Genomic DNA, 54,551 nt, shown 5'->3' with positions numbered 1-54,551 from the left:
TTTCGTGTACGGGACTATCACCCTGTACCGTCGGACTTTCCAGACCGTTCCACTAACACACAAGCTGATTCAGACTCCGGGCTGCTCCCCGTTCGCTCGCCGCTACTGGGGGAATCTCGGTTGATTTCTTTTCCTCGGGGTACTTAGATGTTTCAGTTCCCCCGGTTCGCCTCGTTAACCTATGTATTCAGTTAACGATAGTGTGTCGGAACACACTGGGTTTCCCCATTCGGACATCGCCGGGTCAAAGGTTCATATCACCTCGCCGGCGCTTTTCGCAGATTAGCACGTCCTTCATCGCCTCTGACTGCCAGGGCATCCACCGTGTACGCTTAGTCGCTTAACCTCACAACCCGAAGATGTTTCACTTCATGGTTGCGAAAATTTGAGAGACTCGAACACACATGAGCTGTGTGTCGTTTCAATTTTCAGCTTGATCCAGATTTTTAAAGAGCAAAACTTCTTAATGCACTCAAAAGTACATTCAGAAGTTCATCATTCATCAGACAATCTGTGTGAGCACTACAAAGGCAGGTTCTTTAAGGTAAGGAGGTGATCCAACCGCAGGTTCCCCTACGGTTACCTTGTTACGACTTCACCCCAGTCATGAATCACAAAGTGGTAAGCGCCCTCCCGAAGGTTAAGCTACCTACTTCTTTTGCAACCCACTCCCATGGTGTGACGGGCGGTGTGTACAAGGCCCGGGAACGTATTCACCGTGGCATTCTGATCCACGATTACTAGCGATTCCGACTTCATGGAGTCGAGTTGCAGACTCCAATCCGGACTACGACGCACTTTATGAGGTCCGCTTGCTCTCGCGAGGTCGCTTCTCTTTGTATGCGCCATTGTAGCACGTGTGTAGCCCTACTCGTAAGGGCCATGATGACTTGACGTCATCCCCACCTTCCTCCAGTTTATCACTGGCAGTCTCCTTTGAGTTCCCGGCCTAACCGCTGGCAACAAAGGATAAGGGTTGCGCTCGTTGCGGGACTTAACCCAACATTTCACAACACGAGCTGACGACAGCCATGCAGCACCTGTCTCAGAGTTCCCGAAGGCACCAAAGCATCTCTGCTAAGTTCTCTGGATGTCAAGAGTAGGTAAGGTTCTTCGCGTTGCATCGAATTAAACCACATGCTCCACCGCTTGTGCGGGCCCCCGTCAATTCATTTGAGTTTTAACCTTGCGGCCGTACTCCCCAGGCGGTCGACTTAACGCGTTAGCTCCGGAAGCCACGCCTCAAGGGCACAACCTCCAAGTCGACATCGTTTACGGCGTGGACTACCAGGGTATCTAATCCTGTTTGCTCCCCACGCTTTCGCACCTGAGCGTCAGTCTTTGTCCAGGGGGCCGCCTTCGCCACCGGTATTCCTCCAGATCTCTACGCATTTCACCGCTACACCTGGAATTCTACCCCCCTCTACAAGACTCTAGCCTGCCAGTTTCGAATGCAGTTCCCAGGTTGAGCCCGGGGATTTCACATCCGACTTGACAGACCGCCTGCGTGCGCTTTACGCCCAGTAATTCCGATTAACGCTTGCACCCTCCGTATTACCGCGGCTGCTGGCACGGAGTTAGCCGGTGCTTCTTCTGCGGGTAACGTCAATCGACAAGGTTATTAACCTTATCGCCTTCCTCCCCGCTGAAAGTACTTTACAACCCGAAGGCCTTCTTCATACACGCGGCATGGCTGCATCAGGCTTGCGCCCATTGTGCAATATTCCCCACTGCTGCCTCCCGTAGGAGTCTGGACCGTGTCTCAGTTCCAGTGTGGCTGGTCATCCTCTCAGACCAGCTAGGGATCGTCGCCTAGGTGAGCCGTTACCCCACCTACTAGCTAATCCCATCTGGGCACATCCGATGGCAAGAGGCCCGAAGGTCCCCCTCTTTGGTCTTGCGACGTTATGCGGTATTAGCTACCGTTTCCAGTAGTTATCCCCCTCCATCAGGCAGTTTCCCAGACATTACTCACCCGTCCGCCACTCGTCAGCAAAGCAGCAAGCTGCTTCCTGTTACCGTTCGACTTGCATGTGTTAGGCCTGCCGCCAGCGTTCAATCTGAGCCATGATCAAACTCTTCAATTTAAAAGTTTGATGCTCAATGAATTAAACTTCGTAATGAATTACGTGTTCACTCGTTGAGACTTGGTATTCATTTAGCGTCCGAGGACGTTAAGAATCCATGTCACTTTGAGTGCCCACACAGATTGTCTGATAAATTGTTAAAGAGCAGTTGCGACGCGCTTCAGCGCTCTGTCGCGAGGTGGCGTATATTACGCTTTCCTCTTTCAGAGTCAACCCTGATTTTCAGGATTTTTTCTCTTCAGCCGACCGGGTTGTTTGTGAAGTGATTCACATCCGCCGTGTCGATGGAGGCGCATTATAGGGAGTTCTCCGCTGGCCGCAACCGCTAAATGACAGAAAAATGACTGACTGCTGCATTCCACAGCAAAACCCCGCCTTATACCTTTTTACACACAGACTTATCCACAATGATACGAAAAAGTGAAAATGTGCGAGCGTTGCGCAAACGTTTTCGTTAAAATGCTCGCGCTTCACAAGGATGCATCGTCAGGTGTGTTAGATGAGTTTTTCACAGGAAAATTCATCTAACGCTCTCTGTAATCGTGAAATCCAGGGGATTTACCATGCAACAACGTCGTCCAGTCCGCCGCGCTCTGCTCAGTGTTTCTGATAAAGCCGGTATCGTCGAATTCGCCCAGGCACTTTCCGCACGCGGTGTGGAGCTGCTTTCTACAGGTGGCACCGCGCGCCTGTTAGCAGAGAAAGGTCTGCCGGTAACCGAAGTGTCCGATTACACCGGTTTCCCGGAAATGATGGATGGACGCGTCAAAACCCTGCATCCGAAAGTGCACGGCGGTATTCTGGGTCGTCGCGGTCAGGACGACGGTATTATGGAGCAACACAATATTGCCCCCATCGACATGGTTGTCGTTAACCTCTACCCGTTCGCCCAGACCGTCGCCCGCGAAGGCTGCTCTCTGGAAGATGCGGTTGAAAATATTGATATCGGCGGCCCAACCATGGTGCGCTCCGCGGCCAAGAACCATAAAGATGTCGCCATCGTGGTGAAGAGCAGCGACTACAACGCCGTTATTGATGAGATGGATGCCAACGAAGGGTCCCTGACACTTGAAACGCGTTTCGATCTCGCCATCAAAGCCTTCGAGCATACCGCCGCCTACGACAGCATGATCGCCAACTACTTCGGTAGCCTGGTACCGGCTTACCATGGTGAAAGCAAAGATCCCTCTGGCCGCTTCCCGCGCACCCTGAACCTGAACTTCATTAAGAAGCAGGATATGCGTTACGGTGAGAACAGCCACCAGCAGGCGGCCTTCTATATAGAAGAAGAGGTAAAGGAAGCCTCTGTTGCGACCGCCCAGCAGGTTCAGGGCAAAGCCCTTTCCTATAACAACATTGCCGACACCGACGCCGCGCTGGAATGCGTGAAAGAATTCAGCGAGCCGGCCTGCGTTATCGTCAAGCACGCCAACCCATGCGGCGTTGCGGTAAGCACTTCTATTCTGGATGCCTACGATCGCGCCTACAAAACCGACCCGACCTCCGCGTTCGGCGGCATTATCGCCTTTAACCGCGAGCTGGATGCGGAAACCGCGCAGGCCATCATCTCCCGCCAGTTTGTCGAAGTGATCATCGCGCCGTCCGCATCAGAAGAAGCGCTGAAAATCACTGCGGCAAAACAGAATGTGCGCGTGCTGGTTTGTGGTCAGTGGGCGGAACGCGTGCCGGGCCTGGACTTCAAGCGCGTGAACGGCGGTCTGCTGGTTCAGGACCGCGATCTGGGTATGGTGACAGAAGCCGACCTGCGCGTGGTGACCAAACGTCAGCCGACCGAACAGGAACTGCGTGACGCGCTGTTCTGCTGGAAAGTGGCGAAGTTCGTGAAGTCTAACGCAATTGTTTACGCCAAAGAGAACATGACCATCGGGATAGGCGCAGGCCAGATGAGCCGCGTTTACTCTGCAAAAATTGCCGGTATCAAAGCAGGCGACGAAGGCCTGGAAGTGAAAGGCTCCGCCATGGCCTCTGACGCCTTCTTCCCGTTCCGCGACGGTATCGACGCTGCGGCTGCGGTGGGCATCACCTGTGTGATCCAGCCTGGCGGTTCAATCCGTGATGACGAAGTGATTGCCGCTGCCGACGAGCATGGCATCGCAATGATCTTCACCGACATGCGCCACTTCCGCCATTAATTCCCGGAGCAGAAAATGAAAGTATTAGTGATTGGTAACGGCGGGCGCGAGCACGCCCTGGCGTGGAAAGCAGCGCAGTCTCCGCAGGTTGAAACCGTCTTTGTGGCACCGGGTAATGCCGGTACGGCGCTGGAACCCGCGCTGCAAAACGTCGCCATCGGCGTGACCGATATTCCGGCACTGCTGAGCTTTGCCCAGACCGAGAACATCGATCTGACCATCGTTGGCCCGGAAGCGCCGCTGGTGATTGGCGTCGTAGACGCCTTCCGCGCAGCTGGCCTGAAAATCTTTGGCCCAACGGAGGGTGCCGCACAGCTGGAAGGCTCAAAAGCCTTCACCAAAGATTTCCTCGCGCGTCATAACATCCCGACGGCGGAATATCAGAATTTCACTGAAGTGGAGCCTGCTCTGGCCTGGTTACGTGAGAAGGGCGCGCCGATTGTTATCAAGGCCGACGGTCTGGCCGCGGGTAAAGGCGTGATCGTCGCGATGACCCTCGAAGAAGCCGAAGCCGCGGTTCAGGATATGCTGGCAGGTAACGCCTTTGGCGATGCGGGCCACCGCATCGTGATTGAAGAGTTCCTCGACGGCGAAGAGGCGAGCTTTATCGTGATGGTCGATGGCGAGCACGTTCTGCCGATGGCCACCAGCCAGGATCACAAGCGTGTGGGCAATGGCGATACCGGCCCCAACACTGGGGGAATGGGCGCTTACTCTCCTGCTCCCGTTGTTACCGATGAGGTGCATCAGCGCACCATGGACCGCATCATCTGGCCAACCGTGAAAGGGATGGCGGCGGAAGGCAATACCTACACCGGTTTCCTTTATGCAGGCCTGATGATCGACAAGCAGGGTAACCCGAAGGTGATCGAATTCAACTGCCGCTTTGGCGATCCGGAAACCCAGCCGATCATGCTGCGCATGAAATCCGACCTGGTGGATCTGTGTCTGGCGGCGTGCGAAGGCAAGCTGAATGAGAAAACTTCCGAGTGGGACGAGCGTGCCTCTTTAGGTGTGGTGATTGCTGCGGGTGGGTATCCGGGTAGCTACAACACTGGAGATGAGATCCACGGCCTGCCGCTGGAAGAGATTGACGGCGCGAAGGTGTTCCACGCCGGTACGAAGCTGGCTGACGATGACCGCGTGCTCACCAACGGCGGCCGCGTGCTGTGTGCGACCGCGCTGGGCCAGACCGTGGCAGAAGCGCAGAAACGCGCCTATGCGCTGATGGCGGATATTCACTGGAACGGCAGCTTCAGCCGTCAGGATATCGGTTATCGTGCTATTGCGCGGGAGCAGGGAGAGTAATTTCCCCTCACCCTAACCCTCTCCCTCAAGGGAGAGGGGACTTAAATCAAAAACTCTTTTCTGTCGGCTGCCAGGTGCAGAAATCTTCATTCGCCACCAGCAACAGCTGAGAGCCTTCCGGCGCTTCCAGCCATGCCACACTCACCTCCACAGATGAATGCCGCTGACGACGCTGAATGTGTTCGGTTGCCCAGGGTTCAAGCTCAGGCTTCACCGTCTGCCCTTCGCAGGTGGTCACCGTGCCGTCGGCATGCCAGCGCCCCTGACGCAGCACCACGCGGCCCTGACGCAGCGCATCGCTGGTCTGGCGAAGTTGTTCAGCACGGTAGCGGTAGAGGGCGACCTGATCGCTGGAAAGCTGCTTTTTCAGTCCACTGACCTCATGCTGCATAAAGCTCAGCTCGCCGTGGTCGTCGAAACGCACCTTCACGTGTTCGGGAGTCTTACTGTAGATATTCAGTTCAATGAGCGACAGGGCATCGCCCTGCCAGCGGTATTCTGCGGTCGAGGTATTGCCGTTATGCCATGGGCTGAACGCGGTGAGCATATGGACTTCATCGCTGGAATCTTTGCGCCAGATCCTGACCGCACCCTGGTTGTCAGCGTAGCCGCTGGCGGTAAACGGGGGGAGTGAGGAATCATGACTACAGGCAGACAGCAACAGTACGCCTGCCAGCGCGAGCGTTCCACGCCAGAATGACAAAAGGGGCGTTGCCGCCCCTTCGTTAAAACTGTTCACTGCCACGCGTCTTACTTAACTGCGTCTTTCAGTGCTTTACCAGAAACAAATGCCGGCACGTTAGCTGCGGCGATTTTGATTTCTTTACCGGTCTGCGGGTTGCGGCCAGTACGCTCAGCGCGGTGGTTCACTTTGAAGGTACCGAAACCAACCAGTTGTACAGCATCGCCTTCTTTCAGAGACTCAGTAATAGCAGCCAGGGTAGATTCCAGAGCAGCTTTAGCCTGCACTTTAGACAGATCAGCCTTGTCCGCAATTACATCAATCAGTTGAGTCTTGTTCATAAGTTATCCTTTCAATGTGTTTATCGCTTGCTAAGCATCGAGTGCGACGAAAATGCCAAAAAAGCACTCTCCTGCATACACGCACCGATAGCCACTTTTTTTCGCCCCCCAAATGTAGACCAGACGGGGGGCGAAAGGGAAGAGTCGAGGAGCGACAAAACAGGCGTTAAATCACGTTTTGTTGTCTCATTGGTTAAAAATTATACCAATATTGCTCTCGCCGGCCTCGCGCAGGTCCGCGCGCAGCCCTTTGATCAGCTCAATATCACGCTCTTCACACTCTGCCAGCAGGCGGAAAATCTCCCACTGAATGTCCCATTCCTGTTCTACCGCCGGGTTAGCACGCAGCTCTTCGTCGGTCATTTCACGGCCTTCCTGGGTCATTTCCAGCATCGCAACGGTGGTAATGGATGCCTTACTGACTTCAATGGCGTGTTCCAGGGTTTCACCGCTCAGACGGGAGTGGATCAGCTCGCTCAACGCCACACAGGCATCAATGGCCGGGTAGACGCCATACAGGTCGAAATCATCCGCAGCCGGAATAGCCTCTTCCAGCTTTTCGAGCTGAGAGTCAAAATTCACCTTCGCGTCTTTGACCGTCAGCGTCTCCCAGATTAAATCCAGGATACGACGATAAATCTGGCCTTCGCCAAACGCTGTCTGCTTGCAGAACGCGGCATAGTTGGGATACATGCGCTCGCACAGGCAAGCCATAAACGTCACGTGCTGCCAGCTTTCCAGCTTTTCAAGGCGCAGATGAATCGGGTTTTGTAACATGATGATGTCTCGAATCGAAAATTAGCCGCAGTTTACCTGAATCACGGCTGAATTTCCTGCCAACGAATGAATGCCGGACGTGAAGAGGCCACGGCGTCAGCCCAGCGGGTTGGCTCCGGTAAACGGTAGCCCTTCATACAGCGTTGCACCCACGCCAGGGCGCTATCCATGCTGATCCGATGCCCGGTTGCGATAAACAGCGGGTTGCAGCGCGCTTTACTGCGCCAGACCCACGCCAGCTGCTCGCCTTTATGAATAAGCGGCGCCAGCGCGCCCGGTTCGGCAGAGAGCGGCTCAAACGCGCCGCACAGGCGTTTTTTCGCCACGCCGATGGTTGGCACGTCCACCAGCAGACCAAAGTGGCTGGCAACGCCTAAGCGACGCGGATGGGAGATACCATGCCCATCAACAAACAGCAGGTCAGGTTTTTGCGAGAGTTGTTCCCACGCGGCCAGCAGCGCGGGATATTCGCGGAAGGAGAGAAAGCCGGGGATATAGGGCATGGTGGTGGCGATACGCGCCACCTTGTACTCCACCAGCTCCAGCGACGGGTATTTCAGCACCACCATCGCCGCTCGCGTCACTTCACCGCCCTGCTCAAACCCGACGTCCGCCCCGCCAATGTACCGCGGAGGGTCCGTATCCAGACGATCCTCGCGGATCACCGATGAAGCCAGTTCGATTTGCTGAGCGCGTAGCGACGCGAGATCCATAACCACTCCTTACTTATGATACTGGGCAGAAAGCCGATGCACCGCCTCCACAAATACGCCTGCGTGTTCAGGCGGCACATCCTGATGAATGCCGTGGCCGAGGTTAAAGACGTGGCCTTCACCCTGGCCGAAACCAGACAGTATAGTCGACACTTCCTCTTCGATACGGGCAGGCTGTGCATAGAGCATGGACGGGTCCATGTTGCCCTGAAGCGCCACTTTGTCCCCCACGCGACGGCGCGCATCGGCAATATCGGTGGTCCAGTCGAGGCCCAGCGCGTCGCAGCCGGTGGCCGCCATCGCTTCCAGCCACTGGCCGCCGCCTTTGGTAAACAGCGTCACCGGCACGCGACGGCCTTCGTTTTCACGCAGCAGGCCATCGACAATTTTGTGCATGTAGTACAGGGAGAACTGCTGATAATCACGTCCGGTCAGCACGCCGCCCCAGGTGTCGAAAATCATCACCGACTGCGCACCTGCTTTAATCTGCGCGTTGAGGTAGAGCGTGACGCTCTTCGCGAGCTTGTCGAGCAGCGCATGCAGGGCCAGCGGCTCGGCGTACATCATCTTTTTGATGACGGTAAAGGCTTTGCTGCTGCCGCCTTCCACCATGTAGGTGGCCAGCGTCCACGGACTACCGGAGAAGCCAATCAGCGGCACATCGCCTTTGAGCTCGCGGCGAATGGTGCGCACGGCGTTCATCACATAGCCCAGCTCGCCTTCCGGATCGGGGATCGGCAACTTATCAACGTCGGCTTTGCTTTTGATCGGTGAGGTAAAACGCGGGCCCTCGCCGGTTTCGAAATAGAGCCCAAGGCCCATCGCATCCGGAATGGTGAGAATGTCCGAAAAAAGAATGGCGGCATCGAGCGGGAAGCGGCGCAGCGGCTGGAGCGTCACTTCACAGGCCAGCTCGGCGTTTTTGCACAGCGACATAAAATCGCCCGCCTGCGCGCGCGTGGCTTTGTACTCTGGCAGATAGCGTCCCGCCTGGCGCATCATCCACACCGGGGTGACATCAACGGGCTGGCGCAGCAGCGCACGCAGATAACGATCGTTCTTCAGTTCGGTCATTTTGCAGTTCCTTATTGCGTCAGTCCGTCAGTGTAACACTACTCATACTCGGCCCGACACATTGCCACGGTATCTTCTATCAGGCGACGCGCCACCGTTCCCGGCGGGGGCAGCAGCGGTAAATCGTCGTAGCGATACCAGTTCGCCTCCAGCAGCTCTTTCTTATCGATAACAATCTCGCCGCTGTCGTATTCCGCCATAAACGCGGTCATCAGGGACATCGGGAACGGCCACGGCTGCGACGTCACATAGCGCAGGTTTTTCACCTTAATGCCGCTCTCCTCCATCACCTCGCGCGCCACCGCCTGTTCCAGCGTTTCGCCGACTTCCACGAACCCGGCGAGGACGGTGTGAATACCGTTGCGATGGCGGGTATGCTGCGCCAGCAGGATGGAATCATCACGGCGGATGGCGACAATGATGCACGGTGCGATTTGCGGGTAGTAGCGTTCACGGCAGTGGCCGCAAAGCATTGCCCACTCGGTTTTGCTCGGGTGCATGGTGTGGCCGCAGTAGCCGCAGTATTTGTGCGAGCGGTAAAACTCCGCCAGCTGCACGCCGCGCCCCGCCAGCTGGAACAGGCCGACATCCCGATCCAACACCTGACGAACGGATCCCATATCCTGACGACGAGCCTGTAGGATCAACCATACCGGATCGCCCTGCCACTCGCCGATCCGCAGCGCAGGTTGGCCGACGAGATCGAAGATTTCTGCCGCACCGTAGGGTATCTCCCCACCGGGCAGCCACAACTTTTGCTCGTGACTGACGATCCACCAACCCAGATCTGATTTTTCAATAATACGATCCATATCTATTGCACTACCTTCGCTTCACTGACATGTTGTTAGCATTGTGGTTACATTTTGGATAAGCAGATCCCATTCTAAACCTTATGGAGTCGACCATGTTAAACCAGCTGGAAAGCCTGACTGAGCGCGTTGGAGGAAGTAACACCCTGGTGGATCGCTGGCTACATGTGCGCAAGCATCTCCTTGTGGCGTATTACAATCTGGTCGGTCTTAAGCCTGGCAAAGAATCCTTTATGCGGCTGAACGAAAAAGCGCTGGATGATTTTTGTCAGAGCCTTGTCGACTACCTCTCCGACGGCCATTTCAACCTTTATGAACGCATTATCCGCGAAATGGAAGGGACAACGCCGTATTTAGCGGCCAGTAAACTCTGTCCGCTGCTGGAAGCCAACACCCAGCGGATCATGGACTACTACGATTCCGCGCTGGAGAACGCTATCGATCACGATAACTATCTTGAGTTTCAGCAGGCGCTTTCCGACCTTGGCGAAGCGCTGGAAGAGCGATTCACGCTGGAAGACAAGCTCATCGCCCTCGTGCTGGACAACAACCTGAATATCAGCACCAGCGATAACGTTGCGCGCCCTGCTTGAGTTCTTAATCGTTAACGAGTAATTTACAACCATTCGCCCCTCTGCGGAGGGGGATTTTTCTTGTCGGAGTGCCCAGTGTGAAAGCACGGGCTGAGACCGTTAATTCGGGATCCGCGGAACCTGATCAGGTTAATACCTGCGAAGGGAACAAGAGTCACACTGCTGTTGTATCGCCCCCCGGGCGATCCTCTCTTGCTTCATCCGTCGTCTGACAAGCCATGTCCTTCACTTTTGGAATGAGCTATGTCTACTGCAAAACTGACCCGCCGCGAACAGCGCGAACACGCACAACGCTTCATCGACACCCTGGAAGGCACCGCTTTCCCGAACTCGAAACGCATCTACATTTCCGGCTCGCAGGCCGATATCCGCGTCCCGATGCGCGAAATCCAGCTCAGCCCGACGCTTATCGGCGGCAGCAAAGAGAATCCGCAGTATGAAGACAACGAAGCCGTGCCGGTGTATGACACCTCCGGCCCGTACGGCGATCCTGATGTTGCTATCAACGTCCAGCAGGGTCTGGCAAAGCTGCGCCAGCCGTGGATAGAGGCGCGTAACGACTGCGAAGAACTGAGCGTACGCAGTTCTGCATACACCAAAGAACGCCTGGCCGACGACGGTCTGGACGCGCTGCGCTTTACCGGCCTGCTGACGCCAAAACGCGCTAAAGCGGGCAAATGCGTAACCCAGCTGCACTACGCGCGCCAGGGTATCGTCACGCCGGAGATGGAGTTCATCGCCATCCGCGAAAACATGGGCCGCGAGCGCATCCGCAGCGAAGTGCTGCGCCACCAGCATCCGGGTGAAGGGTTTGGCGCTCGCCTGCCGGAGAACATCACGCCGGAATTTGTGCGTGATGAAGTGGCCGCCGGGCGCGCCATTATCCCCGCCAACATCAACCACCCGGAATCCGAGCCGATGATTATCGGCCGCAACTTCCTGGTGAAGGTCAACGCCAACATCGGCAACTCAGCGGTGACGTCATCCATCGAAGAAGAGGTGGAAAAGCTGGTCTGGTCGACGCGCTGGGGCGCGGATACGGTGATGGACCTTTCCACCGGCCGCTATATTCACGAAACCCGCGAATGGATCCTGCGTAACAGCCCGGTGCCGATTGGCACCGTCCCGATTTATCAGGCGCTGGAGAAGGTCAACGGCATCGCCGAAAACCTCACCTGGGAAGCGTTCCGCGACACGCTGCTGGAGCAGGCGGAACAGGGCGTGGACTACTTCACCATCCACGCGGGCGTGCTGCTGCGCTACGTGCCGATGACGGCGAAACGTCTGACCGGTATCGTCTCACGCGGCGGTTCCATTATGGCGAAATGGTGCCTTTCCCATCATCAGGAAAACTTCCTCTACGAACACTTCCGCGAAATCTGCGAAATTTGCGCCGCGTACGACGTCTCCCTGTCGCTGGGCGACGGCCTGCGTCCTGGCTCCATCCGCGATGCTAACGACGAGGCGCAGTTTGCCGAGCTGCACACGCTGGGCGAGCTGACCAAAATCGCCTGGGAGTACGACGTGCAGGTGATGATTGAAGGCCCGGGCCATGTGCCGATGCAGATGATCCGTCGCAACATGACCGAAGAGCTGGAGCACTGCCACGAAGCACCGTTCTACACGCTGGGGCCACTGACAACTGACATCGCGCCGGGCTATGACCACTTCACGTCAGGCATTGGGGCGGCGATGATCGGCTGGTTCGGCTGCGCCATGCTCTGCTACGTGACACCGAAAGAGCACCTCGGCCTGCCAAACAAAGAGGACGTGAAGCAGGGACTGATTACCTACAAGATTGCCGCCCACGCGGCGGATCTGGCGAAAGGCCATCCGGGCGCGCAAATCCGCGATAACGCCATGTCCAAAGCGCGCTTTGAATTCCGCTGGGAAGACCAGTTTAACCTGGCCCTCGATCCGTTCACCGCCCGCGCCTACCACGACGAAACCCTGCCGCAGGAATCGGGCAAAGTCGCGCACTTCTGCTCCATGTGCGGACCAAAATTCTGCTCGATGAAAATCAGCCAGGAAGTACGCGATTACGCCGCCGCGCAGACCATTGAAGTCGGCATGGCGGACATGTCGGAAACCTTCCGCGCGAAAGGCGGCGAAATCTACCTCAAAAAAGAGGAGACATAATGTACCAGCCTGATTTCCCCCCTGTCCCCTTCCGCTTAGGGCTTTACCCGGTGGTGGACAGCGTGGCGTGGATAGCGCGCCTGCTGGAGGCAGGCGTTCGCACGATCCAGCTACGCATTAAGGATAAACGCGATGAAGAGGTGGAGGCCGACGTGATCGCCGCTATCGCGCTGGGACGTCGCTACCACGCCCGCCTGTTTATCAACGACTACTGGCGGCTGGCGGTTAAACACCAGGCGTACGGCGTGCATCTGGGACAGGAAGATCTGGAAACGACCGATCTCAACGCGATCCGTGACGTCGGTCTGCGGCTGGGCGTTTCTACCCATGATGATATGGAGATCGACGTGGCGCTGGCGGCCCGCCCCTCCTACATCGCCCTCGGTCACGTTTTCCCGACGCAAACCAAACAGATGCCGTCCGCTCCACAGGGTTTGGCTCAGCTGGCGGCGCACGTGAAGCGACTTGCCGATTACCCCACCGTCGCTATCGGCGGGATCAGCCTTGAACGTGCGCCCGCAGTGCTGGAGACCGGCGTCGGCAGTATCGCCGTCGTCAGCGCTATCACCCAGGCGGCAGACTGGCAGGCCGCCACCGCACGGCTTTTACAACTGGCAGGAGCAGGCGATGAAAGATCGTGATTTTATGCGCTACAGCCGCCAGATCCTGCTGGAGGATATCGCCATCGAGGGGCAGCAAAAGCTGCTCGCCAGCCGGGTACTGATTGTCGGTCTGGGCGGATTAGGCACTCCCGCCGCGCTGTATCTGGCTGGCGCGGGCGTGGGCACGCTGGTGCTGGCCGATGACGACGAGGTACATCTCAGCAATCTGCAACGGCAAATTCTCTTCACGACAGAAGATATCAACCAGCCTAAAGCGCACGTTACGCGCCAGCGGCTGAACCAGCTTAACCCCGATATCGAACTGGTCGCGCTCCAGACGCGGCTGAGCGGGGAAGATCTGCAACGCGAAGTGGCCCTTGCCGACGTGGTGCTGGACTGTACGGACAATATGGCGACGCGTCAGGCCATCAACGCGGTCTGTGTTGCGCAGAACACGCCGCTGATCACCGCCAGCGCGGTCGGTTTCGGCGGGCAAATAATGGTGCTTACGCCGCCGTGGGCGCAGGGCTGTTACCGCTGCCTGTGGCCGGACGAGGCTGAACCGGAGCGTAACTGCCGCACGGCAGGCATTCTGGGCCCGGTGGTGGGCGTGATGGGTACTCTTCAGGCGCTGGAGGCCATCAAGTTGCTCAGCGGCATGGAGACAGAACGCAACACGCTGCGGCTGTTCGACGCCCGCACCAGCGGATGGCGTCATCTGGTGTTAAACCGCACCAGCCACTGCCCGGTATGCGGAGGCCGCAATGCGCATTCTGTTTAACGATGAGCCGATGACGTGCGACGACGATCTCACCGTTGCCGCCCTGCTCGACACGCTGCGCCAGCTGAAGCCGGGAACGGCGCTGGCGCTCAATCAACAGATCCTGCCGCGCGAACGGTGGGAACATCAGCAGGTCAATGAAGGCGACCAGATCCTGCTGTTTCAGGTTATCGCAGGGGGCTGAGATGTTACGTATTGCCGACAAAGTCTTTGATTCACATCTGTTTACCGGAACCGGAAAATTCGCCTCCCCGCAGCTGATGGTGGATGCCATTCGTGAGAGCGGCAGCCAGCTGGTGACACTGGCGATGAAGCGCGTGGATTTGCGTCAGCACAACGATGCCATACTTGCGCCGTTACTGGAGGCAGGCGTGACGCTCTTACCGAATACCTCCGGTGCGAAAACGGCCGAGGAAGCAATTTTCGCTGCGCAACTGGCGCGGGAAGCGCTCGGCACCCGCTGGCTGAAGCTGGAAATTCATCCGGACGCCCGCTGGCTGTTGCCCGATCCGATCGAAACCCTGAAAGCGGCAGAGAAGCTGGTGCAGCAGGGATTTACCGTCCTGCCCTACTGCGGTGCCGACCCCGTGCTGTGCAAGCGTCTGGAAGAGGTCGGCTGCGCGGCCGTAATGCCGTTAGGGGCACCCATTGGCTCCAACCAGGGACTGGAGACCCGCGCGATGCTGGAGATCATCATCGAGCAGGCGACCGTGCCCGTGGTGGTGGATGCGGGCATCGGCGTACCCAGTCACGCCGCGCAGGCGCTGGAGATGGGGGCCGATGCGGTGCTGGTCAATACCGCGATTGCGGTGGCCGACGACCCGGTGATGATGGCGCGTGCGTTCCGCCTTGCGGTGGAGTCCGGTCTGCTGGCACGCCAGTCCGGCCCCGGCTCGCGCTGCGTTCAGGCGCAGGCCACCAGCCCGCTGACCGATTTTCTGGAGGCGCTCTGATGGCTACCTTTACCGATCGCTGGCGTCAGCTGAACTGGGACGATATTGCCTTACGCATCAACAGTAAAACCTCTGCGGACGTAGAGCGGGCATTAACAGCCAAACATTTGACCCGCGAGGATTTGATGGCCCTGCTTTCTCCGGCAGCCAGCGCGTACCTTGAACCGATGGCGCAGCGCGCGCAACGCCTCACCCGCCAGCGTTTTGGCAACACGGTGAGCTTTTACGTGCCGCTCTATCTTTCTAACCTGTGCGCCAACGACTGCACCTACTGTGGTTTCTCCATGAGCAACCGTATTAAGCGTAAAACGCTGGATGAGCATGAGATCGCCCGCGAGTGTGCGGCTATTCGTGAGATGGGTTTTGAACATCTCCTGCTGGTGACGGGTGAACATCAGGGCAAAGTGGGGATGGACTATTTTCGCCAGCATCTTCCGGCCATCCGCCGCGAATTTGCCTCGTTGCAAATGGAAGTGCAGCCTTTGTCGCAGGAGGAATATGCGGAGCTGAAAACGCTCGGGCTGGACGGCGTCATGGTCTATCAGGAAACCTACCACGAGGCGACCTATGCCCGGCATCACCTGAAAGGGAAGAAGCAGGATTTCATCTTCCGGCTGGAAACGCCGGACAGGCTGGGGCGCGCCGGTATCGATAAAATTGGGCTGGGCGCGCTTATCGGTCTGTCCGACAGCTGGCGGGTGGACTGCTATATGGTGGCGGAGCATCTGCTGTGGCTACAGCAGCGCTACTGGCAAAGCCGCTATTCCATCTCTTTCCCGCGGCTGCGTCCGTGTACGGGAGGCGTTGAACCCGCTTCGCTGATGGATGAGCGCCAGCTGGTGCAAACCCTGTGTGCATTTCGCCTGTTCGCGCCGGAAGTGGAATTGTCGCTCTCCACGCGTGAATCACCCGCGTTTCGCGACCGCGCGATCCCGCTGGCGATCAATAACGTTAGCGCCTTTTCCAAAACGCAGCCGGGCGGTTACGCGGACGATCACCCGGAACTGGAACAGTTTGCACCGCACGACGGACGACGGCCCGAAGCGGTGGCGGAAGCCCTGACTGCCCAGGGGCTACAGCCCGTGTGGAAAGACTGGGATAGCTGGCTGGGAAGAGCCTCGCATTAGCGCTGAAACCGACTGCAAAAACGCGAAAAGGTTACGAGGCGGCTCGTAAGATCAAAACCGGGCGATTGAGGCGATCTGCCTGGTTTTCTTATGCTTTACCACGTCAGCAACGGACGCTGACCAGGGTGAAAATGCTTCTTCCTCGTTTCGCCCTGCCCTCCGCCTCTTAAACAAAATTTTAATCGATACAATAAATACGTCGTTTCTTATCTACGCTTAAGATAAATCATCTCGTCGGTAATCGCCTTCTGTATAATTTACTACCAGCAACCGGACAGCGACTATGCTGAGGGTATCGACAGACGCAACGCGTCTACCATCTGGATTGATGTACAACTCATGGCACTCCACAGTAAAAAGCTCTCTTTTACGCGGCCAATTATGGTCAGCTTCGCGGGGATCCTGCTCAGTTTTGCGCTGATCGCCATCCTGGTTATCCTTTCACAGAGAAAGGATTTTCTTGAGGATTATCATAAGATTAATGGTAACTTCACCCATAATCTGGCGGTAAACTATACCGAATCCATCCTGCGAGAAAATGACTATATTCTTGGTCGTGCTGCGATGTACTTCGCCCGTAACGACAGAGTAAATCAGAAAATTAATATCGACCCGACACACGGTTTGCAGATGTTGATGCATTTGCAGAACCTGATGCCGACGGTGTCGTCTATCTCTCTGGCGGACACAGTAGGGCGCCATCTGCGCGCGCCGGAAGTGCTGCCAACGGAGAAGGGTAAGTCGTTCGACGCCCGGACCCGTCCATGGTTTATCGGACAAGCGGAAGCCAGCAACTTTCCTCACTACACCCGCCCCTATCTGGACTATTTTACCCAACATCCTACGGTCACTCTCTATAAGCCGGTCATTTCACCGGAAGGCCGCCTGAAGGGCACGCTCGCTTTCCATCTTGATTTAACGTCCATGGGGTATACCCTGCGCCAGATGGTGGCGCCGGTTCAGGGTGAGTTTTTTGTTGTGGAGCGTGACGGCGCTGTTGTGCTGCATCCGGACACGGGGGCGCTCTTTAAGCAGTACGTAAGCGAAGCGCTGATGGATCAAATGACCAGCGGCGAGGGCCATCTTTTCGACCCCAAAAGTAAAACCTGGTATTACTACTACTCTTTCACCAATCCGGACTGGTTTGTGATTTATCGGGTCTCCGATGCCACGCTTACCGTCATCACCCGGCATGAAACCACCGTCGTCGGCTGGGGATTTGCGCTGGCGGCAATCATCATCATTCTGTTCGGGCTTTATCTTCGTCATGCCTCGCGTTCTGTGCTGATGAACATTATCAACGCCATCAAAACCGGAGACGTCAATCAGGCGCCACGTCTTGAGGCGATGCTCAGCCATACCATTCGAACCAATAAAGAACGCGAGCTGGCCTATGTCCGACAGGCCACCCATGATGCGCTGACAGGCTGCAAGAACCGCCGTGCGTTCGACAACGATGTGGATGAGCTGCTGACCGCTCATCAACCCTTCGTTCTGGCGCTGGTCGATATCGATAACTTCAAATCTATTAACGACACCTGGGGCCACCTGAGCGGGGATATTGTGCTGCGCAACGTGGCACGCGAAGGTATTCAGATCATGCAGCCGCACCACGTTTCCGTTTACCGCTACGGTGGAGAAGAGTTCGGCGTGATCTTCCCGGCCGAGCTGATGAACTCCGCGCACGCGCTACTGGAAGCCTGGCGCACCGCCGTTGAAAAGCGGACCTGGCGGGAAGAGAACCTGCGAGTGACCTTCAGCGCCGGGACGGGAGAGTGGCACTTCGAACCGCTGGAACAATTTATCGGTAGCGTAGATGAAGCGCTGTATACCGCTAAACAACAGGGTAAAAACCGCATCGTAAGCACGGCCAGCCGATAATACCCTTCCTCAAATTCTGCCCGATCTGACGGGCAGAATGCTCTCCGCGGTAAAATTGTAACCGGTTTCAGAAAAATGCCGATTTCTTTGTGATGCCTGACACACAATCGTGGTAAAGCGGTTGTTGAAGCAGTCTGCACGGGATAATTATCAATAAACACATGTAGATCGAGGCTGACTATGAAGAACATCGTTTTATGCTGTGCAGCGGGAATGTCAACCAGCATGCTGGTTCAACGTATGAAAGATGCCGCGCAGAAAAAAGGAGTCGAAGTAACCATTAAAGCCGTTCCGGTCGCGGAGTTCAAAGATAACATCGCGACGGCTGATATCGTATTACTGGGGCCACAGGTCAAATACGAACAGGCAAAACTCCAGGCGCAGGCCGATCCGCTCGGAAAAAAGGTCGCGGTCATCGACATGATGGATTACGGCATGATGAAAGGTGATGCCGTACTGGAAAAAGCGCTCAAACTTCTGGAGTCATAATGGAAGACTTAGAAACCACGATCATGGAACTGCTGGTCAACGCAGGCGCGGCGCGCAGTGCGGCCCTGACGGCGTTGCAGATGGCGCGAAAAGGCGACTTTGACGAAGCCGAGAAAGCGATGGAAGAGTCGCGTGAATATGTGAAACATGCGCATACGATCCAGACGCAGCTTATCGGTCTTGACGAAGGGACAGGAAAACTGCCGGTTAACCTGATCACCGTTCATTCTCAGGACCACCTGATGAACGCGATGGTAATTCAGGATCTGGCGGGCGACATGATTGAGCTTTATCGACGCATCCCGCTGGTAAACTGAAAATGCAGATATAAAAAAACCCGCCGAGGCGGGTTTTTTATTTACGGCATCAACGATTACTCGTTGTCGGAACCGCCCAGACCTGCGTTCAGCAGTTCTGCCAGGCTCGCGGATGCATCTTCGGCAGTCACCTGCGGTGCAGCTGGCAGTTCGCCCGCTGCGCGACGACGCATACGATCCTGGTGGTACGCATAACCGGTACCGGCCGGGATCAGACGACCCACGATAACGTTCTCTTTCAGACCGCGCAGTTCATCACGTTTACCTGCAACAGCCGCTTCGGTCAGGACACGCGTGGTTTCCTGGAACGATGCAGCAGAGATGAAGGACTCGGTTGCCAGAGACGCTTTGGTGATACCCAGCAGATCGCGCGAGAAGGTCGCGCCAATTTTGCCGTTCGCTTCCAGATCGCGGTTAGCGATCTTAACGCGTGAGTATTCAACCTGCTCGCCTTCCAGGAAGTCGGAGCTGCCTGCGTTTTCGATGGTCGCTTTACGCAGCATCTGACGAACGATAACTTCAATGTGTTTATCGTTAATCTTAACGCCTTGCAGACGGTATACATCCTGTACTTCGTTAACGATGTAACGGGTAACAGCATGCACACCACGCAGACGCAGGATGTCGTGCGGCGCTTCTGGACCGTCGGAAACCACGTCACCACGTTCTACGCGTTCACCTTCGAACACGTTGAGCTGACGCCACTTAGGAATCATCTCTTCGTACGGCTCGCTGCCATCTACAGGCGTGATAACCAGACGGCGCTTACCTTTGGTCTCTTTACCGAAGGAGATGATACCGCTGATTTCAGCCAGGATTGCCGGCTCTTTCGGACGACGTGCTTCGAACAGGTCCGCAACGCGTGGCAGACCACCGGTGATGTCCTTGGTACCGCCGGATTCCTGAGGAATACGCGCCAGGGTGTCACCAGAGCTGATCTGTACGCCATCTTCCAGCTGTACAATCGCTTTACCCGGCAGGAAGTACTGCGCAGGCATATCGGTACCAGGGATCAGAACGTCGTTACCCTGAGCATCAACGATTTTCAGTGCAGGACGCAGATCTTTACCGCCGGTAGTACGTTCAGCAGAATCCAGAACCACCAGAGAAGACAGACCGGTCAGCTCGTCGGTCTGACGAGTAATGGTCTGGCCGTCAATCATGTCAGTGAAGCGGATGAAACCACTTACTTCGGTGATAACCGGCATGGTGTGTGGATCCCAGTTTGCAACGGTTTCACCGCCGGCAACCTGCTCGCCATCACCTTTCGCCATAACCGCACCGTAAGGCACTTTATAGCTCTCTTTGGTACGACCGAATTCGTCGATCAGCTTCAGCTCGGTGTTACGTGAAGTGATAACCAGTTTACCGCTGGAGTTCACAACCGACTTCGCGTTGCTGAGCTTGATGCTACCTTTGTTTTTCACCTGGATGCTGGATTCAGCAGCCGCACGAGATGCCGCACCACCGATGTGGAACGTACGCATCGTCAGCTGTGTACCCGGCTCACCGATGGACTGTGCCGCGATAACGCCGATGGCTTCACCTTTGTTGATGATGTGGCCACGCGCCAGGTCACGACCGTAGCAGTGCGCACATACACCAAAGTCGGTGTCACAGGATACAACGGAACGCACCTTCACGGAGTCAACAGAGTTCGCTTCCAGCAGGTCACACCACTGTTCGTGCAGCAGGGTGTTGCGTGGAACCAGAATGTCTGCGGTGCCCGGCTTCAGGATGTCTTCCGCGGTCACACGACCCAGTACGCGATCGCGCAGTGGCTCTTTAACATCACCACCCTCGATAACCGGGGTCATGGTGATACCTTCGAGGGTGCCACAATCGTCTTCGGTCACAACCAGATCCTGCGCAACGTCTACCAGACGACGCGTCAGATAACCGGAGTTCGCGGTTTTCAGTGCGGTATCCGCCAGACCTTTACGCGCACCGTGCGTGGAGATGAAGTACTGGAGTACGTTCAGACCTTCACGGAAGTTCGCGGTGATTGGCGTTTCGATGATGGAGCCATCTGGCTTCGCCATCAGACCACGCATACCTGCCAGCTGACGAATCTGTGCCGCAGAACCACGCGCACCGGAGTCGGCCATCATGTAGATGCTGTTGAAGGAGACCTGCTGCTCTTCTACGCCGTCACGGTTAATCACGGTTTCGGTTTGCAGGTTATCCATCATCGCTTTGGATACACGATCGTTCGCCGCAGCCCAGATATCGATAACTTTGTTGTAACGTTCGCCTGCGGTTACCAGACCAGACTGGAACTGCTCCTGGATTTCAGCAACTTCAGCTTCCGCTTCAGAGATGATCTCGTGTTTCTTCTCTGGGATGACCATGTCATCGATACCAACAGATGCACCTGAACGCGCTGCATAAGCAAAGCCGGTGTACATTGTCTGGTCAGCGAAGATAACGGTCGGCTTCAGACCCAGAATGCGGTAACAGGTGTTCAGCATTTTGGAGATCGCTTTCTTGCCCAGCGCCTGGTTGACGATGGAGAAAGGCAGACCTTTCGGTACGATCATCCACAGAATGGCACGGCCAACGGTCGTGTCTTTCAGGCTGGTGTGCGCAACGAATTCGCCGTTTTCATCTTTTTCGTATTCGGTGATACGCACTTTAACGCGCGCATGCAGAGAGGCCAGGCCAGCGCGATAAATACGCTCAGCTTCTTTAGGGCCAGTCAGCACCATGCCTTCGCCTTTGGCGTTAACACAGTCACGGGTCATGTAGTACAGACCCAGTACAACGTCCTGAGAAGGAACGATGATAGGTTCACCGTTCGCTGGAGACAGGATGTTGTTGGTAGACATCATCAGCGCACGCGCTTCGAGCTGGGCTTCCAGCGTCAGCGGTACGTGAACAGCCATCTGGTCACCATCGAAGTCGGCGTTATAGGCCGCACAAACCAGCGGGTGCAGCTGGATAGCTTTACCTTCGATCAGTACCGGCTCAAAGGCCTGGATACCCAGACGGTGCAGAGTTGGTGCACGGTTCAGCAGTACCGGGTGTTCGCGGATAACTTCGTCCAGGATATCCCAAACGACAGCTTCTTCACGCTCAACCATTTTCTTCGCGGCTTTGATGGTGGTGGCCAGGCCACGCAGCTCCAGCTTGCCGTAGATGAACGGTTTGAACAGCTCCAGTGCCATTTTCTTCGGCAGACCGCACTGATGCAGACGCAGGTATGGACCTACGGTGATTACAGAACGACCGGAGTAGTCAACACGCTTACCGAGCAGGTTCTGACGGAAACGACCCTGCTTACCTTTGATCATGTCGGCCAAAGATTTCAGAGGACGTTTGTTAGAACCGGTGATCGCACGACCGCGACGACCGTTATCCAACAGGGCATCGACTGCTTCCTGAAGCATACGTTTTTCGTTGCGTACGATGATGTCCGGCGCAGCCAGATCCAGCAGACGTTTCAGACGGTTGTTACGGTTGATTACGCGACGGTACAGATCGTTCAGATCTGACGTTGCGAAACGACCACCATCCAGCGGAACCAGCGGACGCAGATCTGGCGGCAGAACCGGCAGAACGGTCAGAATCATCCACTCTGGTTTGTTACCAGACTGAACGAACGCTTCCAGCAGTTTGATACGCTTGGTCAGCTTTTTACGCTTGGTTTCGGAGTTGGTTTCGTTCAGCTCTTCGCGCAGAGTTTCACACTCTTGCTCCAGATCCATGCTCTTCAGCAGGGCCTGGATAGCTTCCGCACCCATCTTCGCGTCGAATTCGTCACCGAACTCTTCCAGCGCGTCCAGATACTGTTCTTCGGTCAGGATCTGGTTACGTTCCAGATTGGTCATCCCGCCTTCGATAACCACATAAGATTCGAAGTACAGAACACGTTCGATATCGCGCAGCGGCATATCCAGCAGCAGACCGATACGGGACGGCAGAGATTTCAGGAACCAGATGTGAGCGGTCGGAGACGCCAGCTCGATGTGGCCCATACGCTCACGGCGTACTTTGGTCTGGGTCACTTCAACGCCACACTTCTCACAGATCACACCACGGTGTTTCAGGCGCTTGTACTTACCGCACAGGCACTCGTAATCTTTTACTGGCCCGAAAATACGCGCACAGAAAAGGCCGTCACGCTCAGGTTTGAACGTACGGTAGTTAATGGTTTCCGGCTTTTTAACTTCACCGAAAGACCATGAACGGATCATGTCTGGCGAAGCCAGAGCAATTTTGATCGCATCAAACTCTTCGGTTTTAGTTTGCGCTTTCAGAAACTTTAATAAGTCTTTCACGGATTTGCTCCCGTCGGAGTTAGCACACTCTGCTGTCGGGCGTTAACCCGACAGCAGTGACCTGTTTGAGCGAGAATTACTCGTCTTCCAGTTCGATGTTGATACCCAGCGAACGAATCTCTTTCAACAGTACGTTGAAGGATTCTGGCATGCCCGGCTCCATCTGATGGTTGCCGTCTACGATGTTTTTATACATCTTAGTACGACCGTTCACGTCATCAGACTTAACGGTGAGCATTTCCTGCAAGGTGTATGCTGCGCCGTATGCTTCCAGCGCCCACACTTCCATCTCCCCGAAGCGCTGACCACCGAACTGAGCCTTACCACCCAGCGGCTGCTGAGTAACCAGGCTGTAAGAACCGGTAGAACGAGCGTGCATCTTGTCGTCGACCAGGTGGTTCAGTTTCAGCATGTACATGTAACCTACGGTTACCGGACGCTCGAACTGTTCACCGGTACGGCCGTCAAACAGCGTAATCTGACCAGACGTTGGCAGACCACCCAGTTGCAGCAGCTCTTTGATTTCAGCTTCTTTTGCACCGTCGAATACCGGCGTTGCAATTGGCATACCTTTGCGCAGGTTCTCTGCCAGACGCAGCACTTCTTCATCGCTGAAGGTGTTCAGGTCGACTTTCTGACGAACGTCGGTACCCAGATCATAGGCACGCTGGATGAACTCGCGCAGTTTCGCGACTTCCTGCTGCTGTTTCAGCATGGCGTTGATCTTATCGCCGATACCTTTCGCAGCCATACCCAGGTGGGTTTCCAGAATCTGACCGATGTTCATACGAGACGGTACGCCCAGTGGGTTCAGTACGATATCTACCGGCGTACCGTTAGCATCGTGCGGCATATCTTCGATCGGGTTGATCTTAGAGATAACACCCTTGTTACCGTGACGACCTGCCATCTTATCACCAGGCTGGATCTGACGTTTAACAGCCAGATACACCTTAACAATCTTCAGCACGCCTGGTGCCAGATCGTCGCCCTGAGTGATTTTACGGCGTTTCGCTTCGAGTTTTTTCTCGAACTCGTGTTTCAGTTCGTCATACTGCTCAGCCAGTTGTTCCAGCTGATTCTGTTTCTCTTCGTCGGTCAGGCCCAGTTCCAGCCAGCGATCGCGTGGCAGTTTGTCGAGCTTCTCAGCTTCAACGCCACCGGCAACCAGCACCGCATAGATACGGCTGAACAGACCTGCTTCGAGGATTTGCAGTTCTTCAGACAGGTCTTTCTTAGCCTGTTTGAGCTGCATCTCTTCGATTTCCAGCGCACGCTTATCTTTCTCAACGCCATCACGAGTGAAGACCTGAACGTCGATAACCGTACCGGAAACACCGTTTGGTACGCGCAGAGAAGAGTCTTTAACGTCAGACGCTTTCTCACCGAAGATAGCACGCAGCAGTTTCTCTTCTGGCGTCAGCTGGGTTTCACCTTTCGGCGTCACCTTACCTACCAGAATATCACCGCCGGTGACTTCCGCACCGATGTAAACAATACCGGATTCATCCAGTTTGGAGAGCGCAGCTTCACCCACGTTAGGGATGTCGGCAGTGATCTCTTCTGGCCCCAGCTTGGTGTCACGGGACACACATGCCAGTTCCTGAATGTGGATGGTGGTGAAACGATCTTCCTGAACCACACGCTCTGAGACGAGGATGGAGTCTTCGAAGTTGTAACCGTTCCACGGCATGAACGCTACGCGCATGTTCTGACCGAGCGCCAGTTCACCGAGGTCGGTGGACGGACCATCTGCCAGCACGTCGCCGCGCTCAACTGGCTCACCCAGAGACACACATGGCATCTGGTTGATACAGGTGTTCTGGTTAGAGCGGGTGTATTTGGTCAGGTTGTAGATGTCGATACCCGCTTCGCCCGGATACATCTCGTCTTCGTTAACTTTGATAACGATACGGGATGCGTCAACGTACTGAACGGTACCGCCACGCTTAGCAACTGCTGTAACACCGGAGTCAACGGCAACAGCACGTTCCATACCGGTACCAACCAGCGGCTTGTCAGCACGCAGAGTTGGAACGGCCTGACGTTGCATGTTCGCACCCATCAATGCACGGTTGGCGTCATCGTGTTCCAGGAACGGGATCAGGGACGCACCGACGGATACCACCTGCTGAGTGGATACGTCCATGTAGTCAACCTGGTCGCGGCTGAACAAGCTGGATTCGCCTTTGCTACGGCAGGTAACCAGATCTTCTACAAAGTGGCCTTCGTCATCCAGGTTGGAGTTCGCCTGAGCGATAACGTAGTTGCCTTCTTCGATAGCAGACAGGTAATGAATTTCGTCAGTAACAACACCGTCGGTCACTTTACGATACGGGGTCTCGAGGAAACCGTATTCGTTCGTCTGTGCGTACACGGACAGGGAGTTGATCAGACCGATGTTTGGACCTTCAGGCGTTTCGATTGGACATACGCGACCGTAGTGAGTCGGGTGTACGTCTCGAACTTCAAAGCCTGCGCGTTCACGGGTCAGACCGCCTGGGCCGAGTGCGGAGATACGACGTTTGTGCGTGATCTCAGACAGCGGGTTGTTCTGGTCCATGAACTGAGACAGCTGGCTGGAACCGAAGAACTCTTTCACTGCCGCAGAAATCGGCTTGGCGTTGATCATATCCTGAGGCATCAGGGTATCCAGATCGCCCAGAGACAGACGCTCTTTCACCGCACGCTCTACACGTACCAGGCCAACGCGGAACTGGTTTTCCGCCATTTCGCCTACGGAACGGATACGACGGTTGCCGAGGTGGTCGATATCGTCCACTTCGCCTTTACCGTTACGGATATCGATGAGCTTCTTCATCACTTCAATGATGTCGTCTTTGCTCAGGATACCGGAACCTTCGATTTCGTCGCGCAGCAGAGAACGGTTGAACTTCATACGACCAACCGCGGACAGATCGTAGCGGTCTTCGGAGAAGAACAGGTTCTCGAACAGGCTTTCAGCCGCTTCGCGAGTTGGTGGCTCACCAGGACGCATCATGCGGTAGATTTCGACCAGCGCGCTCAGACGATCGTTGGTTGGGTCGACGCGTACAGTCTCAGAGATGTACGGACCGTGGTCCAGATCGTTGGTGAACAGCGTTTCGATACGTTTGTGGCCAGCCTGGCTCAGCTTAGCCAGCAGATCCAGGCTCAGCTCCATGTTCGCCGGGCAGATCAGCTCGCCAGTTGATTCATCAACGTAATCTTTCGCGGCTACTTTTCCTGCAATGTATTCAACCGGAACTTCGATGTGTTTGATATCATCTTTTTCCAGCTGGCGGATGTGGCGCGCGGTGATACGGCGACCTTTTTCCACATACACTTTGCCGTCGGCTTCGATGTCGAACGACGCGGTCTCACCACGCAGACGTTCCGGCACCAACTCCATCTGCAACTTGTTGTCGCGGATTTCAAAGATCACTTTCTCAAAGAACAGGTCCAGGATCTGCTCAGTGGTATAGTTCAGTGCACGCAGAATGATGGTTGCAGGCAGCTTACGACGACGGTCGATACGGACAAACAGGTTGTCTTTTGGATCGAATTCGAAGTCCAGCCATGAACCACGGTAAGGAATGATGCGTGCGTTATACAGTACTTTACCGGAAGAGTGCGTTTTACCTTTATCGCTGTCGAAGAAGACGCCCGGGCTACGGTGCAGCTGGGAAACGATAACACGCTCAGTACCGTTGATAACGAAAGTACCGTTGTCCGTCATGAGTGGAATTTCACCCATGTAGACTTCTTGTTCTTTAATATCTTTTACGGTGCCTTCCGGCGCTTCGCGCTCGTAGATCACCAGACGCAGTTTTACGCGCAGCGGTGCGGAATAGGTCACGCCACGGATCTGACATTCCTGAACGTCAAACACCGGTTCGCCAAGGCGGTAGCTGACGTACTGCAGCTCGGAATTACCGCTGTAGCTCTGAATCGGGAACACGGAACGGAAGGCTGCTTCCAGGCCGTACTGCCCTTCAGGATCTTGCTCGATAAACTTCTGGAACGAGTCAAGCTGGATAGAAAGGAGATATGGAATGTCCAGAACTTGTGGACGTTTACCAAAATCCTTACGAATACGTTTTTTCTCGGTATAGGAGTAAACCATAGGGTTCCTCAGCTCGCTGACAAGTCGACCCATCTGTCCGACGAAGGGACAGTTTGTGCAACACCATTTTGTGGACCGGAAAATTGAATACTTTCCGCAATACCTGTTGCTATCACGCTTAAACCATTTCATTGCGATTTACACAGAGCGAGCACCCTGTCGCAGTATATTAAGTCGTCGATAGAAACAAGCATTGTCAGGACAACCAGCAGTCAAACAGTGTGAAATGCTGCTGATGCCTTACAGCGCAAAAAGGCTGGTGACTAAAAAGTCACCAGCCATCAGCCTAATTGCTTAGGCTGCAACCAGAAAAGTTGGCTTATTTAACTTCAACTTCAGCGCCAGCTTCTTCCAGAGATTTTTTCAGTGCTTCTGCGTCGTCTTTGCTCACGCCTTCTTTCAGCGCAGCTGGAGCAGATTCTACCAGGTCTTTAGCTTCTTTCAGACCCAGGCCAGTTGCGCCACGTACTGCTTTGATTACAGCAACTTTGTTCGCGCCAGCAGCTTTCAGAATTACGTCGAATTCAGTTTTTTCTTCAGCAGCTTCAGCCGGGCCCGCAGCTACAGCTACAGCAGCAGCAGCAGAAACACCGAATTTTTCTTCCATTGCAGAAACCAGCTCTACAACGTCCATTACGGACATAGCTGCTACTGCTTCAATGATTTGATCTTTAGTGATAGACATTTAAATTGTTCCTGAAAATCAGAATAAGTTTATACGTAAGCAAATGCTTTATAAAGATAACTGCGATTAAGCAGCTTCTTTCGCATCGCGTACAGCAGCCAGAGTGCGAACCAGTTTGCCAGCCGCAGCTTCTTTCATGGTTGCCATCAGGCGTGCAATTGCTTCTTCGTAGGTCGGCAGGGTTGCCAGGCGATCGATTTGCGATGCCGGGATCAACTCACCTTCAAAGGCTGCAGCTTTGACCTCAAATTTTGCATTCGCTTTCGCGAACTCTTTGAACAGACGAGCAGCAGCGCCCGGGTGTTCCATAGAGTATGCAATCAGGGTCGGACCAACAAACGTGTCTTTCAGGCACTCGAACTGAGTACCTTCAACTACGCGACGCAGCAGGGTGTTACGAACAACACGCATGTATACGCCAGCTTCACGACCTGCTTTACGCAGTTCAGTCATTTTGTCTACAGTAACGCCACGGGAATCCGCAACTACTGCAGACAGCGCGCCTTTGGCTACTTCGCTGACTTCAGCAACAATCGCTTGTTTGTCTTGAAGATTTAAAGCCATTAGCTTTGCTCCTGGATGTTTGCCGGAACTCATGTTCCGGAACTCACTTCACTCGACCCAACGGGAAGAGCGTCTTAATACGGTGAGCAGAAACAAGCCAGAGTATTTAAAATAATCTTAGCGTTCTGTCACCGTCTACGCAGGGGATTAAGTTTCTTGCGAAACACCTGCGGTCTTCGACGGAGGCCTGGATAGGCCAGGCTCCAACGAACAATTCTTTTAGCCGCTAACTTTTGTTAGCAAACGTGGGGGTAAGATTGTAGACAAAATCACCGCCCACGTAAAGGCATTAGTTTGCAGCAGCGCTCAGGCCAGCCTGGTCAACTGCAACACCTGCACCCATGGTGGTGGAGATGCTAACTTTCTTGATGTACACGCCTTTCGCCTGAGTTGGTTTTGCTTTTTTCAGCGCAACCAGCAGAGCTTCCAGGTTTTCTTTCAGTTTGTCAGCGTCAAAGTCCACTTTACCGATGGTGGTGTGGATGATGCCGTTTTTGTCGTTACGGTAACGAACCTGACCTGCTTTAGCGTTCTTAACTGCTTCAGCAACGTTAGGAGTTACAGTACCCACTTTCGGGTTTGGCATCAGGCCGCGTGGACCCAGAACCTGGCCCAGCTGGCCAACAACGCGCATTGCATCTGGAGAAGCAATAACAACGTCAAAGTTCATTTCGCCTTTCTTGATCTGATCAGCCAGATCTTCCATACCTACCAGTTCAGCGCCGGCAGCTTTAGCAGCTTCAGCGTTTGCACCCTGAGCAAATACAGCTACGCGTACGGAACGGCCAGTACCGTGTGGCAGTACAGTTGCGCCACGAACGTTCTGATCGGATTTACGAGCGTCGATGCCCAGGTTAACGGCAACGTCAACGCTTTCAACGAACTTAGCAGTTGCCAGTTCTTTCAGCAGAGCGATAGCTTCGTTGATGTCGTACTGTTTGGTCGCATCAACTTTGTCACGGATCACGGACATGCGCTTGGTCAGTTTAGCCATTTCTTAGTCCTCCACTACCAGGCCCATGGAACGTGCAGTACCTTCGATGGAGCGAGTCATCGCTTCAATGTCGGAACCAGTCATGTCGGCAGCTTTGGTCTGCGCGATTTCCTGCAACTGAGCGCGGGAAATTTTACCCACTTTGTCTTTGTTCGGCTTACCGGAACCAGACTTGATGCCCGCTGCTTTCTTCAGCAGAACTGCTGCTGGAGGGGTTTTGGTAACGAAAGTGAAAGAACGGTCAGCGTAAACAGTGATTACAACTGGGATTGGCAGACCTTTCTCCATGGATTCAGTTTTGGCGTTGAACGCTTTACAGAATTCCATGATGTTCACACCCTGCTGACCCAGAGCTGGACCAACTGGTGGACTTGGGTTCGCCATACCTGCTGCAACCTGCAGCTTGACGTAGGCTTGTACTTTCTTAGCCATTCTAAAATCCTCTGATTGGGTAATAACGCCTCGGAGAGGCTCCCCGTGAATAAAATTCGTTTTACGGGTCGGAACCCATAAAAACAAAAGGCGCGAAATTGTATTCCAATCTCGCGCCCTGTGCAACGATTAAATCGTCGCTTTTTTGATCGCTGCTTAGGCTTTTTCTACCTGAGCAAAGTCCAGCTCTACCGGGGTCGCACGACCAAAGATAGAAACGGAAACTTTCAGGCGAGACTTCTCGTAGTCCACTTCTTCGACGACGCCATTAAAGTCAGCAAACGGACCGTCGTTAACACGAACCATCTCACCCGGTTCAAACAGCGTTTTCGGACGCGGTTTATCACCCACCTGCTGGAGGCGGTTCATAATCGCATCAACTTCTTTGTCGCTGATTGGCGCCGGACGGTCAGATGTGCCGCCGATAAAGCCCATCACGCGTGGTACGCTGCGCACCAGGTGCCAGCTCGCGTCGTTCATCACCATCTGAACCAGCACGTAACCCGGGAAGAATTTACGTTCGCTTTTGCGACGTTGGCCGCCACGGATCTCAACCACTTCTTCGGTCGGAACCATAACTTCGCCAAATAACTCTTCCATATTGTGTAATTTGATATGCTCACGCAGCGACGTAGCTACGCGGCCTTCAAAACCGGAAAACGCCTGAACGACGTACCAGCGCTTTTTAGGGGCTTCAGACATCTCAGAACCTCAGGCCAGTGATAAAGGATACCAGGCGAACCAGAATACCATCCAGTCCCCACAGGATCAGTGACATTACAGCGGTTACCGCCGCTACAATCAGCGTGGTGTGCAATGTTTCCTGGCGAGTCGGCCAAATGACCTTGCGGACTTCGGTACGCGCTTCGCGGGCAAACGCAACGGTCGCTTTGCCTTTCGTCGTCAACAGCGCGACACCACCCGCCGCAGCAATCAGAATTACCACTGCAAGCGCGCGTAGCGGCAGCATCATGTCACGATAAAGATAGTTGCCGACAATCGCCACAATCAGCAGCACGGCTACAACTACCCATTTCATCGCTTCCAGGCCGCGCCCGCTCCCTTGAGCTTCGGTATTCGCACTCATAAACCAACCTGTCAGAAGTATTCTACAAACATTTTCACCCCGCGAGTGCGAGGCAAACCAATCGAAATGCTATTCGCTTTTCGTATTATACGCTCTCCGCAGAGCCTGTCTCAGCAATGATTATGACAAAATTAATCACTGATGAGCCAGGTTCTGATGTGAAAGCGTGCAAAAAGGGCATCAAATGATGCCCTTTTATTGCGCATTGCGTCAAATGTTATCAGCGATTAGCCGAGAACTTTAGCAACAACGCCCGCGCCAACGGTACGGCCGCCTTCACGGATTGCGAAACGCAGACCGTCGTCCATCGCGATTGGGTGGATCAGAGTCACAACCATCTTGATGTTGTCGCCTGGCATTACCATCTCTACGCCTTCTGGCAGTTCGATGGTACCGGTCACGTCAGTTGTACGGAAGTAGAACTGTGGACGGTAGCCTTTGAAGAACGGAGTATGACGGCCGCCTTCGTCTTTGGACAGAATGTACACTTCAGATTCGAACTTGGTGTGTGGCTTGATTGAGCCTGGCTTCGCCAGAACCTGACCACGTTCGATTTCTTCACGTTTGATACCACGCAGCAGAACACCAACGTTCTCACCAGCACGGCCTTCGTCCAGCAGTTTGCGGAACATTTCAACGCCAGTACAGGTAGACTTCGCAGTCTCTTTGATACCAACGATTTCAACTTCTTCACCAACTTTGATGATACCGCGCTCTACACGACCGGTAACAACGGTACCACGACCGGAGATGGAGAATACGTCTTCGATTGGCAGCAGGAATGGCTTGTCAATCGCACGCTCTGGTTCTGGGATGTAAGAATCCAGGAAGCCAGCCAGTTCGATGATTTTCGCTTCCCACTCTGCATCGCCTTCCAGCGCTTTCAGCGCGGAACCACGAACGATTGGAGTGTCGTCGCCTGGGAAATCGTACTGAGACAGCAGTTCACGAACTTCCATCTCTACCAGTTCCAGCAGCTCTTCGTCATCAACCATGTCGCACTTGTTCAGGAACACGATGATGTAAGGAACGCCTACCTGACGACCCAGCAGGATGTGCTCACGAGTCTGAGGCATAGGGCCGTCAGTCGCAGCAACAACCAGGATCGCGCCGTCCATCTGCGCAGCACCGGTGATCATGTTTTTAACATAGTCGGCGTGGCCTGGGCAGTCTACGTGTGCGTAGTGGCGAGTCGGGGTGTCATACTCAACGTGAGAAGTGTTGATGGTGATACCACGAGCTTTTTCTTCTGGTGCGTTATCGATCTGGTCGAAAGCACGAGCAGCACCGCCGTAGGTTTTAGCCAGTACGGTAGTGATTGCAGCGGTCAGCGTTGTTTTACCATGGTCAACGTGGCCGATAGTACCGACGTTAACGTGCGGTTTTGTACGTTCAAACTTTTCTTTAGACATCGATTGTCCCTCTAAGACACGGATAAATCGGTGATATCACCACATCAACCAGGCGAAAATGCCTGAACTGTTGAATACATTTACATTGAAACAGAGAGAAAGGGAGGGAGAAGTGAAGTGGTGCTGATACCCAGAGTCGAACTGGGGACCTCACCCTTACCAAGGGTGCGCTCTACCAACTGAGCCATATCAGCACGTATTGGAGCGGGCAGCGGGAATCGAACCCGCATCATCAGCTTGGAAGGCTGAGGTAATAGCCATTATACGATGCCCGCATCCTGAAACTCGGCTACCCAGTTCTTTCTGTAACAAAAAAAGAGATTTCTCTCTTTTCTGTTCGAGCTGGTCAATTTTTCCAACCAGCTCCGGCGGCGTTGACGCTGCCAGAAAGTGGTGGTGGGGGAAGGATTCGAACCTTCGAAGTCTGTGACGGCAGATTTACAGTCTGCTCCCTTTGGCCGCTCGGGAACCCCACCGGACTTGATGGTGCCGACTACCGGAATCGAACTGGTGACCTACTGATTACAAGTCAGTTGCTCTACCTACTGAGCTAAGTCGGCATCAAGTAGCGCGCATTCTATGGAGACCTGCGCAGTCATGCAACTAAAAAATTGCATAAAACGTTCTTTCGCTCACATTTTATTCGAAACCAGGGCTAACCGCTGTAAATTCATCCGCTCACGGTTAAAAATTCAACATGAACGCCTGATTTCGGCACGCTATAGCCCCACGTGATACCTGCCCGGTTAAGCATCGCTTTCCCATATTTTTTCTTATTATTCCTCTCATCTGGTGTTAACCTCCTGCCCATTGTCCAAAATTAACTATGTGATGAGCCCGCACCCGCCGTTTCGTGATGGTTCACAGAAGCATGCTTATGAGCAAAAAAGAGCAAACGTTAATGACGCCCTATCTTCAGTTTAACCGTAGCCAGTGGGCAGCCCTGCGTGACTCCGTCCCTATGACACTGACGGAAGGTGAAATCGCACGGCTAAAAGGGATAAACGAAGATCTCTCCCTGGAAGAGGTGGCAGAAATCTATCTCCCCCTCTCTCGCTTGCTTAACTTCTATATCAGCTCCAATTTGCGTCGTCAGGCCGTCCTGGAACAGTTTCTCGGCACGAACGGTCAACGTATTCCTTATATCATCAGTATTGCGGGCAGCGTGGCAGTGGGTAAAAGTACCACCGCGCGCGTGCTTCAGGCGCTGCTGAGCCGCTGGCCGGAACACCGCAGCGTGGAGCTGATCACCACAGACGGCTTCCTGCATCCCAACGAGGTGTTGAAAGAACGCGGCCTGATGAAAAAGAAGGGCTTCCCGCTCTCTTATGATATGCACCGCCTGGTAAAGTTTGTTTCAGATCTAAAATCGGGCGTACCTCACGTTACCGCGCCGGTTTACTCGCATCTGATCTACGACCGCATCCCGGATGGCGACAAAACGGTTGTGCAGCCCGACATCCTGATTCTGGAAGGCTTAAACGTCCTGCAAAGCGGGATGGATTACCCTCACGATCCGCATCATGTGTTTGTCTCTGACTTTGTCGATTTCTCAATCTATGTCGATGCGCCGGAAGATTTGCTGCAACGCTGGTATATCAACCGCTTCCTGAAGTTCCGCGAAGGGGCGTTCACCGACCCGGATTCCTACTTCCACAACTACGCCCAGCTCTCTGAAGAAGAGGCTATCAGCGTGGCGACCGGGCTGTGGAATGAGATCAACTACGTCAACCTCAAAGAGAACATCCTGCCGACGCGCGAACGCGCAAGCCTGATCCTCACCAAGAGTGAGAAACACGCCGTCGACCAGATTCGTTTACGGAAGTAGACCTCAGACGTAAAAAAACCGGCTTATCGCCGGTTTTTTTATTTATGCATGCGGCTTTTCGCCGTTTTCATCCTGATCGACCGCGAAGCAGGCCACCAGCTGTCCACCATAATCCTTTAGCTGTGGCTGCAACTGCGTACACGGACCGAAGCGGCGACGGCAGCGGGCGTTAAACGCACATCCCGGCGGCGGGTTAAGCGGGCTTGGCAACTCACCGGTCAGCTTAATGCGCTCCCGGCGGTCATCCGGGTTCAGCCGCGGCGTCGCAGACAGCAGTGCCTGGGTATACGGATGACGCGGGTTAGTAAAGATCTGATCTTTCGTCCCCTTCTCCACGCAGCGTCCCAGATACATCACCATCACCTCATCGGCAATGTGCTCGACCACGGACAGGTCATGGGAGATGAAGACGTACGACAGTCCCAGATCCTGCTGTAAATCCATCATCAGGTTAAGCACCTGCGCGCGAACGGACACGTCAAGCGCTGAGACCGGCTCATCGGCAATCACCACGTCCGGGTCAAGCATCAGCCCACGAGCGATGGCAATACGCTGACGCTGACCACCAGAGAACATATGCGGGTAGCGATCGTAATGCTCGGTTTTAAGCCCCACCTTCGCCATCATCGCCAGCGCTTTTTCACGACGCTGCTCTTTGCTCAGATTGCTGTTAATCAGCAGCGGTTCTTCCAGAATCTGCCCCACTTTTTTACGCGGGTTTAAAGAACCGTACGGGTTCTGGAACACAATCTGGATTTTCTGGCGACGCAGCTTCTGCGCCTGCGGATCGTGCTTGAGCAGATCCTGGCCCTGATAGTAAAGCTCGCCGCCGGTTGGCGTTTCAATCATCGTCAGCAGACGGCCCAGCGTGGATTTCCCACAGCCCGACTCCCCGACGACCGCCAGCGTTTTACCGCGTTCAAGGCTGAAGGAGACGCCGTCCAGCGCTTTTACCAGGCGCTCGGGGGCAAAAATCCCCTTCTTCACCGGGTAATGTTTTTTCAGGTCGATAGCCTGCAACAGCGGCTGTTGCGTGGTGGCCTGGTGCGTACTCATAGTGTTGGCCTCCCGGCATCATCGAGTGGGTAGTGGCATTTTGACTGCCGACCATCGGCCAGCAGATTCAGCTCTGGCTCCTCGGCGCGGCATTTATCCGTCGCATACGGGCAGCGCGGATTCAGCAGGCAGCCCTGCGGACGGTCATATTTACCCGGAACCACACCCGGCAGTGACGCCAGACGCGCTTTGTCCTGGGCAAACTCCGGCAGCGCACGCAGCAACGCCTGCGTATACGGATGACGCGGCGCGCGGAAGATATCGTGCGAACTTCCGGTCTCCACCACCTGACCCGCGTACATCACGATGATTTTGTGCGCCGCTTCCGCCACCAGCGCCAGATCGTGCGTAATCAGCACCAGCGCCATGTTCTCTTTCTGCTGCAGCTCCAGCAGCAGCTCGATGATCTGTGCCTGGATGGTCACGTCAAGCGCCGTCGTCGGTTCATCCGCAATCAGCAGCTTTGGCCGACAGGCAATCGCCATGGCGATCATCACGCGCTGGCTCATCCCGCCTGAAAGCTGGTGCGGGTAAACGTCCAGACGCGATGCTGGGTCAGGTATCCCCACCTGGTTCAGCAGATCGATAGCACGCTGGCGACGGGTTTTCTTATTCCCACCCTGATGCACCTTAATCGCTTCCATAATCTGGAAACCCACGGTGTAGCATGGGTTCAGGCTGGTCATGGGGTCCTGGAAGATCATCGCCACTTCCGCGCCCACCAGCTGGCGGCGCTGTTTTTCGGAAATACGCTTCAGATCCTGACCGTTGAACTCCAGATTTTCCGCCATCACGCGGCCGGGGTAGTCAATCAGCCCCATAATCGCCAGCGAACTCACTGACTTACCGGAGCCCGACTCTCCTACAATCCCGACCACTTCGCCCTGATTAACGCTGTAGCTGATACGGTCCACGGCGCGAAACGGTGTGCCTTCGTCGCCAAAGTGCACGGATAATTTATTTACATTTAATAACGCCATCTCGTGCCTCTTACTGCTTCAGTTTGGGATCAAGTGCATCACGCAGACCATCACCCATCAGGTTAAATGCCAGCACCGTCAGCAGAATCGCCAGACCCGGGAAGGTGACGACCCACCAGGCGCTTTGCGCGAACTGCAACACGTCGGAGAGCATGGTGCCCCACTCCGGTGTTGGCGGCTGCGCACCCATGCCAAGGAAGCCAAGAGCGGCCATATCAAGAATGGCGTTAGAGAAACCGAGCGACGCCTGAACAATCAGCGGCGCAAGGCAGTTTGGGAAGATATTGATAAACATCTGACGCATCGCACCGGCACCCGCCACGCGAGAGGCGGTAACGTAGTCGCGGTTCACTTCCACCAGCACCGCCGCACGGGTCAGACGCACATAGTGCGGTAGCGCAACAAACGTCAGCGCAAGCGCGGCGTTACCAATCGACGGACCGAAGATCGCCACCAGCACCAGCGCCAGCAGCAGGCTTGGCAATGCCAGCATAATGTCGACGACGCGCATGATGATGTTATCAACAATGCCGCCGAAGTAGCCTGCCACCAGGCCGAGTACGATCCCCATGATCAGCGACAGTACGACAACGAGGCAGCCAACCAGCAGCGACAGGCGTGCGCCGTACATCAGGCGCGAAAGCACATCGCGACCCACGTCGTCGGTGCCCAGCAGGTGCGCCAGGCTTCCGCCGTCCTGCCATGCAGGAGGTGCCAGCAGCGCATCGCGGAACTGATCAGCCGGGTTATACGGCGCAAGGACGTTCGCAAACACCGCAATCAGGATCATGATGGAAACATACACCAGCCCGACGACCGCGCCTTTGTTGCGCTTGAAGTAGTGCCAGAATTCCTGCATCGGCGTCATTGGCACCGGTGCGGTGACCACTTTATTTTGAGTAACTTGTGACATGATGGCCCCTTACTTCTTATGACGAATACGCGGGTTCACCACGCCGTACAGCAAATCGACCAGCAGGTTGACGAGAATAATCATCGTCGCGACCAGCAGTACACCGCCCTGCACAACCGGATAGTCACGGCGTTGCAGCGCATCAATCAGCCAGCGTCCAAGACCCGGCCAGGAGAAGATGGTTTCGGTCAGGATCGCCCCCGCCAGCAGCGTACCGACCTGCAAACCGATAACGGTTACCACCGGCAGCATAGCGTTTCGCAGGGCATGAATGATGATGACGCGCATACGGGTCAGGCCTTTAGCGCGGGCAGTACGAATATAATCCTCGCCCAGCACTTCCAGCATGGAGGAACGGGTCATACGCACGATCACCGCCAGAGGGATGGTGCCCAACACCATTGCAGGCAGGATCATGTGCGCAACCGCATCAATGAAGTTGCCCTCTTCGCCCCAGATCGCTGTATCAATCAGCATAAAGCCGGTTAACGGATTGGTGTCGTCAAGGAAAACCATATCGCTGACGCGTCCGGAGACCGGCGTCAGGTTCCACTGCACCGAGACCAGCATGATCAGCATCATGCCCCACCAGAAGATAGGCATGGAGTAGCCGGTCAGTGCCAGGCCAACAGCGGTGTGGTCAAAAATAGAGCCACGTTTAACGGCAGCCAGTACGCCAACGGGGATCCCTACCGCGGTCGCGAAGATCATGGCGCAGATACCGAGTTCCAGCGTCGCTTTAAAGCGAGGTACGAACTCGTCCCACACCGGAAGACGGCTTTTCAGTGAAATCCCTAAATCGCCGTGCAACACGCCCCAGATATAGTGGAGATACTGCTGCCACATCGGCTTATCAAGGCCGAGTTCAGCCAGCAGTTGCGCATGACGTTCAGGGGAGATACCACGCTCGCCCGCCATAATCATCACCGGATCACCCGGGATCATATGGACGAAGGCAAAAGTGAGAAGGGTGATACCGATAAACGTCGGGATAACCAGTCCCAGACGTCGGAGGATGAACTGCAACATAACCCGGATTCTCTCTGATGACGCACACTCAGTGGCGTGACGTCTGTATTGCTCACAAATGTAAATTCCCTCTCCCTGTGGGAGAGGGTTAGGGTGAGGGGGTGCATGCACGCCCCACACCCCTGCCCTCTCCCACAGGGAGAGGGAGAACACCCTACTTATTATTCAACAGACACGTTTTCGAAGTGGTGTTTGCCCAGTGGATCGACCACGTAGCCCTTCACTTCTTTACGCACTGGCTCGTACACGGTGGAGTGAGCAACAATCAGCGCCGGAGCCTGATCGTGCATGACAACCTGCGCTTGCTTATACAGTTCGATACGTTTGTTGTGATCGTCGGTCGCACGCGCCGGCTGGATCAGATCTTCAAACGGCTTGTAGCACCAGCGAGAATAGTTAGAACCGTCTTTCGCTGCCGCACAGCTGAACAGGGTCGCGAAGAAGTTGTCCGGATCCCCGTTGTCACCGGTCCAGCCCATCATGACCGCCTGGTGTTCACCCGCTTTGGCGCGCTTCAGGTACTCGCCCCACTCGTAGGTCACAATCTTGGCCTGTACGCCAATCTTCGCCCAGTCAGCCTGAACCATTTCCGCCATACGGCGTGCGTTCGGGTTGTAAGGACGCTGTACCGGCATCGCCCACAGCTCAACGGTAAAGCCTTTGTCCTGGCCCGCTTCTTTCAGCAGCGCTTTCGCTTTCTCAGGATCGTAGGTGTAGTCCTTAATGTCGTCGTTATAGCCCCACATGGTTGGTGGGATCAGGTTCTTGGCCGCAACGCCAGCGCCCTGGTAAACGGCTTTGATGATCGCTTCTTTGTTCACCGCGTAGGTCAGCGCCTGACGCACTTTCACGTCATCGAACGGTTTCTTCTCGGTGTTGAAGGAGAGATAACCCACGTTCAGGCCCGCCTGCTCCAGCAGGTTGATATTTTTGTCCTGCTTCATGCGCGCGATGTCAGCCGGGTTTGGATACGGCATCACCTGACATTCGTTTTTCTGCAATTTTGCGTAACGCACGGATGCGTCAGGCGTGATGGAGAAGACCAGACGGTCGATCTGCGGCTTGGTACCCCAGTAACCCGGGAAGGCTTTATACAGAATACGGGAATCTTTCTGGTACTGAAGCAGCTGGAACGGGCCGGTACCGATTGGGTTCAGGTCCACTTTTTCCGGAGTGCCGGCTTTCAGCATGTTGTCCGCATACTCTTTAGAGAGAATAGAGGCGAAGTCCATCGCCAGGTCAGCCAGGAATGGCGCTTCCGGACGCGTCAGCACAAACTGGACGGTTTTATCGTCCACTTTTTTCACTTCAGCGATCAGGTCTGGCAGACCCATCCCTTCGAAGTATTCATAGCTGCCGCCAGACACTTTATGGTACGGGTTCTGGGCATTTTTCTGACGGTCGAAGGAGAACACAACGTCGTCGGCGTTAAAGTCGCGCGTAGGTTTAAATTCTTTGCTGTCCTGCCACTTCACGCCCTGACGCAGGTGGAAGGTATAGGTTTTACCGTCTTCGCTGATATCCCACTTTTCAGCCAGGCCAGGAATCACTTCCGTGGTGCCGGTTTTAAATTCAACCAGACGGTTATAGATCGGTACAGAGCTTGCGTCGTAAGTCGTACCAGAGGTAAAGAGCTGTGGGTTAAAGCCTTCCGGAGAGCCTTCAGAACAGTAAACCAGGGTTTTTGCCTGTACGCTTGCTGCAACGGTCATGGCCACCAGGCTCAGACCAAGCTTCAGCATCCCTGACTTCTTCAAGGAAATACTCATTATTGTGCTCCAATGTGATGTTTTGCTTTGTTGTGTTACGCCGCCTGACCTTTATTTATTTTTTACCCGGTCCGGTCGGTGATGCCCGAAGGCGTTAAAAGGGATAGAGAATCCTTTCAGAAGAGCGTTTGAGTTGCAGCGCAGATCCTCCCTGAAATGCCCCTCGTGCCCTACAATCTGTCAACAGAATGTGAAAACGTCAATACAGGTGGCGGGGATTTACGTGGAGTGTGAGAAACCGCAAACAAAGATTAAAAAAACCCTGACCGTGAGTTTTCAGCAGAGAAATTTATGCTACTCGCCATGATGCAGCACAATTATCTTCATATTTCGCAACACTCAGTGATTAAGTTTTATTCAGAATGGGTAAATTTTCTTACAGGATGGTGATTATCTGAGCACTAAATACCGCGAACGTTAAAACGCACAGCGAAAAATGCTGAGGTTATCCATAAGCAACGCGAAAAAAGATCAAACTATATATAAAAAAATACAATGGATTATGTCACAAAACCGCAAGCAGGCAGGGGGAAGCAGGGCTAAGGGGTATTTTGAGGACTCGTGCGGGGTAACGCGTTAATGCAAAAAGGGCTAACCTTGCGGTTAGCCCTTTTTAGAATGTGGTCGGCGAGAGAGGATTCGAACCTCCGACCCACTGGTCCCAAACCAGTTGCGCTACCAAGCTGCGCTACTCGCCGAATGCGGAGCGCATCTTACTGCTGAGGTGCGCCCCCGTCAATCCCTTATTTTCAAAAAGCCATTCAACTGGCGATATTCTCGCCAGACCAGCTACTGCGCGGCTTTTGTGGTGTTATCAGGGAGTTTACACCAGTTGTTGTTTTCGTTAATCCCACCGTTCGGTGAGGTATAGCCGAGACAGCCCATAATGGTGTCGTACAGCTCAACGTGACGGCGCGGTACCTTGATCTCTGCCTGCTGTTTCAGATGGGCAAACATTTTGGCTTTGTCCGGATTTTCCAGGTACTTATCCGACATCCACATGATCATCGGCACGCGGAACTGCTCAGGCGGGGCCAGCTTACGCGGCGTACCGTGTAAATGCTCTTTCTCGTTGATGGACTCGCCGTGGTCGGCCGCGTAGATCACAATCGCTTTCTTATCGCGAAGCTGGTCGATCACCCGACTGAGGAAGGTATCCACATACAGAATCGAGTTATCATAGGCATTGATCAGCTCCTGCTTGCTACAGTTCTTGTTAATGCCGACGCACTCAGGCGTCCATTTGGCGAAATCGCGCGTGTAACGCTGATAGTAGCTGTAGTGTGACCCTTTGGTATGCAGAACAATAAGATGCTTACCCTGCGGATGGTTTTTCAGTGACTGTTCCATCTCAGAGAGCAGCAGCATGTCATCAACGTTCTTTCCGCGGTTACGCGGCTCGGCGCCAATCTGCTCGCGGTAGGCGATGTTATCCGCCATGGTGTTGGTGTAGAACCACATCTCACTTTGCATGGCGAACAGATCGGAGCTAAATCCAAGCTGCTTCAGAACAGCAAACACGTTTTGCTCTTTGAGAGTGCGCTGAGGATTATCACTCGCACCGCCCTCACGAACAAACATACAGCGCAACGAGAGCTTCGTGGCGGTATCGCAGGAGTAGCCGCGGTAAGCTACAAGATTCTTTTCCTGCGCCAGTTTGGGGGTGGTATCGCGGTCATAACCGAGGATACCCATATGATCCCAGCGCGTTGTTTCGCCGATAACGAAGACCACGTAAGTATCATCCAGCCCGTCAGCCGGGGCCTGGTAGGTGAACTTTTTGGTTGGGTTAATCAGCGATTTCACATCGCTGGATTCGTCCGCCTGAGCCCAGGCATAAAGACCTAACGCCGACAGCCAGTTAGACGGCAGATACGAGTTAGCCACCACGCCGCCGTAGCTTGGCATATCCACGCCTGTCGCTTTTTCGATCCGCTTTTGCTGTTTTTCCATCAGGCGAATAGGCGCCCATACCAGCAGACCCGCCAGAAGAACGACGGCGACGTTGCGGATGCGCTGTCCCCGGGTACGCAGCTGGCGTAACAGGGTGTAGCGGCAGGTGTTACTCCAGATAAAGAAGAGCGGGATCAGGCAGGTCAGAATCGTCCACAGGATGAACCCTTGACCCACCACCTCTTTCGAGAGGTCGATGTCCGTGGTCATCACCGAGGCCACAATACCGTAGCCAATGACCACATTCATGAATGTCATGTAATAGCTTGCGGCGGCGGAGATAATCACCACCAGCGAGGCCAGAACCTGCCATGTACGTCTGCCAAAAAGCGAGAGCAGACGTAGCAGGAAGAAGGTCGCCAGAATTGAGCCAAACACTTCAATCGCGGCAAAAATTCCATTTCTTACAGTGAGGTGTTCGAAATAACCTTCCACTCGTCTGAACAGCACCGCGCCATTCAGAAACAAACCGATATAGACAGCCAGCATCAGACACAATCTTTGCTGGGTAAGAGACCTAATATATTTCATGCAAACAACCCTGGGGGAAGGGGTATAAAGACCCGCCGAATCTCAGTGAGAAAGCTGACAGAGTAAGTAGATGCGAGAGAAACCGTTATCAGAAACGTCTACAAGCGCGATAAGTAGACCACAGCAGGAAAGAAAAGTGGCAGCAGAGAATGTGAATCGATGAAGATTTTTACAAAATAGCAAGTCCGGAAGCGATTTAGAAATAAATAAAAGAGGCCCTGCGGCCCCTTTTTATCGAATCATGCATGCGCTTCTTTATATACCTCGCGCTGCGGCTGACGAATCGTGGTGGACAGCGCCAGCGAAATAATCAGCAAGGCAAATATCACGCAGAATGTCACGTAGAAGCCACCAAACAGCGAGGCAATCAGTGAACCGCAAATACTGCCGATACCGAAGCCGAGATAAATCACGCCGTAGTTTTTCGCCAGGTTGTTCAGGCCGAAGAACTCGCTCACCAGCGACGGGAAGACGGTAATAGTGCCGCCAAAGTTAAAGGCTACGCAGGCTATCGCCGCAAAGAATGTCGCCTCGTTCAGCGGAGCGAACAGCAGTGCTGCCATACCCACCAGGGAGATCACCTGCCCCAGCGTAATCACGCGGATCCGGGCGATTTTGTCAGACAAGATACCCAGTACCAGACGACCCGAGAGGTTAGCGATGGAGATGACCGTTACGGCGTTCGCCGCCGTCGCCGCGTCCAGTTTTACCATTCCCTGCGCGATATCTTTCGCCACACCGATGACATACAGACCGCTCATGCAGGCCGTCAGGAACATCACCGCCAGCATCCAGTACTGCGGCTTACGCATGGACTGAGCGAGGGTGAAATCGTTCTCCACCACGCCGTTAACGGTTTTCACTTCCTGCTGCGGCGCATCTTTCATCAGCGTGGCGCCGAAGAGGATCATTACCAGCACAATCACGCCCCAGATCATAAAGGTTTTCTCAAGCCCAACCGAGGCCAGCAGATGCGCATCGATGAATTTGAAGCCGAGGCTGCCCAGGCCATATGAACCAATGGCAAATGCGGAGATAAGCCCTTTACGCTCCGGGAACCACTTCACGCAGTTAGACAGCGTCAGCAGATAACCTGCGCCGTCCGCCAGCCCCACCAGCACCCCGGCGCTCAGCCACAGCATCATCAGGTTGTTAGAATATGCCGTCAGGAAGAATCCCAAGCCCAGCAAGATCCCGGATGCCATGGTTACACGCTTCACGCCGAAACGTTCCTGAAGTTTGCCCGCCACGGAAGAGGAAATTGCTAACCCAAGACTCAGCAAGCCGAAGGAGAATGCCACCTGGCTTATCGGCGCGCCGAGCTTATCGGACAGGGCGCTGTTAAACAGGCTCCAGGTATAGACCGATCCCAGTGCGAACTGGGTAACGATGGTGCCGAATAGCGTCAGCCAACGCGTGCGGTTATAAGTTGATGTGTTCATGGCAGTGTCCTGCAAGATAAATTAAGGAATTTCGCTGAGGACAACGATAAACAAAACCTTTATAGCGTTGGGGAAAAACGGAATGAAATGCAGGAGAGAAGGAATGAAATGCCTGGGATCTGGAATGAATGACCTTGCCGGGGAATGAAGCGCTGTTCTGTTAGTGGGCACTATCGCTCCAGACCCCGTCATAATTGTATTAAATATGTTATCGTATCGTTTAAAAAAATAACAACCCTTAAAATTTGGCGCTCAATCCCAGCGTATATAAATATTCTTCTTCAGTTTGCTGGTTATAGCTGATCTTCGCCCAGGGGTGTAAATCACCATACTGCGTATCAACACGCCAACCCAATGAGTTCACGCTGGCATGCCAGAGGGGATCGGTAAGCGACTGCGTGGTGGTTGTATCCTCAAACGCATTCACCGTTACAGGGGGAGCGCCATCAGTGCGCCACGCCATGACGGGCCCGGTGGTGAAATGTCCCGCCACGGGAAAATTCCAGCCAACGCTCAGAACGGTTTCCGCATCCGAACCGGAGGGATCGTTCAGGGTAAACCCCGCAGCATTCTGCGTGCGGTTAATACGCTCCGCGAGAATATCTTCATAACGAGGTTGGTGATCGGCGTCCCATGTATAACGTTCCGTCGTATTACTTTGTGCATCTGAAACGATATATTCCTGTTGCCACGCAAAAGCGGTGTGACAAAAAAGCAGGCAGACTGAAACACCCACCAGGCCAGAAGCAGCATGGCGACCACTGATTTTTTTTATCATCATCAAAGCGACTCCAGAAAGAGCCGAGTTCGGCGATATATGTCATTGTTCGAAGAGGTATTAGGGCGTATAGCCCTGTATTAACTATTGTCTCTTTAGCAGACACGTCAAGCCGGGCAGATTGAAATTTTTGCGTTTACCGTATCAGGAAGGGAGATGACCTATGCAACGTTGCGGCTGGGTAAGCCAGGATCAGCTTTATATCGATTATCACGACAAGGAATGGGGCGTACCGGAAACCGACGGTAAAAAACTGTTTGAAATGATTTGCCTTGAAGGCCAGCAGGCCGGGCTGTCGTGGATCACCGTTCTGAAAAAGCGTGAGAACTATCGCAAAGCCTTCCACCAGTTCGATCCGGCTGCGGTTGCCGCCATGACCGACGACGACGTACAAAAGCTGGTTCTGGATACCGGTATCATCCGCCATCGCGGTAAAATTCAGGCCATTATTGGTAACGCGCGTGCTTATCTGGCGATGGAGCAAAATGGCGAACCCTTTTCAGCATTTGTCTGGTCGTTTGTGGATAACGAGCCGAAGGTGACGCAGGCCGCCACGCTTGCAGAGATCCCAACGTCGACCCCCGCCTCAGATGCCCTGTCGAAAGCGCTGAAAAAACGCGGCTTTAAGTTTGTGGGCACCACCATCTGTTACTCCTTTATGCAGGCCTGCGGGCTGGTCAATGACCACATTACGGGCTGCTTCTGCCATCCGGAGGGCCACCATGATCCGCAAATGGCAAAGTGAGAACACCGCGCCGCTTTTGAGTCTGTGGCTGGAGAGCACCACCGAGGCGCATCCGTTTATCGACGCAAGTTACTGGCAAGCGAATGAAGCGGTAGTGCGGGATGAATACCTTCCCGCCGCCGAGACCTGGGTCTGGGAAGAAAACGGTACCCTGTGCGGTTTTATCAGCGTCATGCAGTTCCAGTTCGTGGGGGCGCTGTTTGTCGCCCCGGCGTTCATCGGAAAGGGGATTGGGCGTGCGCTGCTGAACCACGTTCAGCAGCACTACCCGTATTTAACCCTGGAGGTGTACCAGAAAAACGTGCGGGCGGTGAATTTCTATCATGCTCAGGGTTTTCGCATCGAAGACAGCGCCTGGCAGGATGATACCCAACACCCGACGTGGATCATGAGCTGGCAGGCGGATCAAACGCCGTAAGGGTAAGCGCCGGCCCCTCATATTTCTCCACCCATGCCAGCGCCGTATTCCCCGCGCAGCCATTCCCCAGCTTCGAGCTGGGGAGATCTTTGGTCAGCACGTTTACGGCGCCGTTCTTACAAATACCGCCCTCGTCCAGCGCCAGATCCGGCCATGCGCCCTGATGAATGCAGAAAACGCCAGGGCGGATCCCGTCACTCACCACGGCGCCTGCCAGCACCTGCCCGCGCGCGTTCCAGACCCGAACGAGATCGCCGTCGTTAATCCCCCGCGCCTTTGCATCGTCGCTATTCAGCGCGATCGGCTCACGACCCGCCACCGCATACTGCTCGCGCAGAGCCGAATAGTTGAGCTGGCTGTGCAGACGATGGGCAGGATGGGCAGACAGCAGCTGAAGCTGCCCCGGCTGCGCATTGCCATGCCATTCGTCCGGCTCCAGCCACGCCGGATGCGGCGGACAGTCCGCGTAGCCAAAGCTGGCGATGCGTTCGCTGTAGATCACAATCTTCCCGCTTTCGGTTTTTAACGGGTGATTCTCCGGATCGCGACGGAAGTCAGCAAAGCGCACAAACCGCGCGTTCTGCTCGCTTTCTGGCATTTCGAAGAGTTGATTCGCCTCCCAGAACTCAGCAAATGGCGGCAGGGACACGCCCTGCGCAGCCCCGCGCTGGCTGGCAATCTGGTAAAATGTTTCCAGCCATTGCAGATCCGTTTTGCCCTCGGTGAAACGCTCCCGCCCGCCCGCTTCCCACATTTCACTCAGGTCGGCAAAGACGTCGAAATCATCCCGCGCTTCATCCCGGGGAGCCACGACGCGCTTCATCGGCACCATATGCTGGTTGCTGTAATCCCCCGTCATGGTGAGATCGTTACGCTCGAACGAGGTCGTGGCAGGCAAAACGATATCGGCATGTTTCGCTGACGCAGTCCAGAAGCACTCCGAGATCACCACCAGCTCCGGTTTCTGCCAGGCGCGGATTAGGCGGTTGGTATCCTGGTGATGGGTGAAGTTGGCCCCACCCGCCCACCAGATAAACTTAATATCCGGGAAATGGCGATCCTGACCGTTGTGCTGATAAAACCCGCCGGGGTTCTCCAGGGCTTCAACAATGCGTGCCACCGGAATTTTATCCACAGCGTCCACGCCACCCTGCACCGAGCCCTGCATGGACGCCAGCACCGCGGCTTTACGCGTCGGGTTGCCGCCGTTGGCAAAGTGATAGGAAAGGCCAAAACCGCCGCCGGGTGTGCCAATCTGCCCAAGCATCGCGGCGAGCGTCACCAACATCCAGTGCTTTTGCTCGCCAAACTGCTGGCGCTGCATCCCCCAGCCGGACATGAGCATCGTGACATGGCTATGGAATAACGCCGCCAGTTCGCGGATTTTAACGGCATTAACGCCGCAAATCGCCGCGGCCCACTCTGCGGTTTTGGCAATACCGTCGCTTTGTCCCGTCAGATAGTCGGCAAATTTATCGAACCCCGTGGTACAACGCGCCAGAAATTCCGTGTCGTGCCAGCCGTTCTCCACAAGGGTGTGGGCGATGCCCAGCATCATCGCCACGTCGGTGCCCATATGCGGCGCGATCCACTCGGCGCTGTCGCCGAAGAAATCCAGGGTTTCAGAGCGCATCGGATTGATACAGATGATGCGCTTGCCGCTTTTGCGCAGCGCATCGAAGTAGGAAACGCCCTGCTCGTCGGACGCATTCCAGGCAATTTTCAGGGTATTGAGCGGGTTGGCGCTCCACAGCACCACCACCTCTGTATGCTCCAGCACCAGCGGCCAGCTGGTCTGCTGTTGATAAACCTCATTCCCGCCCACGACATACGGCATGATCGCCTGCGCCGCGCCGGTCGAGTAATCACCCAGATGGCCGGTATATCCTCCGGCCAGGCTCATATAGCGTTGCAGCAGGGTTGCAGCCTTATGCAGCACGCCGTTTGAGCGCCAGCCATAGGAGCCGGCAAAAATGGACGACGGGCCATAGCTGTCGCGGATGCGTTTATGCTGCGTATGGATCAGCGCCAGCGCATCGTCCCAGCTCACGCGCACGAACTCATCCTGCCCGCGAATACCCTGCGGTTTATCCGGTGACGCCAGAAAGCCTTTACGCACCATCGGCCAGCGGACGCGGGTCTTGCTGTGTACCTGATCGCGAACGACGGTCTGTAAAGAGTTGAGATGGCGCGAAGGCAAAGCCCCGCGAGACGACAGCACAGTGTCGCCATCGGTTTCGACCAGCATCGGCCCCCAGTGGGCGGCGGTCAGAATGGTTTTTGTTGAGGTGCTCAAAGCGTGCGCTCCTGGTTGCGTGCAGGTGTTTCGGCCTTTCATTGAGGCAATTTATCGTTTGTGACAAATTTCAGAGTTATACACTGAATTTTCTCCGTATCCGGACGTCATAATCCACTGCCACGTCCGTCGTGGCAAAGAATAAAAAGGATTAAGGAAATAAGATGAAAAAACGCGTACTCGTTATTGCCGCTCTGGTGAGCGGCGCACTGGCTGTTTCAGGCTGCACAACCAACCCTTACACCGGTGAACGCGAAGCGGGCAAATCCGGCATTGGCGCGGGTATTGGTTCCCTGGTAGGCGCTGGCGTTGGCGTACTCTCCTCATCCAAGAAAGATCGCGGCAAAGGTGCGCTGATTGGCGCAGCGGCAGGCGCAGCCCTGGGCGGCGGCGTGGGTTATTACATGGATGTGCAGGAAGCAAAACTGCGTGACAAAATGAAAGGTACGGGCGTGAGCGTGACGCGCAGCGGTGACAACATCATCCTGAACATGCCAAACAACGTGACCTTTGACAGCAGCAGCGCGACGCTGAAACCCGCAGGCGCGAACACCCTGACCGGCGTGGCCGCAGTGCTGAAAGAGTACAATAAAACTGCCGTGAACGTGATTGGTTACACCGACAGCACCGGCAGCCAGGATCTGAACATGCGTCTGTCGCAGCAGCGCGCCGATTCCGTGGCCAGCTCGCTGATCACCCAGGGCGTAGAAGCGAACCGCATCCGCACCAGCGGCATGGGTCCGGCTAACCCGATCGCCAGCAACAGCACGGCGGAAGGCAAAGCGCAGAACCGCCGCGTTGAAATTACGTTGAGTCCTGTGCAGTAGGTAAAAGCAAAACGGCAACCCCGTTGCCGTTTTAGTATTTGCGCCCTCTCCTGTAGGAGAGGGTTGGGGTGAGGGCATCAGACCGCCACCCGGCAAATTGCTTGATTCGCCAGATTTTCCCGCTAAGGTATTCTCACTAAATTCAGGGAAATCAGCGATGATCAAACCAACCCGGGCCACCATCAGCGACGTGGCGAAAGCCGCCAAAACCGGTAAAACCAGCATTTCACGCTACCTCAACGGCGAGAAACACCTGCTGTCCGATGCGCTGCTGGCGCGAATCGAACAAGCCATTGCCGATCTCGACTACCGTCCCAGCCTGATGGCGCGCGGCCTCAAGCGGGGTCGCACCCGCCTGATTGGGCTTATCATCGCCGATATCACTAACCCCTACTCCGTTAACGTACTCAGCGGCATCGAAGCGGCGTGCCGGGAAAAAGGCTTTACCCCGCTGGTCTGTAACACCAATAACGAAGTTGATCAGGAGTTGCATTACCTCGATCTGCTGCGCAGCTATCAGGTGGAAGGGATCGTGGTCAATGCCGTCGGGATGCGCGAAGAGGGGCTAAATCGTCTGCAACAATCGTCTCTCCCGATGGTGCTTATTGACCGCAAAATCCCGGAATTTGCCTGCGATGTGGTCGGGCTGGATAACACCCAGGCGGCCACCACTGCCACCGAGCACCTGATTGAACAGGGTTTCGAAGCCATTCTGTTCCTGAGCGAACCGCTGGGTATGGTTAACACCCGCCGCGACCGCCTGGCTGCATTTCGCGCCACGCTGGCGCGTTATCCCGGTGTGATCGCCGAAAATTCTGAAATCCCCCTCCATGAAGCCGGACAGCTGGATAATACCCTGCGCCAGTTCCATACCCGCCATCGGGGAATGCGTAAGGCGGTGATCTCCGCTAACGGGGCGCTGACGCTTCAGGTTGCCCGCTCGCTTAAACGCATTGGCCTGCACTGGGGCAGCGACATCGGCTTGCTCGGCTTTGATGAACTGGAGTGGGCTGAACTTGCTGGCGTAGGCATTACCACCCTCAAACAACCCACCTGGCAGATCGGCTATGCCGCGGTTGAACAAGTGGTTCGCCGCATTGAAGGCACCCGCGACGCCGTACGCGAGCAGGTTTTTTCTGGCGAGCTGATCGTTCGCGGCTCTACTGCCCGTTAATTTCCCCTTCGTGACAGCGATCATAAATTCAGCATCCCGATCTTTTCTTTGGAACCGGTTCCATCTAGCGTAATACTATCGATTACGCTCTGGAGTCAGGAAATGAGCAGGAAAATTATGGTGGTCACCGCCGCGTATGGTGCGGATCAGGTGCGACAGGCAGGCGGTCAACGGGCAATGCTTCCCGTTATTGCCGGCGCAGGGGCTGATGGCGTTGAAATCCGCCGAGAGCTCTTCAGCCACGACGAGTTAATGGCCCTGCCTGCGCTGGGCGAGTCCATTGAACTGCTGGGTTTACTGGCGTGCTACTCCGCCCCGGCCCCCCTGTTTATGCCCGATGGAACCCTCAACCCGGATCTTCCACGCTACCTTAGCGAAGCCAGCGCACTGAACGCGCTGTGGCTTAAAGTCTCGCTGGGTCATTTCAGCGACAAACAACCGCTTGAAGCCCTGCGCGCACTGCTGGATGAAAGCGGCATGACGCTGGTGGTGGAAAACGACCAGACCGACTGCGGGCAGCTCGCGCCGATGCAGCGCTTCAAAGCCGCCTGCCGGGTAATGGCGCTGCCGGTCACACTGACGTTCGATATGGGCAACTGGCTGTGGGTTGGCGACTCCCCGGAAGAGGCTGCACGTCAGCTGGCTCCCGCCGTGAGCTATATTCATGTGAAGGCCGCAGTCCCGCATAAGGCGCAGTTCCGCGCCGTCGCGCCGGATCAGACCGATTCTCGCTGGCGGGATCTGCTTAATCAACTGCCTGCCGACGCGCCGCGCGGTATCGAATTTCCGCTCGAAGGGACGGATCTCACCGCCGTCACCCGCCATTACGTCAACCTGCTGCGCGAGGAGTAAACCATGCACAAGACGCTGGACGTTATCACTATCGGCGAGGCCATGGCGATGTTTGTCGCCACCGAAACGGGCGAGCTGAGCGCAGTGGAGCACTTTATCAAACGCGTGGCAGGCGCCGAATTGAATGTCGCTACCGGCCTTGCGCGGCTGGGGCTGAATGTCGGCTGGGTGAGCCGCGTGGGCAATGACAGCTTTGGCCATTTCGTTCTCGACTCGCTGAAAAAAGAGGGCATTGATGCCGCAGGCGTCACGCTCGACGGACGCTTCCCGACGGGCTTTCAGCTGAAATCTAAAGTTGAAAATGGAACCGATCCCATCGTGGAGTATTTCCGCAAAGGCTCAGCGGCAAGCCATCTCTCCGTGGATGATTATCACGCCGCGTATTTCTCCTCCGCGCGCCACCTGCACCTGAGCGGCGTGGCGGCGGCGCTCTCGGCCAGCTCGTACGATTTACTCGATCACGCGGCTTCGGCAATGAAAGCGCAGGGCAAAACGATCTCCTTTGATCCGAACCTGCGCCCGGTACTGTGGAAAAGCGAAGCAGAGATGGCTGAGAAACTCAACCGACTGGCGTTTCAGGCGGACTGGGTTCTGCCGGGCATAAAAGAGGGAATGATCCTCACTGGCGAAAGCACGCCCGAAGGCATTGCTGATTTTTACCTCAACAGAGGGGTAAAAGCCGTGGTGCTGAAAACCGGTGCCGACGGCGCATGGTTTAAAACTGCCGACGGTGAGCAAGGCGCTGTCGCTGCGGTAAAAGTCGACAACGTGATCGATACCGTGGGCGCGGGCGATGGGTTTGCCGTCGGGGTCATCAGCGCCCTGCTGGAGGGCAAACCGCTGTCGCAGGCCGTGGCGCGAGGCAACAAAATTGGTTCGCTGGCGATTCAGGTGCAGGGCGACAGCGAAGGATTACCAACACGAGCAGAGCTCGGCGTCTAAATTCCCTCTCCCCGTGAGAGAGGACCAGGGTGAGGGCAGCAATCCGCACCAGATAATTAAGCCACCGTGTACCCTACAGACAACGGCGGCAACAACCTCAACAACAGAGGCAAGCCTATGAACAGTTCGACCAATGCAGTAAAACGCTGGTGGTACATCATGCCAATCGTGTTTATCACGTACAGCCTGGCGTACCTGGATCGTGCCAACTTCAGTTTCGCATCCGCCGCCGGGATCAACGAAGACCTCGGGATCACCAAAGGGGTCTCGTCCCTGCTGGGCGCCCTCTTCTTCCTGGGGTATTTCTTCTTCCAGATCCCCGGCGCGATTTACGCTGAACGCCGCAGCGTGCGAAAGCTCATTTTCATCTGCCTGATCTTATGGGGTGCCTGTGCGTCGCTTACTGGCGTGGTGAATAACATTCCTGCTCTGGCGGCTATTCGCTTTATTCTCGGCGTGGTTGAGGCGGCCGTCATGCCAGCAATGCTGATTTACATCAGCAACTGGTTCACAAAATCGGAGCGTTCACGTGCTAATACGTTCCTGATACTCGGTAACCCGGTCACCGTGCTGTGGATGTCGGTGGTTTCCGGCTATCTGATCCAGTCCTTCGGCTGGCGCGAGATGTTCATCATCGAAGGCGTTCCCGCGATTATCTGGGCCTTCTGCTGGTGGGTGCTGGTGAAAGATAAGCCAGCCCAGGCGAAATGGCTTTCTGAAGACGAAAAAGCCGCACTCCAGGCGCAGCTGGATAAAGAGCAGCAAGGGCTTAAAGCGGTGCGTAACTACGGCGAAGCCTTCCGCTCCCGGAACGTTATTCTGCTGTGCGCACAGTATTTTACCTGGAGTATTGGCGTGTACGGCTTTGTGCTGTGGCTACCGTCGATTATCCGCAGCGGCGGTGAAAACCTTGGCATGGTGGAAGTGGGCTGGCTGTCATCGGTGCCTTACCTGGCTGCGACCATCGCGATGATTATCGTCTCCTGGGCATCGGACAAGCTGCAAAACCGTAAGCTGTTCGTCTGGCCACTGCTGCTGATCGCTGCTTTTGCCTTCATTGGCTCCTGGGCCGTAGGCGCAAACCACTTCTGGGCTTCGTATACGCTGCTGGTGATTGCGGGTGCGGCCATGTATGCCCCGTATGGTCCGTTCTTTGCCATCATCCCGGAAATGCTGCCGCGTAACGTCGCAGGGGGCGCGATGGCGTTGATCAACAGTATGGGTGCGCTGGGTTCGTTCTTTGGCTCGTGGTTTGTGGGTTATCTTAACGGTGCCACCGGCAGCCCGTCGGCCTCTTACATCTTTATGGGGGTGGCGCTTTTTGCCTCGGTATGGCTTACTCTGATTGTTAAGCCTGCTAATAATCAACAGCTACCCGTCGGCGCACGCCACGCCTGAATCCTTTTAAAATCAACGGAGATTAGCATGAAGCCGTCCGTCATTTTGTACAAAGCACTGCCTGAAGATCTGCAAAAACGCCTGGAGGAACACTTTACCGTTACCCGGGTAAAGAACCTCAGCCCGGAAACCGTGGCACAGCACGCCGACGCGTTTGCCAGCGCCGAGGGCCTGCTGGGTTCGAGCGAAAAGGTGGATGCAGCGCTGCTGGAGAAAATGCCGAAGCTTCGTGCTACCTCAACCGTTTCGGTGGGATACGACAATTTCGACGTGGATGCGCTAAACGCGCGCAACATCCTGCTGATGCACACGCCCCATGCCCTGACGGAAACCGTCGCCGACACGCTGATGGCGCTGGTGCTTAGCACCGCCCGTCGTGTAGTGGAAGTGGCCGAGCGCGTGAAAGCGGGCGAATGGACCAAAAGCATTGGCCCGGACTGGTTCGGCGTGGACGTTCATGGCAAAACGCTGGGGATTGTTGGGATGGGCCGTATCGGTCTGGCGCTGGCACAGCGCGCGCATTTTGGCTTCAACATGCCCATTCTGTATAACGCGCGCCGTCACCACAGTGAAGCTGAAGAACGTTTCAACGCCCTTTATTGCGAGCTTGATACGCTGTTGCGGGAAGCCGACTTTGTCTGCCTGATCCTGCCGCTGACGGATGAAACGCGTCATCTCATCGGCAAAGCGGCGTTTGAAAAGATGAAGAAATCGGCCATTTTCATCAACGCGGGTCGTGGTCCGGTGGTCGATGAGAAGGCGCTGATTGAGGCACTGCAAAACGGTGAGATCCACGCCGCTGGTCTGGACGTGTTTGAACAAGAGCCGCTGCCGGTGGATTCTCCGCTACTGACCATGCCGAACGTCGTCGCCCTGCCTCACATCGGCTCTGCAACTCATGAAACACGCTACAACATGGCGGCGACCGCCGTGGATAACCTGATTGCCGCGCTCGGCGGTAAAGTGGATAAGAACTGCGTTAACCCGCAGATACAACAGTAGAAACGAAAAAACCCGCCAGAAGGCGGGTTTTTGAATTTAGTGCTACTGGGCTGGAAGCTTACAGGCTTACAACGTTACCAGCTGCTGGGCCTTTAGCGCCGCTTTCGATGGTGAAGGAAACTTTCTGACCTTCATCCAGAGATTTGTAGCCATCGTTCTGGATAGCAGAGAAGTGTACGAACACGTCTTTAGAGCCATCGTCAGGAGTGATGAAGCCGAAACCTTTATCA

46 protein-coding genes, 5 tRNA genes, 2 rRNA genes and 1 riboswitch (1 of these 54 only partly in view) are annotated in these 54,551 nt (G+C 55.1%); of the genes, 21 read left to right on the top strand and 32 right to left on the bottom strand.

Annotated elements, in window-relative coordinates; all coding sequences use genetic code 11:
- Positions 1 to 346, bottom strand: a 23S ribosomal RNA gene (locus tag SK53_RS18570); the annotation flags it as partial.
- A 199-nt stretch (positions 347 to 545) separates the two neighbouring features.
- Positions 546 to 2,087, bottom strand: a 16S ribosomal RNA gene (locus SK53_RS18565).
- A gap of 563 nt (positions 2,088 to 2,650) precedes the next feature.
- Between SK53_RS18565 and purH the strand changes: the two genes are divergently transcribed.
- Together purH and purD are read left to right on the top strand one after the other, a co-directional pair.
- Positions 2,651 to 4,240, top strand: coding sequence for a bifunctional phosphoribosylaminoimidazolecarboxamide formyltransferase/IMP cyclohydrolase (gene purH, locus SK53_RS18560; RefSeq protein WP_048209874.1), 1,590 nt, complete (start codon positions 2,651 to 2,653; stop codon positions 4,238 to 4,240).
- 15 nt (positions 4,241 to 4,255) lie between these two features.
- A complete protein-coding gene (gene purD, locus SK53_RS18555) occupies positions 4,256 to 5,548 on the top strand; it encodes a phosphoribosylamine--glycine ligase (RefSeq protein WP_048209873.1) in 1,293 nt (430 codons plus the stop codon).
- Positions 5,549 to 5,594: 46 nt separating this feature from the next.
- Here the strand turns inward: purD and SK53_RS18550 are convergent, their stop codons facing one another.
- The 6 genes from SK53_RS18550 to nudC form a co-directional block, all read right to left on the bottom strand.
- Positions 5,595 to 6,287, bottom strand: a complete 693-nt coding sequence (locus SK53_RS18550; protein WP_048209872.1) for a DUF1481 domain-containing protein — start codon at positions 6,285 to 6,287, stop codon at positions 5,595 to 5,597.
- An 11-nt stretch (positions 6,288 to 6,298) separates the two neighbouring features.
- The gene (hupA, locus tag SK53_RS18545; protein ID WP_002445246.1) at positions 6,299 to 6,571 is read right to left on the bottom strand and encodes a nucleoid-associated protein HU-alpha; all 273 of its coding nucleotides are present in this window, start codon (positions 6,569 to 6,571) and stop codon (positions 6,299 to 6,301) included.
- Positions 6,572 to 6,757: 186 nt separating this feature from the next.
- A complete protein-coding gene (locus SK53_RS18540) occupies positions 6,758 to 7,348 on the bottom strand; it encodes a YjaG family protein (protein WP_003862310.1) in 591 nt (196 codons plus the stop codon).
- Positions 7,349 to 7,389: 41 nt separating this feature from the next.
- Positions 7,390 to 8,061, bottom strand: a complete 672-nt coding sequence (gene nfi / locus SK53_RS18535) for a deoxyribonuclease V (RefSeq protein WP_023324002.1) — start codon at positions 8,059 to 8,061, stop codon at positions 7,390 to 7,392.
- A gap of 9 nt (positions 8,062 to 8,070) precedes the next feature.
- Entirely contained in the window at positions 8,071 to 9,135 is a 1,065-nt protein-coding gene (gene hemE, locus SK53_RS18530; protein ID WP_022650209.1) for a uroporphyrinogen decarboxylase, read from the bottom strand.
- Between the two features lie 38 nt (positions 9,136 to 9,173).
- Positions 9,174 to 9,947 (bottom strand): NAD(+) diphosphatase, encoded by a 774-nt coding sequence (gene nudC, locus SK53_RS18525; protein WP_022650208.1) that lies wholly within the window; start codon positions 9,945 to 9,947, stop codon positions 9,174 to 9,176.
- A gap of 95 nt (positions 9,948 to 10,042) precedes the next feature.
- Here nudC and SK53_RS18520 point away from each other — a divergent pair, with 95 nt between their 5' ends.
- The 10 genes from SK53_RS18520 (at position 10,043) to SK53_RS18475 (ending at position 18,829) form a co-directional block, all read left to right on the top strand.
- Entirely contained in the window at positions 10,043 to 10,540 is a 498-nt protein-coding gene (locus SK53_RS18520; RefSeq protein ID WP_022650207.1) for an Rsd/AlgQ family anti-sigma factor, read from the top strand.
- 54 nt (positions 10,541 to 10,594) lie between these two features.
- A riboswitch (TPP riboswitch) is annotated at positions 10,595 to 10,704 on the top strand.
- A 79-nt stretch (positions 10,705 to 10,783) separates the two neighbouring features.
- Positions 10,784 to 12,679, top strand: coding sequence for a phosphomethylpyrimidine synthase ThiC (gene thiC / locus SK53_RS18515; RefSeq protein ID WP_048209871.1), 1,896 nt, complete (start codon positions 10,784 to 10,786; stop codon positions 12,677 to 12,679).
- Positions 12,679 to 13,320: a thiamine phosphate synthase gene (gene thiE / locus SK53_RS18510; RefSeq protein ID WP_048209870.1), complete on the top strand. Its 642-nt coding sequence runs from the start codon at positions 12,679 to 12,681 to the stop codon at positions 13,318 to 13,320. The genes thiC and thiE overlap by 1 nt, the downstream gene beginning before the upstream one ends.
- Entirely contained in the window at positions 13,307 to 14,062 is a 756-nt protein-coding gene (gene thiF / locus SK53_RS18505; protein ID WP_048209869.1) for a thiazole biosynthesis adenylyltransferase ThiF, read from the top strand. The genes thiE and thiF overlap by 14 nt, the downstream gene beginning before the upstream one ends.
- Positions 14,046 to 14,246, top strand: coding sequence for a sulfur carrier protein ThiS (thiS, locus tag SK53_RS18500; protein WP_003862324.1), 201 nt, complete (start codon positions 14,046 to 14,048; stop codon positions 14,244 to 14,246). The genes thiF and thiS overlap by 17 nt, the downstream gene beginning before the upstream one ends.
- A 1-nt stretch (position 14,247) precedes the next feature.
- Positions 14,248 to 15,015 carry a thiazole synthase gene (gene thiG / locus SK53_RS18495; protein ID WP_022650203.1) on the top strand — a complete coding sequence of 256 codons (768 nt, stop codon included), beginning with the start codon at positions 14,248 to 14,250 and terminating at the stop codon, positions 15,013 to 15,015.
- Complete coding sequence (thiH, locus tag SK53_RS18490; RefSeq protein WP_048209868.1) at positions 15,015 to 16,142, top strand: 2-iminoacetate synthase ThiH; 1,128 nt, start codon at positions 15,015 to 15,017, stop codon at positions 16,140 to 16,142. Before thiG ends, thiH begins: the two co-directional genes overlap by 1 nt.
- 339 nt (positions 16,143 to 16,481) lie before the next feature.
- Entirely contained in the window at positions 16,482 to 18,023 is a 1,542-nt protein-coding gene (locus SK53_RS18485; RefSeq protein WP_048209867.1) for a sensor domain-containing diguanylate cyclase, read from the top strand.
- Between the two features lie 180 nt (positions 18,024 to 18,203).
- Complete coding sequence (locus tag SK53_RS18480; RefSeq protein ID WP_010425948.1) at positions 18,204 to 18,512, top strand: PTS sugar transporter subunit IIB; 309 nt, start codon at positions 18,204 to 18,206, stop codon at positions 18,510 to 18,512.
- The gene (locus SK53_RS18475; RefSeq protein WP_003862327.1) at positions 18,512 to 18,829 is read left to right on the top strand and encodes a PTS lactose/cellobiose transporter subunit IIA; all 318 of its coding nucleotides are present in this window, start codon (positions 18,512 to 18,514) and stop codon (positions 18,827 to 18,829) included. Before SK53_RS18480 ends, SK53_RS18475 begins: the two co-directional genes overlap by 1 nt.
- Positions 18,830 to 18,885: 56 nt before the next feature.
- Here the strand turns inward: SK53_RS18475 and rpoC are convergent, their stop codons facing one another.
- The 13 genes from rpoC to SK53_RS18410 form a co-directional block, all read right to left on the bottom strand.
- On the bottom strand, positions 18,886 to 23,109 hold the full coding sequence (gene rpoC, locus SK53_RS18470; protein WP_022650200.1) for a DNA-directed RNA polymerase subunit beta': 4,224 nt from the start codon (positions 23,107 to 23,109) through the stop codon (positions 18,886 to 18,888).
- A 76-nt stretch (positions 23,110 to 23,185) separates the two neighbouring features.
- Complete coding sequence (gene rpoB, locus SK53_RS18465; protein ID WP_008503453.1) at positions 23,186 to 27,214, bottom strand: DNA-directed RNA polymerase subunit beta; 4,029 nt, start codon at positions 27,212 to 27,214, stop codon at positions 23,186 to 23,188.
- Between the two features lie 319 nt (positions 27,215 to 27,533).
- Positions 27,534 to 27,899, bottom strand: a complete 366-nt coding sequence (gene rplL, locus SK53_RS18460) for a 50S ribosomal protein L7/L12 (protein WP_002445276.1) — start codon at positions 27,897 to 27,899, stop codon at positions 27,534 to 27,536.
- A 66-nt stretch (positions 27,900 to 27,965) separates the two neighbouring features.
- Complete coding sequence (rplJ, locus tag SK53_RS18455; protein WP_003862338.1) at positions 27,966 to 28,463, bottom strand: 50S ribosomal protein L10; 498 nt, start codon at positions 28,461 to 28,463, stop codon at positions 27,966 to 27,968.
- A gap of 289 nt (positions 28,464 to 28,752) precedes the next feature.
- Entirely contained in the window at positions 28,753 to 29,457 is a 705-nt protein-coding gene (rplA, locus tag SK53_RS18450; RefSeq protein ID WP_006810530.1) for a 50S ribosomal protein L1, read from the bottom strand.
- Between the two features lie 3 nt (positions 29,458 to 29,460).
- Positions 29,461 to 29,889, bottom strand: coding sequence for a 50S ribosomal protein L11 (gene rplK, locus SK53_RS18445; RefSeq protein ID WP_003862340.1), 429 nt, complete (start codon positions 29,887 to 29,889; stop codon positions 29,461 to 29,463).
- A gap of 156 nt (positions 29,890 to 30,045) precedes the next feature.
- Positions 30,046 to 30,591: a transcription termination/antitermination protein NusG gene (gene nusG, locus SK53_RS18440; RefSeq protein WP_003862341.1), complete on the bottom strand. Its 546-nt coding sequence runs from the start codon at positions 30,589 to 30,591 to the stop codon at positions 30,046 to 30,048.
- A gap of 1 nt (position 30,592) precedes the next feature.
- Positions 30,593 to 30,976 (bottom strand): preprotein translocase subunit SecE, encoded by a 384-nt coding sequence (secE, locus tag SK53_RS18435; RefSeq protein ID WP_003862342.1) that lies wholly within the window; start codon positions 30,974 to 30,976, stop codon positions 30,593 to 30,595.
- 227 nt (positions 30,977 to 31,203) lie between these two features.
- Entirely contained in the window at positions 31,204 to 32,388 is a 1,185-nt protein-coding gene (gene tuf / locus SK53_RS18430) for an elongation factor Tu (RefSeq protein ID WP_023323999.1), read from the bottom strand.
- 118 nt (positions 32,389 to 32,506) lie between these two features.
- Positions 32,507 to 32,582: transfer RNA gene (locus SK53_RS18425), tRNA-Thr, on the bottom strand.
- Positions 32,583 to 32,588: 6 nt separating this feature from the next.
- Positions 32,589 to 32,663, bottom strand: a tRNA-Gly gene (locus tag SK53_RS18420).
- A 116-nt stretch (positions 32,664 to 32,779) separates the two neighbouring features.
- Positions 32,780 to 32,864 (bottom strand) — tRNA-Tyr (locus tag SK53_RS18415).
- 8 nt (positions 32,865 to 32,872) lie between these two features.
- A tRNA-Thr gene (locus tag SK53_RS18410) sits at positions 32,873 to 32,948 on the bottom strand.
- Between the two features lie 317 nt (positions 32,949 to 33,265).
- Here SK53_RS18410 and coaA point away from each other — a divergent pair.
- Positions 33,266 to 34,216 (top strand): type I pantothenate kinase, encoded by a 951-nt coding sequence (gene coaA, locus SK53_RS18405; RefSeq protein ID WP_015569977.1) that lies wholly within the window; start codon positions 33,266 to 33,268, stop codon positions 34,214 to 34,216.
- A gap of 42 nt (positions 34,217 to 34,258) precedes the next feature.
- On the opposite strand, the gene dppF is transcribed toward coaA, so the two are convergent.
- From dppF to SK53_RS18360, 9 genes are all read right to left on the bottom strand, one after another.
- Positions 34,259 to 35,272: a dipeptide ABC transporter ATP-binding subunit DppF gene (dppF, locus tag SK53_RS18400; RefSeq protein WP_022650198.1), complete on the bottom strand. Its 1,014-nt coding sequence runs from the start codon at positions 35,270 to 35,272 to the stop codon at positions 34,259 to 34,261.
- Positions 35,269 to 36,252, bottom strand: coding sequence for a dipeptide ABC transporter ATP-binding protein (gene dppD, locus SK53_RS18395; protein WP_022650197.1), 984 nt, complete (start codon positions 36,250 to 36,252; stop codon positions 35,269 to 35,271). Before dppD ends, dppF begins: the two co-directional genes overlap by 4 nt.
- Before the next feature lie 10 nt (positions 36,253 to 36,262).
- A complete protein-coding gene (dppC, locus tag SK53_RS18390) occupies positions 36,263 to 37,165 on the bottom strand; it encodes a dipeptide ABC transporter permease DppC (RefSeq protein ID WP_003862349.1) in 903 nt (300 codons plus the stop codon).
- A 9-nt stretch (positions 37,166 to 37,174) separates the two neighbouring features.
- Complete coding sequence (gene dppB / locus SK53_RS18385; protein ID WP_006810536.1) at positions 37,175 to 38,194, bottom strand: dipeptide ABC transporter permease DppB; 1,020 nt, start codon at positions 38,192 to 38,194, stop codon at positions 37,175 to 37,177.
- 161 nt (positions 38,195 to 38,355) lie between these two features.
- Positions 38,356 to 39,963 carry a dipeptide ABC transporter periplasmic-binding protein DppA gene (dppA, locus tag SK53_RS18380; protein ID WP_003860756.1) on the bottom strand — a complete coding sequence of 536 codons (1,608 nt, stop codon included), beginning with the start codon at positions 39,961 to 39,963 and terminating at the stop codon, positions 38,356 to 38,358.
- Between the two features lie 621 nt (positions 39,964 to 40,584).
- A tRNA-Pro gene (locus SK53_RS18375) sits at positions 40,585 to 40,661 on the bottom strand.
- Positions 40,662 to 40,752: 91 nt separating this feature from the next.
- Positions 40,753 to 42,447 (bottom strand): kdo(2)-lipid A phosphoethanolamine 7''-transferase, encoded by a 1,695-nt coding sequence (eptB, locus tag SK53_RS18370; RefSeq protein WP_023323998.1) that lies wholly within the window; start codon positions 42,445 to 42,447, stop codon positions 40,753 to 40,755.
- A gap of 239 nt (positions 42,448 to 42,686) precedes the next feature.
- Positions 42,687 to 43,889 (bottom strand): L-lactate MFS transporter, encoded by a 1,203-nt coding sequence (locus SK53_RS18365; RefSeq protein ID WP_022650195.1) that lies wholly within the window; start codon positions 43,887 to 43,889, stop codon positions 42,687 to 42,689.
- Between the two features lie 238 nt (positions 43,890 to 44,127).
- Entirely contained in the window at positions 44,128 to 44,670 is a 543-nt protein-coding gene (locus SK53_RS18360) for a lipase (protein WP_023323997.1), read from the bottom strand.
- Positions 44,671 to 44,830: 160 nt separating this feature from the next.
- On the opposite strand from SK53_RS18360, the gene tag reads away from it, so the two are divergent.
- Together tag and SK53_RS18350 are read left to right on the top strand one after the other, a co-directional pair.
- Positions 44,831 to 45,412: a DNA-3-methyladenine glycosylase I gene (gene tag, locus SK53_RS18355; protein ID WP_022650193.1), complete on the top strand. Its 582-nt coding sequence runs from the start codon at positions 44,831 to 44,833 to the stop codon at positions 45,410 to 45,412.
- Positions 45,390 to 45,830, top strand: coding sequence for an N-acetyltransferase (locus SK53_RS18350; RefSeq protein ID WP_022650192.1), 441 nt, complete (start codon positions 45,390 to 45,392; stop codon positions 45,828 to 45,830). Before tag ends, SK53_RS18350 begins: the two co-directional genes overlap by 23 nt.
- Here SK53_RS18350 and SK53_RS18345 read toward each other — a convergent pair.
- Positions 45,799 to 48,168, bottom strand: a complete 2,370-nt coding sequence (locus tag SK53_RS18345; RefSeq protein ID WP_048209866.1) for a molybdopterin guanine dinucleotide-containing S/N-oxide reductase — start codon at positions 48,166 to 48,168, stop codon at positions 45,799 to 45,801. The two genes, SK53_RS18350 and SK53_RS18345, sit on opposite strands and share 32 nt — an antisense overlap.
- Before the next feature lie 122 nt (positions 48,169 to 48,290).
- Between SK53_RS18345 and SK53_RS18340 the strand changes: the two genes are divergently transcribed.
- The 6 genes from SK53_RS18340 (at position 48,291) to ghrB (ending at position 54,321) form a co-directional block, all read left to right on the top strand.
- A complete protein-coding gene (locus SK53_RS18340) occupies positions 48,291 to 48,953 on the top strand; it encodes an OmpA family lipoprotein (RefSeq protein WP_022650190.1) in 663 nt (220 codons plus the stop codon).
- A 157-nt stretch (positions 48,954 to 49,110) separates the two neighbouring features.
- Positions 49,111 to 50,127, top strand: a complete 1,017-nt coding sequence (locus tag SK53_RS18335) for a LacI family DNA-binding transcriptional regulator (RefSeq protein WP_048209865.1) — start codon at positions 49,111 to 49,113, stop codon at positions 50,125 to 50,127.
- 102 nt (positions 50,128 to 50,229) lie between these two features.
- Positions 50,230 to 50,979 carry a sugar phosphate isomerase/epimerase family protein gene (locus tag SK53_RS18330; RefSeq protein WP_032608229.1) on the top strand — a complete coding sequence of 250 codons (750 nt, stop codon included), beginning with the start codon at positions 50,230 to 50,232 and terminating at the stop codon, positions 50,977 to 50,979.
- Between the two features lie 3 nt (positions 50,980 to 50,982).
- On the top strand, positions 50,983 to 51,921 hold the full coding sequence (locus tag SK53_RS18325; protein ID WP_022650188.1) for a sugar kinase: 939 nt from the start codon (positions 50,983 to 50,985) through the stop codon (positions 51,919 to 51,921).
- A gap of 117 nt (positions 51,922 to 52,038) precedes the next feature.
- The gene (locus tag SK53_RS18320; protein WP_001089079.1) at positions 52,039 to 53,319 is read left to right on the top strand and encodes an MFS transporter; all 1,281 of its coding nucleotides are present in this window, start codon (positions 52,039 to 52,041) and stop codon (positions 53,317 to 53,319) included.
- 27 nt (positions 53,320 to 53,346) lie between these two features.
- A complete protein-coding gene (ghrB, locus tag SK53_RS18315; protein ID WP_023315194.1) occupies positions 53,347 to 54,321 on the top strand; it encodes a glyoxylate/hydroxypyruvate reductase GhrB in 975 nt (324 codons plus the stop codon).
- Between the two features lie 58 nt (positions 54,322 to 54,379).
- Here ghrB and cspA read toward each other — a convergent pair whose 3' ends face one another.
- On the bottom strand, positions 54,380 to 54,551 hold the 3' portion of the coding sequence (gene cspA / locus SK53_RS18310) for a transcription antiterminator/RNA stability regulator CspE (RefSeq protein WP_003860775.1). 41 nt of this gene lie beyond the right edge of the window; only the last 172 of its 213 coding nucleotides appear in the window; its start codon lies beyond the right edge, outside the window; its stop codon occupies positions 54,380 to 54,382.

Origin of the sequence: Enterobacter sp. MGH119, assembly GCF_001037675.1 — a bacterium.
GTDB lineage: Bacteria > Pseudomonadota > Gammaproteobacteria > Enterobacterales > Enterobacteriaceae > Enterobacter > Enterobacter hormaechei_C.
This window is presented reverse-complemented; position numbering and strand designations above follow the sequence as displayed.

Excerpts from the sequence above, each read along its gene's own strand:
- SK53_RS18485 (WP_048209867.1), top strand. The coding sequence starts at position 16,482 with ATGGCACTCCACAGTAAAAAGCTCTCTTTTACGCGGCCAATTATGGTC.
- hupA (WP_002445246.1), bottom strand. The coding sequence starts at position 6,571 with ATGAACAAGACTCAACTGATTGATGTAATTGCGGACAAGGCTGATCTG.
- thiF (WP_048209869.1), top strand. The coding sequence starts at position 13,307 with ATGAAAGATCGTGATTTTATGCGCTACAGCCGCCAGATCCTGCTGGAG.
- purD (WP_048209873.1), top strand. The coding sequence starts at position 4,256 with ATGAAAGTATTAGTGATTGGTAACGGCGGGCGCGAGCACGCCCTGGCG.
- eptB (WP_023323998.1), bottom strand. The coding sequence starts at position 42,447 with ATGAAATATATTAGGTCTCTTACCCAGCAAAGATTGTGTCTGATGCTG.
- hemE (WP_022650209.1), bottom strand. The coding sequence starts at position 9,135 with ATGACCGAACTGAAGAACGATCGTTATCTGCGTGCGCTGCTGCGCCAG.
- SK53_RS18345 (WP_048209866.1), bottom strand. The coding sequence starts at position 48,168 with ATGAAAGGCCGAAACACCTGCACGCAACCAGGAGCGCACGCTTTGAGC.
- ghrB (WP_023315194.1), top strand. The coding sequence starts at position 53,347 with ATGAAGCCGTCCGTCATTTTGTACAAAGCACTGCCTGAAGATCTGCAA.
- tag (WP_022650193.1), top strand. The coding sequence starts at position 44,831 with ATGCAACGTTGCGGCTGGGTAAGCCAGGATCAGCTTTATATCGATTAT.
- dppD (WP_022650197.1), bottom strand. The coding sequence starts at position 36,252 with ATGGCGTTATTAAATGTAAATAAATTATCCGTGCACTTTGGCGACGAA.
- dppF (WP_022650198.1), bottom strand. The coding sequence starts at position 35,272 with ATGAGTACGCACCAGGCCACCACGCAACAGCCGCTGTTGCAGGCTATC.
- nusG (WP_003862341.1), bottom strand. The coding sequence starts at position 30,591 with ATGTCTGAAGCCCCTAAAAAGCGCTGGTACGTCGTTCAGGCGTTTTCC.
- thiG (WP_022650203.1), top strand. The coding sequence starts at position 14,248 with ATGTTACGTATTGCCGACAAAGTCTTTGATTCACATCTGTTTACCGGA.
- rplK (WP_003862340.1), bottom strand. The coding sequence starts at position 29,889 with ATGGCTAAGAAAGTACAAGCCTACGTCAAGCTGCAGGTTGCAGCAGGT.
- purH (WP_048209874.1), top strand. The coding sequence starts at position 2,651 with ATGCAACAACGTCGTCCAGTCCGCCGCGCTCTGCTCAGTGTTTCTGAT.
- SK53_RS18340 (WP_022650190.1), top strand. The coding sequence starts at position 48,291 with ATGAAAAAACGCGTACTCGTTATTGCCGCTCTGGTGAGCGGCGCACTG.
- coaA (WP_015569977.1), top strand. The coding sequence starts at position 33,266 with ATGAGCAAAAAAGAGCAAACGTTAATGACGCCCTATCTTCAGTTTAAC.
- tuf (WP_023323999.1), bottom strand. The coding sequence starts at position 32,388 with ATGTCTAAAGAAAAGTTTGAACGTACAAAACCGCACGTTAACGTCGGT.
- rplL (WP_002445276.1), bottom strand. The coding sequence starts at position 27,899 with ATGTCTATCACTAAAGATCAAATCATTGAAGCAGTAGCAGCTATGTCC.
- SK53_RS18335 (WP_048209865.1), top strand. The coding sequence starts at position 49,111 with ATGATCAAACCAACCCGGGCCACCATCAGCGACGTGGCGAAAGCCGCC.
- dppC (WP_003862349.1), bottom strand. The coding sequence starts at position 37,165 with ATGTCACAAGTTACTCAAAATAAAGTGGTCACCGCACCGGTGCCAATG.
- SK53_RS18480 (WP_010425948.1), top strand. The coding sequence starts at position 18,204 with ATGAAGAACATCGTTTTATGCTGTGCAGCGGGAATGTCAACCAGCATG.
- SK53_RS18475 (WP_003862327.1), top strand. The coding sequence starts at position 18,512 with ATGGAAGACTTAGAAACCACGATCATGGAACTGCTGGTCAACGCAGGC.
- SK53_RS18320 (WP_001089079.1), top strand. The coding sequence starts at position 52,039 with ATGAACAGTTCGACCAATGCAGTAAAACGCTGGTGGTACATCATGCCA.
- rplJ (WP_003862338.1), bottom strand. The coding sequence starts at position 28,463 with ATGGCTTTAAATCTTCAAGACAAACAAGCGATTGTTGCTGAAGTCAGC.
- SK53_RS18520 (WP_022650207.1), top strand. The coding sequence starts at position 10,043 with ATGTTAAACCAGCTGGAAAGCCTGACTGAGCGCGTTGGAGGAAGTAAC.
- SK53_RS18350 (WP_022650192.1), top strand. The coding sequence starts at position 45,390 with ATGATCCGCAAATGGCAAAGTGAGAACACCGCGCCGCTTTTGAGTCTG.
- dppA (WP_003860756.1), bottom strand. The coding sequence starts at position 39,963 with ATGAGTATTTCCTTGAAGAAGTCAGGGATGCTGAAGCTTGGTCTGAGC.
- nudC (WP_022650208.1), bottom strand. The coding sequence starts at position 9,947 with ATGGATCGTATTATTGAAAAATCAGATCTGGGTTGGTGGATCGTCAGT.
- rplA (WP_006810530.1), bottom strand. The coding sequence starts at position 29,457 with ATGGCTAAACTGACCAAGCGCATGTCCGTGATCCGTGACAAAGTTGAT.
- thiS (WP_003862324.1), top strand. The coding sequence starts at position 14,046 with ATGCGCATTCTGTTTAACGATGAGCCGATGACGTGCGACGACGATCTC.
- SK53_RS18540 (WP_003862310.1), bottom strand. The coding sequence starts at position 7,348 with ATGTTACAAAACCCGATTCATCTGCGCCTTGAAAAGCTGGAAAGCTGG.
- nfi (WP_023324002.1), bottom strand. The coding sequence starts at position 8,061 with ATGGATCTCGCGTCGCTACGCGCTCAGCAAATCGAACTGGCTTCATCG.
- SK53_RS18365 (WP_022650195.1), bottom strand. The coding sequence starts at position 43,889 with ATGAACACATCAACTTATAACCGCACGCGTTGGCTGACGCTATTCGGC.
- SK53_RS18325 (WP_022650188.1), top strand. The coding sequence starts at position 50,983 with ATGCACAAGACGCTGGACGTTATCACTATCGGCGAGGCCATGGCGATG.
- SK53_RS18360 (WP_023323997.1), bottom strand. The coding sequence starts at position 44,670 with ATGATGATAAAAAAAATCAGTGGTCGCCATGCTGCTTCTGGCCTGGTG.
- SK53_RS18330 (WP_032608229.1), top strand. The coding sequence starts at position 50,230 with ATGAGCAGGAAAATTATGGTGGTCACCGCCGCGTATGGTGCGGATCAG.
- dppB (WP_006810536.1), bottom strand. The coding sequence starts at position 38,194 with ATGTTGCAGTTCATCCTCCGACGTCTGGGACTGGTTATCCCGACGTTT.
- secE (WP_003862342.1), bottom strand. The coding sequence starts at position 30,976 with ATGAGTGCGAATACCGAAGCTCAAGGGAGCGGGCGCGGCCTGGAAGCG.
- thiC (WP_048209871.1), top strand. The coding sequence starts at position 10,784 with ATGTCTACTGCAAAACTGACCCGCCGCGAACAGCGCGAACACGCACAA.
- rpoB (WP_008503453.1), bottom strand. The coding sequence starts at position 27,214 with ATGGTTTACTCCTATACCGAGAAAAAACGTATTCGTAAGGATTTTGGT.
- thiE (WP_048209870.1), top strand. The coding sequence starts at position 12,679 with ATGTACCAGCCTGATTTCCCCCCTGTCCCCTTCCGCTTAGGGCTTTAC.
- thiH (WP_048209868.1), top strand. The coding sequence starts at position 15,015 with ATGGCTACCTTTACCGATCGCTGGCGTCAGCTGAACTGGGACGATATT.